Annotated in this window: 51 protein-coding genes, 1 rRNA gene and 2 pseudogenes; 38 read left to right on the top strand and 16 right to left on the bottom strand. The window is 71.7% G+C overall.

The window, feature by feature from the left end:
- Nucleotides 1-210 precede the first annotated feature (210 nt).
- The 3 genes and pseudogenes from rrf (at nt 211) to ACZ69M_RS20825 (ending at nt 2,572) form a co-directional block, all read left to right on the top strand.
- Nucleotides 211-327: ribosomal RNA gene (rrf, locus tag ACZ69M_RS20835) — 5S ribosomal RNA — on the top strand.
- 580 nt (nt 328-907) lie between these two features.
- Nucleotides 908-1,594, top strand: a pseudogene (locus tag ACZ69M_RS20830) (hypothetical protein); the annotation flags it as partial.
- A 162-nt stretch (nt 1,595-1,756) separates the two neighbouring features.
- The gene (locus ACZ69M_RS20825; protein WP_470051731.1) at nt 1,757-2,572 is read left to right on the top strand and encodes a tetratricopeptide repeat protein; all 816 of its coding nucleotides are present in this window, start codon (nt 1,757-1,759) and stop codon (nt 2,570-2,572) included.
- Between the two features lie 92 nt (nt 2,573-2,664).
- Here ACZ69M_RS20825 and ACZ69M_RS20820 read toward each other — a convergent pair whose 3' ends face one another.
- Nucleotides 2,665-3,957 (bottom strand): DUF1015 domain-containing protein, encoded by a 1,293-nt coding sequence (locus tag ACZ69M_RS20820; RefSeq protein WP_470051681.1) that lies wholly within the window; start codon nt 3,955-3,957, stop codon nt 2,665-2,667.
- A gap of 72 nt (nt 3,958-4,029) precedes the next feature.
- Here ACZ69M_RS20820 and ACZ69M_RS20815 point away from each other — a divergent pair, with 72 nt between their 5' ends.
- The 4 genes from ACZ69M_RS20815 (at nt 4,030) to ACZ69M_RS20800 (ending at nt 8,152) form a co-directional block, all read left to right on the top strand.
- Nucleotides 4,030-5,058 (top strand): HAD hydrolase-like protein, encoded by a 1,029-nt coding sequence (locus ACZ69M_RS20815; RefSeq protein ID WP_470051679.1) that lies wholly within the window; start codon nt 4,030-4,032, stop codon nt 5,056-5,058.
- 78 nt (nt 5,059-5,136) lie between these two features.
- On the top strand, nt 5,137-6,180 hold the full coding sequence (locus tag ACZ69M_RS20810) for a FecCD family ABC transporter permease (RefSeq protein WP_470051677.1): 1,044 nt from the start codon (nt 5,137-5,139) through the stop codon (nt 6,178-6,180).
- Complete coding sequence (locus tag ACZ69M_RS20805; RefSeq protein WP_470051675.1) at nt 6,177-7,220, top strand: FecCD family ABC transporter permease; 1,044 nt, start codon at nt 6,177-6,179, stop codon at nt 7,218-7,220. Before ACZ69M_RS20810 ends, ACZ69M_RS20805 begins: the two co-directional genes overlap by 4 nt.
- Nucleotides 7,181-8,152, top strand: a complete 972-nt coding sequence (locus tag ACZ69M_RS20800; protein ID WP_470051673.1) for an ABC transporter ATP-binding protein — start codon at nt 7,181-7,183, stop codon at nt 8,150-8,152. The genes ACZ69M_RS20805 and ACZ69M_RS20800 overlap by 40 nt, the downstream gene beginning before the upstream one ends.
- Here ACZ69M_RS20800 and ACZ69M_RS20795 read toward each other — a convergent pair.
- Nucleotides 8,136-8,483, bottom strand: a complete 348-nt coding sequence (locus tag ACZ69M_RS20795; protein WP_352051346.1) for an SCP2 sterol-binding domain-containing protein — start codon at nt 8,481-8,483, stop codon at nt 8,136-8,138. The two genes, ACZ69M_RS20800 and ACZ69M_RS20795, sit on opposite strands and share 17 nt — an antisense overlap.
- 42 nt (nt 8,484-8,525) lie before the next feature.
- Between ACZ69M_RS20795 and ACZ69M_RS20790 the strand changes: the two genes are divergently transcribed.
- From ACZ69M_RS20790 to ACZ69M_RS20765, 6 genes are all read left to right on the top strand, one after another.
- Nucleotides 8,526-8,837, top strand: coding sequence for a hypothetical protein (locus ACZ69M_RS20790; protein ID WP_179436623.1), 312 nt, complete (start codon nt 8,526-8,528; stop codon nt 8,835-8,837).
- 4 nt (nt 8,838-8,841) lie between these two features.
- Nucleotides 8,842-9,657 carry a TlyA family RNA methyltransferase gene (locus tag ACZ69M_RS20785; RefSeq protein WP_470051670.1) on the top strand — a complete coding sequence of 272 codons (816 nt, stop codon included), beginning with the start codon at nt 8,842-8,844 and terminating at the stop codon, nt 9,655-9,657.
- Nucleotides 9,654-10,559, top strand: coding sequence for an NAD kinase (locus ACZ69M_RS20780; protein ID WP_352051349.1), 906 nt, complete (start codon nt 9,654-9,656; stop codon nt 10,557-10,559). Before ACZ69M_RS20785 ends, ACZ69M_RS20780 begins: the two co-directional genes overlap by 4 nt.
- A gap of 138 nt (nt 10,560-10,697) precedes the next feature.
- Entirely contained in the window at nt 10,698-12,416 is a 1,719-nt protein-coding gene (gene recN, locus ACZ69M_RS20775; protein ID WP_470051729.1) for a DNA repair protein RecN, read from the top strand.
- 156 nt (nt 12,417-12,572) lie between these two features.
- Nucleotides 12,573-13,316, top strand: a complete 744-nt coding sequence (locus tag ACZ69M_RS20770) for a hypothetical protein (protein WP_470051668.1) — start codon at nt 12,573-12,575, stop codon at nt 13,314-13,316.
- A gap of 265 nt (nt 13,317-13,581) precedes the next feature.
- Nucleotides 13,582-14,712, top strand: coding sequence for a glycosyltransferase family 4 protein (locus ACZ69M_RS20765; protein ID WP_470051666.1), 1,131 nt, complete (start codon nt 13,582-13,584; stop codon nt 14,710-14,712).
- A 15-nt stretch (nt 14,713-14,727) separates the two neighbouring features.
- Here the strand turns inward: ACZ69M_RS20765 and ACZ69M_RS20760 are convergent, their stop codons facing one another.
- The 3 genes from ACZ69M_RS20760 to ACZ69M_RS20750 form a co-directional block, all read right to left on the bottom strand.
- Nucleotides 14,728-16,380: a PucR family transcriptional regulator gene (locus ACZ69M_RS20760; protein ID WP_470051664.1), complete on the bottom strand. Its 1,653-nt coding sequence runs from the start codon at nt 16,378-16,380 to the stop codon at nt 14,728-14,730.
- A gap of 57 nt (nt 16,381-16,437) precedes the next feature.
- Nucleotides 16,438-17,775, bottom strand: a complete 1,338-nt coding sequence (locus ACZ69M_RS20755; protein WP_470051662.1) for an FAD-binding protein — start codon at nt 17,773-17,775, stop codon at nt 16,438-16,440.
- A gap of 194 nt (nt 17,776-17,969) precedes the next feature.
- Nucleotides 17,970-19,778, bottom strand: coding sequence for a glycoside hydrolase family 15 protein (locus ACZ69M_RS20750; protein ID WP_101405965.1), 1,809 nt, complete (start codon nt 19,776-19,778; stop codon nt 17,970-17,972).
- A gap of 490 nt (nt 19,779-20,268) precedes the next feature.
- Here ACZ69M_RS20750 and ACZ69M_RS20745 point away from each other — a divergent pair, with 490 nt between their 5' ends.
- The 12 genes from ACZ69M_RS20745 to ACZ69M_RS20690 all read left to right on the top strand — a co-directional run bounded on the left by ACZ69M_RS20745 (nt 20,269) and on the right by ACZ69M_RS20690 (nt 34,161).
- Nucleotides 20,269-21,918, top strand: coding sequence for a CTP synthase (locus tag ACZ69M_RS20745; protein ID WP_067364904.1), 1,650 nt, complete (start codon nt 20,269-20,271; stop codon nt 21,916-21,918).
- 86 nt (nt 21,919-22,004) lie between these two features.
- Nucleotides 22,005-22,631 carry an NUDIX domain-containing protein gene (locus ACZ69M_RS20740; protein ID WP_470051659.1) on the top strand — a complete coding sequence of 209 codons (627 nt, stop codon included), beginning with the start codon at nt 22,005-22,007 and terminating at the stop codon, nt 22,629-22,631.
- 193 nt (nt 22,632-22,824) lie between these two features.
- Nucleotides 22,825-24,945: a tetratricopeptide repeat protein gene (locus ACZ69M_RS20735; protein WP_470051657.1), complete on the top strand. Its 2,121-nt coding sequence runs from the start codon at nt 22,825-22,827 to the stop codon at nt 24,943-24,945.
- Between the two features lie 165 nt (nt 24,946-25,110).
- Nucleotides 25,111-26,235: an alanine dehydrogenase gene (gene ald, locus ACZ69M_RS20730; protein ID WP_352051355.1), complete on the top strand. Its 1,125-nt coding sequence runs from the start codon at nt 25,111-25,113 to the stop codon at nt 26,233-26,235.
- A 423-nt stretch (nt 26,236-26,658) separates the two neighbouring features.
- Nucleotides 26,659-27,786, top strand: a complete 1,128-nt coding sequence (locus tag ACZ69M_RS20725) for a ParA family protein (protein WP_075027827.1) — start codon at nt 26,659-26,661, stop codon at nt 27,784-27,786.
- On the top strand, nt 27,771-28,340 hold the full coding sequence (locus tag ACZ69M_RS20720) for a hypothetical protein (protein ID WP_075027826.1): 570 nt from the start codon (nt 27,771-27,773) through the stop codon (nt 28,338-28,340). Before ACZ69M_RS20725 ends, ACZ69M_RS20720 begins: the two co-directional genes overlap by 16 nt.
- An 18-nt stretch (nt 28,341-28,358) precedes the next feature.
- Entirely contained in the window at nt 28,359-29,516 is a 1,158-nt protein-coding gene (locus ACZ69M_RS20715) for a segregation and condensation protein A (protein ID WP_470051654.1), read from the top strand.
- The gene (gene scpB, locus ACZ69M_RS20710; protein ID WP_351699047.1) at nt 29,513-30,169 is read left to right on the top strand and encodes an SMC-Scp complex subunit ScpB; all 657 of its coding nucleotides are present in this window, start codon (nt 29,513-29,515) and stop codon (nt 30,167-30,169) included. Before ACZ69M_RS20715 ends, scpB begins: the two co-directional genes overlap by 4 nt.
- On the top strand, nt 30,169-31,341 hold the full coding sequence (locus ACZ69M_RS20705; RefSeq protein WP_470051652.1) for a pseudouridine synthase: 1,173 nt from the start codon (nt 30,169-30,171) through the stop codon (nt 31,339-31,341). Before scpB ends, ACZ69M_RS20705 begins: the two co-directional genes overlap by 1 nt.
- Nucleotides 31,342-31,584: 243 nt before the next feature.
- Nucleotides 31,585-32,328 carry an NUDIX hydrolase gene (locus ACZ69M_RS20700; protein WP_470051650.1) on the top strand — a complete coding sequence of 248 codons (744 nt, stop codon included), beginning with the start codon at nt 31,585-31,587 and terminating at the stop codon, nt 32,326-32,328.
- Nucleotides 32,325-33,350, top strand: a complete 1,026-nt coding sequence (locus ACZ69M_RS20695; RefSeq protein WP_352051360.1) for an ADP-ribosylglycohydrolase family protein — start codon at nt 32,325-32,327, stop codon at nt 33,348-33,350. The genes ACZ69M_RS20700 and ACZ69M_RS20695 overlap by 4 nt, the downstream gene beginning before the upstream one ends.
- Nucleotides 33,351-33,375: 25 nt before the next feature.
- Nucleotides 33,376-34,161, top strand: a complete 786-nt coding sequence (locus ACZ69M_RS20690) for a nucleotidyltransferase domain-containing protein (RefSeq protein ID WP_470051648.1) — start codon at nt 33,376-33,378, stop codon at nt 34,159-34,161.
- On the opposite strand, the gene ACZ69M_RS20685 is transcribed toward ACZ69M_RS20690, so the two are convergent.
- The 4 genes from ACZ69M_RS20685 to ACZ69M_RS20670 all read right to left on the bottom strand — a co-directional run bounded on the left by ACZ69M_RS20685 (nt 34,057) and on the right by ACZ69M_RS20670 (nt 36,610).
- Nucleotides 34,057-34,839 carry a nucleotidyltransferase domain-containing protein gene (locus ACZ69M_RS20685; protein WP_470051646.1) on the bottom strand — a complete coding sequence of 261 codons (783 nt, stop codon included), beginning with the start codon at nt 34,837-34,839 and terminating at the stop codon, nt 34,057-34,059. The two genes, ACZ69M_RS20690 and ACZ69M_RS20685, sit on opposite strands and share 105 nt — an antisense overlap.
- Before the next feature lie 22 nt (nt 34,840-34,861).
- Nucleotides 34,862-35,299, bottom strand: a complete 438-nt coding sequence (locus ACZ69M_RS20680) for a Rieske (2Fe-2S) protein (RefSeq protein WP_470051644.1) — start codon at nt 35,297-35,299, stop codon at nt 34,862-34,864.
- Nucleotides 35,296-35,880 (bottom strand): DUF6529 family protein, encoded by a 585-nt coding sequence (locus tag ACZ69M_RS20675; RefSeq protein WP_470051642.1) that lies wholly within the window; start codon nt 35,878-35,880, stop codon nt 35,296-35,298. Before ACZ69M_RS20675 ends, ACZ69M_RS20680 begins: the two co-directional genes overlap by 4 nt.
- Nucleotides 35,881-35,941: 61 nt before the next feature.
- Nucleotides 35,942-36,610 carry a hypothetical protein gene (locus ACZ69M_RS20670; RefSeq protein WP_470051727.1) on the bottom strand — a complete coding sequence of 223 codons (669 nt, stop codon included), beginning with the start codon at nt 36,608-36,610 and terminating at the stop codon, nt 35,942-35,944.
- Nucleotides 36,611-36,649: 39 nt separating this feature from the next.
- Between ACZ69M_RS20670 and ACZ69M_RS20665 the strand changes: the two genes are divergently transcribed.
- The 6 genes from ACZ69M_RS20665 to der all read left to right on the top strand — a co-directional run bounded on the left by ACZ69M_RS20665 (nt 36,650) and on the right by der (nt 41,984).
- Nucleotides 36,650-37,276: a YidB family protein gene (locus tag ACZ69M_RS20665; protein WP_470051640.1), complete on the top strand. Its 627-nt coding sequence runs from the start codon at nt 36,650-36,652 to the stop codon at nt 37,274-37,276.
- A gap of 166 nt (nt 37,277-37,442) precedes the next feature.
- Entirely contained in the window at nt 37,443-37,805 is a 363-nt protein-coding gene (gene aroH, locus ACZ69M_RS20660) for a chorismate mutase (RefSeq protein WP_054234458.1), read from the top strand.
- Nucleotides 37,802-38,887 carry a prephenate dehydrogenase gene (locus tag ACZ69M_RS20655; protein ID WP_470051638.1) on the top strand — a complete coding sequence of 362 codons (1,086 nt, stop codon included), beginning with the start codon at nt 37,802-37,804 and terminating at the stop codon, nt 38,885-38,887. The genes aroH and ACZ69M_RS20655 overlap by 4 nt, the downstream gene beginning before the upstream one ends.
- Before the next feature lie 168 nt (nt 38,888-39,055).
- Entirely contained in the window at nt 39,056-39,751 is a 696-nt protein-coding gene (gene cmk, locus ACZ69M_RS20650) for a (d)CMP kinase (protein ID WP_470051636.1), read from the top strand.
- A complete protein-coding gene (locus ACZ69M_RS20645; RefSeq protein WP_352051367.1) occupies nt 39,709-40,422 on the top strand; it encodes a lysophospholipid acyltransferase family protein in 714 nt (237 codons plus the stop codon). The genes cmk and ACZ69M_RS20645 overlap by 43 nt, the downstream gene beginning before the upstream one ends.
- 77 nt (nt 40,423-40,499) lie before the next feature.
- Nucleotides 40,500-41,984, top strand: coding sequence for a ribosome biogenesis GTPase Der (gene der / locus ACZ69M_RS20640; RefSeq protein WP_470051634.1), 1,485 nt, complete (start codon nt 40,500-40,502; stop codon nt 41,982-41,984).
- Nucleotides 41,985-42,047: 63 nt separating this feature from the next.
- Here der and ACZ69M_RS20635 read toward each other — a convergent pair whose 3' ends face one another.
- On the bottom strand, nt 42,048-42,455 hold the full coding sequence (locus ACZ69M_RS20635; RefSeq protein WP_470051632.1) for a hypothetical protein: 408 nt from the start codon (nt 42,453-42,455) through the stop codon (nt 42,048-42,050).
- Between the two features lie 153 nt (nt 42,456-42,608).
- Nucleotides 42,609-43,382, bottom strand: coding sequence for a hypothetical protein (locus tag ACZ69M_RS20630; RefSeq protein ID WP_470051630.1), 774 nt, complete (start codon nt 43,380-43,382; stop codon nt 42,609-42,611).
- Between the two features lie 539 nt (nt 43,383-43,921).
- On the opposite strand from ACZ69M_RS20630, the gene ACZ69M_RS20625 reads away from it, so the two are divergent.
- On the top strand, nt 43,922-44,638 hold the full coding sequence (locus ACZ69M_RS20625) for a transglycosylase family protein (protein WP_470051628.1): 717 nt from the start codon (nt 43,922-43,924) through the stop codon (nt 44,636-44,638).
- Between the two features lie 129 nt (nt 44,639-44,767).
- Complete coding sequence (locus ACZ69M_RS20620) at nt 44,768-45,199, top strand: transglycosylase family protein (RefSeq protein ID WP_470051626.1); 432 nt, start codon at nt 44,768-44,770, stop codon at nt 45,197-45,199.
- On the opposite strand, the gene ACZ69M_RS20615 is transcribed toward ACZ69M_RS20620, so the two are convergent.
- From ACZ69M_RS20615 to ACZ69M_RS20605, 3 genes are read right to left on the bottom strand one after another with little or no spacing between them, the layout of a single operon-like run.
- Nucleotides 45,196-45,852: an ATP-binding cassette domain-containing protein gene (locus tag ACZ69M_RS20615; protein ID WP_470051624.1), complete on the bottom strand. Its 657-nt coding sequence runs from the start codon at nt 45,850-45,852 to the stop codon at nt 45,196-45,198. The two genes, ACZ69M_RS20620 and ACZ69M_RS20615, sit on opposite strands and share 4 nt — an antisense overlap.
- Nucleotides 45,849-48,575 (bottom strand): ABC transporter permease subunit, encoded by a 2,727-nt coding sequence (locus ACZ69M_RS20610; RefSeq protein WP_470051622.1) that lies wholly within the window; start codon nt 48,573-48,575, stop codon nt 45,849-45,851. Before ACZ69M_RS20610 ends, ACZ69M_RS20615 begins: the two co-directional genes overlap by 4 nt.
- Nucleotides 48,575-49,069, bottom strand: a complete 495-nt coding sequence (locus ACZ69M_RS20605) for a hypothetical protein (RefSeq protein WP_470051620.1) — start codon at nt 49,067-49,069, stop codon at nt 48,575-48,577. Before ACZ69M_RS20605 ends, ACZ69M_RS20610 begins: the two co-directional genes overlap by 1 nt.
- 131 nt (nt 49,070-49,200) lie before the next feature.
- Here ACZ69M_RS20605 and ACZ69M_RS20600 point away from each other — a divergent pair, with 131 nt between their 5' ends.
- From ACZ69M_RS20600 to ACZ69M_RS20585, 4 genes and pseudogenes are all read left to right on the top strand, one after another.
- A complete protein-coding gene (locus ACZ69M_RS20600; RefSeq protein ID WP_470051618.1) occupies nt 49,201-49,743 on the top strand; it encodes an MTB12 C-terminal domain-containing protein in 543 nt (180 codons plus the stop codon).
- 48 nt (nt 49,744-49,791) lie between these two features.
- Nucleotides 49,792-51,054, top strand: coding sequence for an ABC transporter substrate-binding protein (locus ACZ69M_RS20595; RefSeq protein ID WP_470051725.1), 1,263 nt, complete (start codon nt 49,792-49,794; stop codon nt 51,052-51,054).
- Nucleotides 51,055-51,191: 137 nt separating this feature from the next.
- Nucleotides 51,192-52,070: pseudogene (locus tag ACZ69M_RS20590) on the top strand (hypothetical protein).
- Nucleotides 52,071-52,136: 66 nt separating this feature from the next.
- Nucleotides 52,137-53,174 (top strand): helix-turn-helix transcriptional regulator, encoded by a 1,038-nt coding sequence (locus ACZ69M_RS20585; RefSeq protein ID WP_470051616.1) that lies wholly within the window; start codon nt 52,137-52,139, stop codon nt 53,172-53,174.
- Here ACZ69M_RS20585 and ctaD read toward each other — a convergent pair.
- A complete protein-coding gene (gene ctaD / locus ACZ69M_RS20580) occupies nt 53,056-54,750 on the bottom strand; it encodes an aa3-type cytochrome oxidase subunit I (protein ID WP_470051614.1) in 1,695 nt (564 codons plus the stop codon). The two genes, ACZ69M_RS20585 and ctaD, sit on opposite strands and share 119 nt — an antisense overlap.
- A gap of 414 nt (nt 54,751-55,164) precedes the next feature.
- On the opposite strand from ctaD, the gene ACZ69M_RS20575 reads away from it, so the two are divergent.
- On the top strand, nt 55,165-55,380 hold the full coding sequence (locus ACZ69M_RS20575) for an I78 family peptidase inhibitor (RefSeq protein ID WP_075027802.1): 216 nt from the start codon (nt 55,165-55,167) through the stop codon (nt 55,378-55,380).
- A gap of 114 nt (nt 55,381-55,494) precedes the next feature.
- On the opposite strand, the gene ACZ69M_RS20570 is transcribed toward ACZ69M_RS20575, so the two are convergent.
- Nucleotides 55,495-56,535 (bottom strand): phosphatase PAP2 family protein, encoded by a 1,041-nt coding sequence (locus ACZ69M_RS20570; protein WP_470051612.1) that lies wholly within the window; start codon nt 56,533-56,535, stop codon nt 55,495-55,497.
- Nucleotides 56,536-56,648 lie beyond the last annotated feature (113 nt).

The following is a 56,648-nucleotide window of genomic DNA, read 5'->3' as shown; positions in this document are numbered from 1 at the left end:
GGTTGATAGGCCGGATCTGGAAGGCGGGTAACCGCTGGAGGTGACCGGTACTAATAGGCCGAGGGCTTGTCCTCAGTTGCTCGCGTCCACTGTGTAGTTCCCAGACAACGAACGGTTGTGCTGGCTGAACAGTTCCACTAATCAATTGAATAGTGTGCTTGTTCGCTGCCCGTTCAAGACCTCGCTTTATCGCGGGGTGTCTGAAAGGGTTTCGGTGGTCATAGCGTGAGGGAAACGCCCGGTTACATTCCGAACCCGGAAGCTAAGCCTCACAGCGCCGATGGTACTGCAGGGGGGACCCTGTGGGAGAGTAGGACGCCGCCGAACAATCTTTGGAGGACCTCTGGTCCCAGCGACTCGCTGGGACCAGAGGTCCTTTTTTGTTTTTCCGAAGCGCGCCGGGTACCCGGCTGCGCGAGAATGACTTGCGGTACCGATGACAGGAGTCACCATGTCCACCAACTCTCCCGACGAGCGACCGGAGCGCGATCAGCGCCGCCGGGACAGTGGTGACCGCGGCGGTTACCGCGGAGGTCCGCGCCGCGACAACGACCGGCGTGACGACCGCCCCAGCAGTGGCCCGCGCCGCGACGACGACCGCGGTGGGTTCCGTCGGGACGACAACCGCGGTGACCGCGGCGGCTTCCGGCGTGATGACAACCGTCGTGACGACAGCCGGCGTGATGACAACCGTGGCGGTGGCGGCGGTTTCCGTGGCCGTGACGACCGGCGTGAGGGCGACCGGGGCGGTCGCCCGCCGTTCCGCCGTGACGACCGACCCACCAGTGGTCCGCGCCGCGACGACCGTGACCGTGGGTTCCGTCGGGACGGGGACCGTCCGGCGTTCCGGCGTGACGACCGCCCCAGCAGTGGCCCGCGCCGCGACGACCGTCCCAGCAGCGGTCCCCGTCGTGACGACGACCGCGGTGGGTTCCGTCGGGATGACAACCGCGGTGGCGGTGGCTTCCGGCGCGACGACCGTGGTGACTTCCGCCGTGACGACCGTCGGGACGACCGGCGTGACGATCGCCGGGGCGACGACCGCGGTGGGTTCCGTCGCGACGATCGCCGTGATGACCGTCGTGACAGCGGCGATCGCGGTGGCTTCCGCCGTGACGACCGTGGTGACTTCCGCCGTGACGACCGTCGGGGCGACGACCGTGGCGGGTTCCGTCGCGAGGGGGACCGTCCGGCGTTCCGTCGTGACGACCGCCCCAGCAGTGGCCCGCGCCGCGACGACCGTCCGAGCAGTGCTCCCCGTCGTGACGACGACCGCGGTGGGTTCCGTCGCGACGATCGCCGTGATGACCGTCGTGACAGCGGCGATCGTGGTGGCTTCCGCCGTGATGACCGCGGAGACTTCCGGCGTGACGACCGTCGTGACAGTGGCGACCGCGGTGGGTTCCGCCGGGACGACAACCGCGGTGGCGGTGGCTTCCGGCGCGACGACCGCAGTGACTTCCGCCGTGACGACCGGCGTGAGGGCGACCGTCCGGCCTTCCGTCGCGACGACAGGCGGGACGACCGGCGCGATGACCGTCGTGACGACAGCCGTGGCGGCGGCGGTTTCCGCGCCCGCGACGACCGGGGTCGCGACGACCGCGGACGTGGTGGCCCCCGTCGTGACGACCGGGGTGGCCGCCCCGGTGGCACCGGTGGCTTCCGGGGCCGTGACGACCGTCGGGGCGACGACCGGCGCGGTGGCGGTTTCCGTGGCCGTGACGAGCGCGACCGGGACCGTGAGCCGATCAAGCGTCTGCCGATCCCCGATGACGTCACGGGCGAGGAGATCGACGCGGACGTACGGCAGGAGCTCCAGAGTCTGCCGAAGGGGCTTGCGGAGGACGTCTCCAGGAACCTGGTGATGGTCGCCCGTCTCATCGACGAGGACCCCGAGGGCGCGTACGCGTACTCGAGGATCGCCCTGCGGCTGGCGTCGCGTGTGGCCGCCGTACGCGAGGCGGCCGGGTTCGCCGCGTACGCCAACCAGAAGTACAGCGAGGCGCTCGCGGAGTTCAGGGCGGCGCGCCGTATGACCGGGAACGTGGACCTGTGGCCCGTCATGGCGGACTGCGAGCGCGGCCTGGGCCGGCCCGAGAAGGCGCTGGACATGGCGGGTGCGCCCGAGGTGCACAAGCTGGACAAGGCCGGTCAGGTCGAGATGCGGCTCGTGGCGGCCGGTGCCCGGCGCGACATGGGGCAGCTCGACGCCGCCATCGTGACGCTCCAGAGCCCGGAGCTCGCCTCGAACTCCGTACAGCCCTGGACGGCCCGGCTGCGTTACGCCTACGCCGACGCGCTGCTGGCCGCCGGTCGTGAGGACGAGGCGCGCGAGTGGTTCGCGAAGGCCGTCGAGTCCGACAAGGACGGCAGCACGGACGCCTCCGACCGGCTCGCCGAGCTGGATGGTGTCGAGTTCGTCGACGCGCTCGTCGAGGACGAGGCCGAGACCGCGACGGACGCGGACGCTGACACCGAGGTCGAGTCCGAGGACGATGAGGACGACGATGAGGACGACGATGAGGACGACATCGTCGAGGCCGACGACGATGACGATGCTCCGCGGGGCTGACGTACAGCGGTTGTCGTAGGACACGGGCGGCGGGATTCCGGAAGGGATCCCGCCGCCCGTGGCGTTTCAGCCCCTGCTTTCGCCTGGGTGCCTCAGAGGGGCAGCGCCCGCAGTACCAGCCCCGACGCCGGCTTGGGGCCGAACGACGTCGACTTGCGGGGCATCGTGACGCCCTGGCGGGCGAGGTCGCGTACGACCTCCTCGCGGACCGGGTGCATCAGGACGGCCGTCCCGCCGTCGCGCTCCGCCTTGTCCACCGTGGCGGCCGTGTCGTGGATGTACGCGATGTGGGTGGGCGAGTCCTCGGGGATGCCCCAGATGTGGGCCAGGAGCGTGGCGTGCAGGACGGTCGCGTCCAGGGTGCGCCAGGCCTCGGGGCGGTCCGGCGGGACCGTACGGGCGAGGAGGTCCGGGGAGGGGCGGTCGACCAGGTGGAACGAGCCGTCGCCCGCGAGGAGGAAGGCGTTGCCCTCGGCGGCGGCCGCGGCGAGGGCCTCCAGGGCCTCGGGGAGCGCAACGTCGAGGTGACGTACGCGGAACGAGTCCGTGAGGGCGGTCAGCGCTTCCGCGACCGGCAGATTGTGCAGCAGGCGGTGGATCGCGCGGACCCGGAGCGGGTAGCGCGCGGTGTCCACCAGGAGCACGAGGCCGTAGTCCCAGGGGCTCGGTGAGGGATGCTCGGCGCGTAGCCGCAGGTACGTCGCCCAGCGGTGGTGGCCGTCCGCGATGAGAGCCTGGTGCCGGCCGAGATCGGTCTGGATCTCGGCCAGGTCGGCCGGGTCGGTGATCGCCCACAGGCGGTGGCTGAAACCGTCCTCCGTGGTCGTCGAGAGCAGCGGGTCGCCCTCAGCGGCGCGCTCGATGACGGCGGCCGTGCCCACCCGGGAGCCGTTGCCGCGGTAGGTCAGCAGCAGAGGTTCGAGGTTGGCCGAGGTGGCACGCATCAGGGCCGCGCGGTCCGCGATGATGTGCGGCATGACGTCCTCGTGCGGGAGGACGACGCCGGCGGACGGCTCCGACAGGCGCAGGGCGCCGATGATGCCGCGTTGCAGCATGCCGTCGTCGTGCTGCTCGTAGACGTAGAGGCCCGGCTCGGGGTCGGCGGCCAGGACGCCTTCGGACACCCAGTCGTGCAGGGTGTCCGCCGCCTGGCGGTTGCGGGCCGTCGGGGTCGTGTCCTGGGGGAGGATCAGCCTGACGATGTTGTGCGGGTCGGCGGACTCGAGGTGGAGCAGACCGTCCGGCCGGACGATGACGTCGTACGGCGGAGATGTCACGGCGGCGAGGCTGCCGACCCGGTCGGGGTCGTAGCGCAGGCCCCGGAACGGGGTCAGTTCGAGGCCGCTGCGCGCCGGGGTTTCCTCCGCGGGACCTGCATAGTTCATTGAGGCATCGTAAGTGTGCAGACGCTGTGCGGGATGATCGGGGGAAAGAGATCGAACGAGGAGCGATGCGTAATGAGCCAGACCGCCAGGACCCGGCCGGAGGCCAGTGAACAGGCCCTGAGTGACGCGTACGACACGGCTCTGCTCGACCTGGACGGCGTGGTGTACGCGGGAGGCAACGCGATCGCGTACGCCGTGGCATCACTGGGCACGGCCCGTTCTGGAGGGATGCACCTCGCATATGTCACGAACAATGCGCTGCGTACGCCCGATGCGGTGGCGGAGCACCTGAGTGAGCTCGGTATACCGACGGGCGCCGATGACGTGATCACCTCGGCGCAGGCTGTGGCGCGGCTGATCAGCGAGCAGGTGCCCGCCGGTGCGCGCGTGCTGGTGATCGGCGGCGACGGACTGCGGGTCGCGCTGCGTGAGCGCGGGCTGGAGCCGGTCGAGTCGGCGGACGACGACCCGGCGGCGGTCGTCCAGGGGTTCGGCGGTCCCGACCTGCCTTGGGGGCGCTTCGCGGAGGCGTCCTACGCCGTCGCGCGCGGGGTGCCGTGGTTCGCGTCCAACACCGACCTGACGATCCCGAGCGCACGGGGGATCGCGCCGGGGAACGGGGCCGCGGTGGAGGTCGTACGCATCGCGACGGGCGCCGAGCCGCAGGTGGCGGGCAAGCCGTTGCCCCCGATGCACCGCGAGACGATCCTGCGGACCGGGGCGAAGCGGCCGCTGGTGGTCGGCGACCGGCTGGACACGGACATCGAGGGCGCGTTCAACGGCGAGGTGGACTCGCTGCTCGTGCTCACCGGGGTGACGGACGGCGCGCAGCTCCTCGCCGCCCCGCCGCAGCACCGGCCGACGTATGTGGACGCGGATCTGCGCGGGCTGCTCACCGGGCAGCCGGAGGTCGTGGCGGAGGGTGACGGGTTCCGTTGCGGCGGCTGGACGGCGCAGGCCGGGAGCGAGCTTCTGGAACTCGCGGGCGACGGTGAGGCGCTCGACGGGCTGCGGGCGCTGTGCGCTGCGGCGTGGACGGCCGCGGGCGAGGGGGCGTGCGAGCTGGACGGGGGCAAGGCGCTGGCGCGGCTGGGGCTCTGAAGGCCCCGGGGGCTCGTCGGTGGTGGGGCGTAGTCACCCGGGATCGAAGCGTGAGCGAGGGTAGGCTAACCTAACTGCGTGTTGGTCGACAGTCCCCCCGAACAGCGCGCGGCGACCGCCCCCGCGCCCCCAAGCCGTCAGGCGACACGCGCCGTTGGGCTCCTCGCGTCCCTGGCCCTCCTGGTGCTCGTCGCGTTGGCGAGTATCGCGATCGGTGCGAAAGCGCTGCCGCTGGACCAGGTCTGGCACGGCCTGTTCCACGGCACGGGGACGTACTCCGACGTCGTGGTGGACGACCGGATCTCGCGTACCGTCCTCGGGCTGCTGGTCGGCGCGGCGCTCGGACTGTCGGGTGCCGTCCTGCAGGCGCTCACCCGCAATCCGCTGGCCGACCCCGGACTGCTCGGCATCAACGCGGGCGCGTCCGCCGCGGTCGTCACCGCCATCACCTACTTCGGTGTCACGAGCCTGAGCGGCTATGTGTGGTTCGCCTTCTTCGGCGCGGCCGCGGTCGGGGCGCTGGTCTGGTTCCTGGGCGGCAGCCGCGGCGCCACCCCGGTGCGGCTCGCGCTCGCCGGCACGGCGATCAGCGCCGCGCTCTACGGCTATCTGCAGGCCGTGATGATCATGGACGACGCGGCGCTCGGCAAGATGCGCTTCTGGACGGTGGGTTCGCTGGCCTCGGCCACCGACTCGACCATCAGGCAGGTGCTGCCCTTCCTGGTGGTCGGCACGGTCGTCGCGCTGGCGCTCGCCCGGCCCCTGAACGCCACGGCCATGGGCGACGACACCGCCCGCGCGCTCGGCGCCAACCTGAACCGCACCCGGGCGCTGTCCATGGCCGCCGCCACCGTGCTGTGCGGCGCCGCGACCGCCGCCTGCGGGCCGATCGTCTTCGTCGGGCTCATGGTCCCGCACGTGGTCCGCTCCTTCACCGGGCCCGACCTGCGCTGGATCCTGCCGTACGCGACCGTGCTGTCGCCCGTGCTGCTGCTCGGCGCCGACGTCGTGGGGCGGATGGTCGCGCGGCCCGCGGAGCTGCAGGTCGGCATCGTCACCGCGGTCCTCGGCGGGCCGGTCTTCATCTATCTCGTACGACGGCGGAGGACGGCGCAGCTGTGACGACCACACGTACCCGAGCCGTGCGGACGCGCGGCGGTCTCTCCGTCCGGATCGACGTCCGGGCGTTCACCGTCGTCGTGCTGCTGCTGGTGGCCGCGCTCGCCGCGAGCGTGGTGCTGATCGGCACCGGCGACTTCCCGATCCCGGCCGTCGACGTCCTCAAGACGCTCGTCGGCAACGGGAACGCGGGCCAGGAGTTCATCGTCAACGACCTGCGGCTGCCGCGGGTGCTCGTCGGCCTGCTGGTCGGGGCCTCGCTCGGGCTCGGCGGGGCGCTGTTCCAGTCCATCTCCCGCAATCCGCTGGGCAGCCCGGACGTCCTCGGTCTCGGCCAGGGATCGACGGCGGGGGCGCTCATCATGATCGTGCTGTTCTCGGGCAGCGCGAACCAGGTCGCGCTGGGAGCGCTCGTCGGCGGCCTGGTGACCGGGCTCGCCATCTATCTGCTCGCCTGGAAGCGGGGCGTGCACGGATACCGGCTGGTCCTGGTCGGTATCGGAGTCTCCGCGATCGTCACGGCGGTCAACGGCTATCTGCTGACCAAGGCGGACATCGTCGACGCGGCCCGTGCGGTCGTCTGGATGACCGGCTCCCTCAACGGCCGTGACTGGGCCCAGGTCTGGCCGCTGCTCGTCCTGTGCGCCGTCCTCGTCCCGCTCGTCCTCGGCAACGCGCGCGGGCTGCGCATGATGGAGATGGGCGACGACGTGTCGTACGCCCTCGGAGTGCGCGTCGAGCGCGTACGACTGCTGCTGATGCTGGCCGCCGTGCTGCTCACCGCCGGTGCCACCGCCGCCGCGGGCCCGGTCGGCTTCGTGGCGCTCACCGCGCCGCAGCTCGCCCGGCGGCTGACCCGCTCGCCGGGGCCGAACCTGGTGCCGTCGATGTGCATGGGCGCGACCCTGCTGATCGTCGCGGACTGGGCCTCGCAGCGGGCCTTCGGCGCCGATCAGCTGCCCGTCGGCGTCGTGACGGGGGTCCTGGGCGGGATCTATCTGCTGTGGCTGCTGGTCACCGAGCGCAAGGCGGGCCGGATATGAGCGCCGCGGCGAACAGGAACGCCCAGGCGCACAAGAGCGCCCAGACCGACAAGAACACCCAGGCGTATGAGAACACCCAGGCGAAAAAGAACACTCGAAGGAGCACTGTGAACCGCCTGTCCGCCGACAACGTCACCCTCGGCTACGACCAGCGCGTCATCGCGGAGAAGCTGTCGGTGGAGATCCCCGACAACTCCTTCACCGTGATCGTCGGCCCGAACGCCTGCGGCAAGTCCACGCTGCTGCGCGCCCTGTCGCGGATGCTCAAGCCCTCCGAGGGGCGGGTGCTGCTCGACGGGCAGGTCATCCAGTCGATGCCCGCGAAGAAGGTGGCCAGGACGCTCGGGCTGCTGCCGCAGTCGTCGATCGCGCCGGACGGGATCACGGTCGGCGACCTGGTCGGCCGGGGCCGCTATCCGCACCAGGGCCTGCTGCGCCAGTGGTCGACGGAGGACGAGCGGGTCGTACAGGAGTCGATGGCCTCGACCGGCGTCGCCGAACTGGCCGATCGCTATGTCGACGAACTGTCCGGCGGCCAGCGGCAGCGCGTGTGGATCGCAATGGCCCTCGCCCAGCAGACCCCGCTGCTGCTGCTCGACGAGCCGACGACCTACCTCGACATCCAGCACCAGATCGACGTGCTCGACCTGTGCGCCGAACTCCACGAGGAGCAGGGGCGCACCCTGGTCGCCGTCCTGCACGACCTCAATCACGCGGCCCGGTACGCCACCCACCTCATCGCCCTGCGCGAGGGCCGGGTCATCGCCGAGGGCGCGCCGAACGACATCGTCACGGCCGAACTGGTCGAGGAGGTCTTCGGGCTGCGCTGCCAGGTCATCGACGACCCGGAGACCGGGACGCCGCTGGTGGTGCCCGCGGCACGCAAGGCCCGCGTGAAGGCGGCCGCCGGAGCCGCTACAGAAGCTTCCTGAGGCGGAACAGGTCGAGCAGGGCCGCCTCCAGCCGCACCCGGCCCGAGCCCCAGGCCTTCGCGAAGTTCAGCTGCCCGCCGACCATGGCGACCAGATCGTCGCCGGACATGGCGAGTCTGATCTGGGCCTTCTCGACGGGTGGGCCCTGGAGGGTGTCGAGCACCTCGATCCGGCCGTCCTTGAGGCGACCGACGAAGGTGATGTCGAGGTCGGTGATACGGCAGCTGAGCGAGCGGTCCAGGGCCGCTGCCTCGCGTACGTTCCCGTCCGCGCCCGCCATGTTGTCCGAGAGCTTGTCGAGTGCGCTGCGGCACTCCTCAATCGTGGCCATCGCGGTCGACGGTACCGCAGCGCTTCGGGGTAGCGTCGGGGCATGAACGAGTCAGTGCCGGAGGTCGGGACTCCGCAGGGCCCGATGCCGGAGCCGGAGGTTCCGGTCGAGGTCGAACCCGAACTCGAGTACGACCCCGCCGCCCCGGCCCCGCTGGACGTGGACCGCACCCCCACCGGGAACGCCGAGGTCGACGCCCAGCTCGACCGGCTGGGCGACGCCGACCACCTCGCCACGGACGGACATGTCGAGGTGTACGAGGATGTACACCGGGGGCTGCGCGACGCGCTGACCGCGCTCGACGCCCGCCCGGGACCTCCGGCGCCCCCTACACCGTACGACCGCAGGAGCTGAACCCGTGGCAGGAGTGGCACGCCGCCGCCTCGACGCCGAGCTGGTCCGCCGGAAGCTCGCCCGCTCGCGCGAGCACGCCGCCCAGCTGATCGCCGCCGGCCGGGTGAGCGTCGGCAAGACCCTCGCGACCAAATCCGCCACCCAGGTGGAGACCGCGGCCGCGATCGTGGTCACCCAGGACGACAGCGACCCCGACTACGTCTCGCGCGGCGGGCACAAGCTCGCGGGCGCCCTGGCGGCCTTCGTACCCCAGGGACTGAAGGCCGAGGGGCGGCGGGCGCTGGACGCCGGAGCGTCCACCGGAGGCTTCACCGACGTACTGCTGCGCGCGGGCGTCTCCCATGTCGTCGCCGTCGACGTCGGCTACGGCCAACTCGCCTGGTCTCTGCAGAGCGATGAACGCGTCACCGTCAAGGACCGTACGAACGTACGCGAGTTGACGTTGGAGGCGATCGATGGGGAGCCCGTGGATCTTGTTGTCGGGGATCTGTCCTTCATCCCGCTCGGCCTGGTGCTGCCCGCCCTCGTGCGGTGCGCGGCGCCCGACGCCGATCTGGTGATGATGGTCAAGCCGCAGTTCGAGGTGGGGAAGGAACGGCTGGGGAGTGGTGGAGTCGTACGCAGTCCTGAACTGCGCGCCGAGGCGGTGCGCGGAGTGGCCCGGCGGGCCGCGGAGCTGGGGCTCGGAGTGAAGGGCGTGACCGCGAGTCCGCTGCCCGGACCCTCGGGCAATGTCGAGTACTTTCTGTGGCTGCGTGCCGGGGCACCCGAACTCGACCCGGCCGACGTTGACCGTGCAGTGGCGGAGGGGCCGCGTTGACACAGACCCGAGCTCGTACTGTTTTCCTGCTCGCCCACACCGGGCGGCCGGCCGCGATCCGCAGCGCCGAACTCGTGGTGCAGGGGTTGCTGCGCTCCGGGATCGGGGTGCGCGTGCTGGCGGCGGAGGCGGCCGATCTGCCGCTGCCGCCCGAGGTGGAGCTGGTGAAGGAAGCCACTCCGCAGTGCCTCGACGGATGCGAACTGCTGATCGTGCTCGGCGGTGACGGCACGCTCCTGCGCGGCGCCGAGTTCGCCCGCGCCTCCGGCGTGCCGATGCTCGGCGTCAACCTCGGCAGCGTCGGCTTCCTCGCGGAGGCCGAGCGTGACGACCTCGACAAGGTCGTCGACCGGGTGGTGACCAAGGCGTACGAGGTCGAGGAACGCATGACCGTCGACGTCGTCGTCCACCAGAACGGCGACATCGTGCACACCGACTGGGCGCTCAACGAGGCCGCCGTGCAGAAGGTCTCCGCCGAGAAGCTCCTCGAGGTCATCCTGGAGATCGACGGGCGGCCGGTCACCGGCTTCGGCTGCGACGGCATCGTCTGCGCGACCCCGACCGGGTCCACGGCGTACGCCTTCTCCGCCGGCGGACCCGTCGTCTGGCCCGAGGTCGAGGCGCTGCTCATGGTGCCGATCAGCGCGCACGCGCTGTTCGCCAAGCCGATGGTGACCTCGCCGAACTCGGTGCTCGCGGTGGAGGTGCTGCCGCACATTCCGCCCGGAGTGCTGTGGTGCGACGGCCGGCGGACGGTGGAGCTGCCGCCGGGGGCGCGGGTGGAGGTACGGCGGGGGGCCGTGCCGGTGCGGCTGGCTCGACTGCACCACGCCTCGTTCACCGACCGGCTGGTGGCCAAGTTCGCGTTGCCGGTCTCCGGCTGGCGCGGGGCGCCGCACTGACGCTCCCCTCCGGTCCACTCCCGTGGGTGACAAGGCACCGTTTGTAGGTGCTTGTCACCTGCGGGTTCGCGGCTGCGGGGCGGGGGCCGTCGCACATCAGCGGCTGGACCTCGTAAGGTCGTGTCCGTGTTGGAGGAGATGCGGATACGGTCGCTCGGAGTCATCGACGACGCGGTCGTCGAGCTGTCACCAGGCTTCACCGCCGTGACCGGTGAGACCGGTGCGGGCAAGACGATGGTGGTCACCAGCCTCGGGCTGCTGCTCGGCGGGCGTGCGGACCCCGCCCTCGTACGGATCGGCGCCAAGAACGCCGTCGTGGAGGGGCGGATCACCGTACCCACGGGCGGTACGGCGATCGTACGGGCCGAGGAGGCGGGCGCCGAGCTCGACGACGGCGCGCTGCTGATCAGCCGTACCGTTTCGGCCGAGGGGCGCTCACGGGCGCACCTGGGCGGCCGTTCCGTCCCGGTGGGCGTACTCGCCGAGCTGGCCGACGAACTGGTGGCCGTGCACGGGCAGACCGACCAGCAGGGGCTGCTCAAACTGTCCCGGCAGCGGCAGGCGCTCGACCGGTACGCCGGGGACGCGGTCGCCGTGCCGCTCGCCAAGTACGCGGGGGCCTACCGGCGACTGCGGGCCATCTCCGCCGAGCTGGACGAGATCACCACACGCGCGCGTGAGCGGGCCCAGGAAGCCGACCTGCTGCGCTTCGGACTCGAGGAGATCGCGGCGGTCGAGCCGCGCGCGGGCGAGGACACGGAACTGTCGGCGGAGGCGGAGCGGCTCGGGCACGCGGAGGCGCTCGCGTCGGCCGCCACGGCCGCCCACGCCGCGCTCGCGGGCAATCCCGAGGACCCCGAGGGCATCGACGCGGCGACGCTCGTTGCGGGCGCGCACCGGGCCCTGGAGGCCGTACGGTCGCACGACGCCGCGCTCGCCGGGCTGTCCGGGCGGATCGGGGAGATCAACATCCTGCTGCGTGACGTGGCGGGGGAGCTGGCCGGGTACGCCGACGACCTCGACGCCGATCCCTTGCGGCTCGCGGCCGTGGAGGAGCGCCGCGCCGCGCTCACCCAGCTGACCCGGAAGTACGGCGAGGACATCGACGCCGTACTCGCGTGGGCCGAGCAGGGCGCCGCGCGGCTCCTCGAACTCGACGGCGACGACGACCGGATCGACGAGCTGACCGGCGAGCGGGACGCGCTGCGGGCCGAACTGGGCGGGCTTGCCCAGGCGCTGACGGACGCCCGCACCGAGGCCGCCGAACGGTTCGCCGCCGCCGTGACCGCCGAGCTGGCCTCGCTCGCCATGCCGCACGCGCGCGTGTCGTTCGAGATCCGGCAGACCGACGACCCCGAGGGCGTGGAGCTCGGCGGGCGCACCGTCGCGTACGGGCCCGCGGGCGTGGACGAGGTCGAGCTGCTGCTCGCCCCGCATCCCGGGGCGCCGCCGCGGCCCATCGCCAAGGGGGCCTCCGGTGGTGAGCTCTCCCGCGTGATGCTCGCCGTGGAGGTCGTCTTCGCGGGGACCGACCCGGTGCCGACGTATCTCTTCGACGAGGTCGACGCCGGTGTGGGTGGCAAGGCCGCGGTCGAGATCGGACGGCGGCTGGCCAAGCTCGCCAAGAGCGCGCAGGTCGTCGTGGTGACTCATCTGCCGCAGGTCGCCGCGTTCGCCGACCGGCAGCTGCTGGTCGAGAAGACCAACGACGGGTCTGTGACGCGCTCCGGGGTGAAGGTGCTCGAGGGGGAGGAGCGGATTCGGGAGCTGTCCCGGATGCTGGCGGGGCAGGAGGACTCGGAGACGGCCCGGGCGCATGCGGAGGAACTGCTGGCCACGGCTCGGGGCGACGGGTAGTTCCCTCTGCGCGCGGGCCGGCTTTTTGCGTCGCTCCGCGACGGGCGCCCTGACCGCTCCGCGGTCTCCTCCTCCGCTCCGCGGCAGCTCTCCCGCCCCTTCGGCCGCTCCGCGGCCCCCGAACCAGCCCGCTCCGCGGGCCCCTGGAGTTGTCGCGTGATCACCAGCTTCGGTACCGCCGTCGCCGTCACCCGAGCCACCCTCGCAGGCCTGCGCACCAAGACCCCGGGCGGCCCGGAGCGCTGGCAGCGCACGAACTACGCCGGGCGCACCGTCGAGTTGTACGCCGGCCCCGCCACCGCCCTCGGAGCGGCGCTCGCGGCCGCGCGCGTCCACCGGGGTGCCGGGGCCGCGGTCCTGGCCGCCGGGGTGTGCGGCGCGTACGACGACGTGGTCGGGGCGGGGGACCCCCGCCGGGGTTTCCGGGCGCATCTGGGGGCGCTGAAGGACGGGGAGGTGACCAGCGGGGCGGTCAAGCTGTTCGGAATCTCGGCCGCGGGGCTGGTGGCGGGGGCGCTGCTCAAGGAGCGGCCGGTGGACAAGCTGCTCGCGGGGGTCGTGATCGCCGGGAGCGCGCACTTCGTGAACCTCGTGGACGTCCGTCCGGGGCGGGCCGCCGGTGCGGTGCTCGCGCTGGGGGCCCCGGGGCTGCTGCGGGGCGGGCCCGCCGGGCTCCTGTCGGCCGCGGCGATGGGTGCGGCGGCGGCCGTGTTCCCCGACGACCTCGGTGAGCGCGCGATGATCGGCGACACCGGGGCCCACGCGCTCGGCGCCGCGCTGGGCAGCGCGATCGTCGCGGGCAACGGGCGGGCCGGGCTCCTCGCCCACGCAGCGGCGCTGGTGGCCGCGACCGTGTACGGGGACAAGGTGAGCGAGGCGGTCGCGCGACCGCTGGGGTGAGGGGCGGACAACTCGTCGCGAAGGACAATCCGACGCGCGGGACAACCCGTCGCGAAGACACGCGACTTGTCACTCTTGTGGGTGACAGCTGTCGTCGAGGTGGGCGCTGCGCCGCGAGGGTTGCTCCGATGGCGGTCCCGGAACACCCGTACGGCCTGGCATCCTTGGCGTAGTACGCGGAGCACGACGTGCGGTACACCCCCTCTGCTTTTCCCTCTGTACGTTCTCCGTGCCCGTCCGACGCCGAACCAGGAGCCCCGGCCACGTGAGCCACGTGAGCAGCTACTCACCGCACGGTCAGTCGCCGCTGCGCACCGTGCAGGTGCTCGGCGGCGCAAGCGCGGGCAGCAGCGCGCATGTGCGGTCGCTGGCCTCGGGGCTCGTCGCCCGGGGGGTGCGGGTCACCGTGTGTGCACCCGCCGAGGCCGACCTCGCGTACGGGTTCAGTGGCGTCGGCGCCCAGCACGTTCCCGTGCCGCGCAGCAGCGATCCGGCCGCCGTGGCCGCGCTGCGGGTGGCCTGCGCGGACGCCGATCTCGTGCACGCGCACGGGCTGCACGCCGCGCTGCGGGCCGCGCTCGCGCTCAGCGGGCGGCGCATCCCGCTCGTCGTCACCTGGCACACCCGTTCGCATGCGGAGGGTGCGCGGGCGCATCTGCTGCGGCTGCTGGAGCGGCGGGTCGCCAGGGCCGCGTCGGTGGTGCTGGGTTCCTCGTCCGACCTCGTGGACCGCGCCCGCAGGCGCGGGGCGCGGGACGCCCGGCTCGCGGCCGTCGCGTTCCCGACGCCACGCAAGGCCGTCGAGTACGGGGACCCCGACCGGCTCCGCCACAAGGCGCGGGCCGAACTCGGCGCCACCGACCGCCCGTTGCTCATGGCCGTCGGTTTCCTCGACCGGCACCGCGGATACGACACGCTGCTGGACGCCTCGCGCGCGTGGCGCTCGCTCGACCCCGTGCCGCTCCTGGTGATCGCCGGGGAGGGGCCGCTGCGGGCGGCCCTCCAGCGGCGGATCGAGGACGAGGAGCTGCCGGTGCGGCTCGTCGGTCGGCGTGACGACGTCTCCGAGCTGCTTCTGGCCTCCGATCTCGCGGTGCTGCCGAGCGGTCGGGAGTCCCGCTCCGTGCTCGCCCAGGAGGCCCTGCACGCGCGGGTGCCGCTCGTCGCGACGGCCGTCGGAGGTATCCCCGAACTGGTCGGCGACGCGGCCGAACTCGTTCCGAGCGCGGACGCCGACGCGCTCGCCGCGGCCGTCGTACGGCTGCTCGGGGACGACGATCGCCGGGAGTTGCTCAAGGAGCGGGGAGTGCGCCAGGCCACGACCTGGCCGACCGAGGACGAGACCGTCGCCCAAGTGCTCAGTGTCTACGACGAGTTGACCCAGACCAGGCCCTAGGAGCCGTCCGCCGGCTCAGGGCACGTGCCGTCGCGCTCGCAGTGCCAGGCTCAACGCCAGTACCGTCTGCGGGTCGTCCAGGTCCGTGCCCAGCAACTCCCCGATCCGGGCGAGGCGGTTGTAGAGGGTCTGCCGGTTCAGGTGCAGCTCGCGGGCCGTCTCCGCCTTGCGGCCGGCGTGCGCCAGGTATGTCTCCAGGGTGGGCAGCAGCGGCGGCTTGGAGCGGAGGTCGTGGTCGCGGAGGGGACCGATGGCGCGGTCCACGAAGGCCGCCAGGTCCGGATGGTCACGCAGCCGCCACAGGAGCAGGTCGGTGTCGAGGCGGCGGGCGTCGTACCAGGGGCGGTCCGTCAGGCCCTGCGCGGCCGTCGCCGTCTCCGCCGCGTGCCGCAGGCCGGCCGAGGCCGCCGCCCAGCCGCCCGCGACCCCGACCACCACCACGGGCGGCTGCGCGCCCGGCCGCTGCATGCCCGCGCGCTCCACGCCCGCCCTGAGGGCCGCCGCGACCCGGTCCGCGACCGCCGCCCGCTCGGACTCCGAACGCAGGCCCAGCAGCAGGGGGACGCGGCCTTCCACCGGGCGTACGCCCAGAAGGACCGGCACGCCCACCGAGGCCAGCTCCTCCGCGACCGCGCGCGCCAGGACGGCCCAGCCGCCGCCGGGGGAGGGGCCGTCGGCGAGCCGCATCACGACCGGCAGGAGCGGGCTGTTGCCGGGCTTGAAGCCGAGCACGCGGGCCTGTGCGGGGGCGTCCTCGGCGGCGATACGGCCCTCCGCGAGGTCGGTGAGGAAGTCGCCGCGTCCGCGTGCCGCGAGCTCCTCCTCCTGGCGGGCCTGCATGAGGACGACGGCCAGGATGCCCGCGGCCCGTTCCGCCGCGATCCGGTGCACGGGGGCGACCGGGGCGCTGACGGGCAGGAGGACCAGCCGGGCGCGTACCGAGCCGGTGCCGGGGCCGCCGCCCGGCACGTCCACGAGGGTCGTCCCGGCGGGCGGCTCCTCCTTGTGCTGGCCGCGCAGCCCCTCCCACACCTGGAGCGGATCGGCGCCGGCGGAGCCGGCCCCCGCGGCGTACAGGAGCTGTCCGTCCGCGGTCTCGAGGAAGACGGGGTTGCCGCTGAAGTCCGCGAGGATGCCGAGGACCTGGGGTATGCCCCCGCCGCCGAGCAGGGCCTCGGTACAGCGCCGGTGCACTTCCTCGGCCCGTTGCAGCAGCGCGTAGTGGCCGTTGACGATCTCGGTGTGGATCTCCTCCGTGACCGCCACGAAGGGCACCTCGCGGTGCAGCTGGACCAGCGGGAGACCGGCGGAGCGGGCCGTCTCCACGAGGGCCGAGGGCAGCCGGGTGAAGCGCGGGCCGAGCTCCACGACGAGCGCCGCGATACCGCGCTCCGCGAGGGTGCGGACGAACGCGCGCTGGTCGGCGGGGCGGGTGCCGAGGCCGTAGCCCGTGGTCAGGAGCAGTTCACCGCCCTTGAGGAGCGAGGCGATGTTCGGGACCTCGCCCGCGTGCACCCAGCGCACGGTGCGGCCCAGCCGGTCGGCGCCCGCGAGGATCTCCGGCAGCCCGCCGCGCAGCCCGGGCAGCTCCAGCGCCCGCTGCACGGTGATTCCGGCGCCCTGGGTGTCGTATCGACTGTCCAAGTGGCTGTCCAAACGGCTGTCCATGCAGCGGACGGTACCCGGGGAGGCCTCCCGGAAGCATGTCCGAGGCCGGGCCGCTCACTACCGGGGCAGGATGTTGTGGTTGAAACGGAAGACGTTGTCCGGGTCGTACGCGGCTTTCACCGCGGCCAGCCGGCGGATGTTCCCGGCGCCGAGGCCGGCCACCACGCGGTCGGCTCCCTCGTCGCCGACGAGGTTGAGGCAGACCGCGCCGGTGCTCCACGGCCGGAAGGCGGCACGCACGTCCTCGACCCACTGGACGCAGCGCCTGTCGTCGGCCGGGTTCTCCCACATCCCGAAGGGGTGCACGGTCCACCGGGCGTCCCGGAACGGCACCGGGAAGCGGTCCGGGCCTGAGGCGATCGCGCCGCCCTGCGGGAACAGCGAGTACCGGGTGTCCGTGGGCACGGGCATGGCGTTCCCCAGCTCGCAGAAGGCGTCCACGGCCTCGTCGGGCAGACCGGTCAGGGATTCCGCGGAAGAGTGGTTCCGCAAGCCGGGCCGGCTGTCCAGGATGCGCTGGAAGGCGGCGTAGGGGAGGGGTGTGAGGATCAGGGCCTCGTGCGGCAGCGCCAGCAGCGGCCGGGCGAGCTTGCGGAGGTCCTGCTCGGGGCCCGGGTACGTCAGGAGCGCGTCGACCAGCTGGGTGCGGATGATGCCGCCGCCGGTCTCCGGCGGGGCGGCCTCGATGATCTCGCGGTAGGTGCGGACCACGTCCGGACAGGACTCCGGGCGGTATGTCAGCAGGGCGATCGAGAAATCCGGCAGCGGGTGCGGTCTGAGGGTCAGTGCGGTGGCGACGCCGAAGTTGCCGCCACCGCCGTGCAGGGCCCAGAAGAGTTCCGGGTTCTCGTGGTCGGTGGCCTGGATCTGCGAGCCGTCGCACGTGACCAGTTCGACGCCGAGCAGGTTGTCGACGGCGAGGCCGAAGGCGCGGTCGAGCCAGCCGGTGCCGCCGCCGAGGGCGAAGCCGGCGACGCCCGTGGTCGAGTTCCGGGCGCCGGTGGTGGCCAGGCCGTGGGGCCGGGTGGCCTGGTCGAGGTGGCTCATGAGGGCGCCGCCCTCGACCCGTACCGTCCGGGAGCCGGGGTGGACGGTCACCGTACGCATCCGGCGCAGGTCGATGACCAGGCCGTTGTCGTTGAGCGACATTCCGGCCGGGCTGTGGCCGCCGGCTCGGATCGCGATGTGGAGATCCAGGTCCCGCGCGAAGCGGACGCACTGGACCACGTCCGCCGTGGTCGCGCACTGGGCGATCACTGCGGGGTGGCGGTCGATGCGGGCGTTGAAGACCTTGCGGGCGTTGTCGTAGCCGGAGTCCTCCGGCCTGAAGGCGTCGCCGGTCAGGGCCCCGCGCAGGGCGGCGAGACGGGTGTGGGCTTTTGAGAAGGGGGACATCGCAGGTGCCCCCTTTTTCAGGAGGGGACGGGACTGCTTTCAGCCTAGGGGCTTGCGTGAGGCTGCGGGCCGGTGGGGACCGGTCGCGCAGTTCCCCGCACCCCCTGAACAAGGCAGCGGCCCGTGTCGCTGAAGAAAGGCGGTGGCCCGCCACTCCCCCGAAAGGGGAGCGCGGGCCGCTGTCGCGGTCGTGGTCAGCCGCCGTATGCCCCGCTTGCCGTCAGCCTCAGGGCCGTGTCGATCAGAGGCACGTGGCTGAAGGCCTGGGGGAAGTTGCCCACCTGGCGCTGGAGGCGGGGGTCCCATTCCTCGGCCAGGAGGCCCAGGTCGTTGCGGAGGGCCAGGAGCCTTTCGAAGAGCTTGCGGGCCTCGTCGACGCGGCCGATCATCGCCAGGTCGTCCGCCATCCAGAAGGAGCAGGCCAGGAAGGCCCCCTCGTCGCCCTCGAGGCCGTCCACGCCCGCGTCCTCGCCGGTGGTCGGGTAGCGCAGGATGAAGCCGTCCGGGGTGGACAGCTCGCGCTGGATCGCCTCGATGGTGCCGATCACGCGCTTGTCGTCCGGGGGGAGGAAGCCCATCTGCGGGATGAGGAGCAGCGAGGCGTCCAGCTCCTTGGAGCCGTACGACTGCGTGAAGGTGTTGCGCTCCTTGTCGTAGCCCTTCTCGCACACGTCCCGGTGGATGTCGTCGCGCAGTTCGCGCCACTTCTCCAGCGGGCCGTCCGCGTCACCGGACTCGATGAGCTTGATCGTGCGGTCGACCGCGACCCAGGCCATCACCTTGGAGTGCACGAAGTGCCGGCGCGGGCCGCGGACCTCCCAGATGCCCTCGTCCGGCTGGTCCCAGTGGTCCTCCAGATAGCGGATCAGCTTCAGCTGGAGGAGCGAGGCGTAGTCGTTGCGGGACAGGCCCGTCATGTGGGCCAGGTGCAGGGCCTCGGTGACCTCGCCGTAGACGTCCAGCTGGAGCTGGTGCGCGGCGCCGTTGCCGACCCGTACGGGGCCCGAGTTCTCGTATCCGGGCAGCCAGTCGAGCTCCGCCTCGCCCAGCTCCCGCTCGCCCGCGATGCCGTACATGATCTGCAGGTTCTCCGGGTCGCCGGCCACGGCGCGCAGCAGCCATTCGCGCCAGGCGCGGGCCTCCTCGCGGTAGCCGGTGCGCAGGAGGGAAGAGAGGGTGATCGCCGCGTCGCGCAGCCAGGTGTAGCGGTAGTCCCAGTTGCGTACGCCGCCGATCTCCTCCGGGAGGGAGGTGGTGGGCGCGGCGACGATGCCGCCCGTGGGGGCGTACGTCAGGGCCTTGAGGGTGATCAGGGAGCGGACGACGGCCTCGCGGTAGGGGCCGTGGTACGTGCACTGGTCGACCCAGTCGCGCCAGAAGTCCTCGGTGGCCTCCAGGGCCTGCTCCGGCTCGGGCAGCGCGGGGGGCTTCTTGTGCGAGGGTTCCCACGAGATGGTGAACGCGATCCGGTCACCGGGTGCCACCGTGAAGTCCGCGTACGTGGTCAGCGCCTTGCCGTAGGTCTCGCAGGCGGTGTCGAACCACACCGAGTCGGGTCCGGCGACGGCGACCGTGCGCCCCTCGTGCTTGTGCACCCAGGGCACGACACGGCCGTACGAGAAACGCATCCGCAGCGCGGAGCGCATCGGGACCCGGCCCGTGACGCCTTCCACGATCCGGATCAGCTGGGGCGCGCCGTCACGCGGCGGCATGAAATCGGTCACTCGGACCGTGCCGCGTGGGGTGTCCCACTCGGATTCGAGGATCAGCGAGTCGCCGCGGTACGAGCGGCGCGCCGCCGTCGGCGGTTCGGCGTCGGCCGCGTGGGCGGGCCCGAGCCGCCAGAATCCGTGTTCCTCCGTGCCGAGCAGTCCCGCGAAGATGGCATGAGAGTCGAAGCGGGGCAGACACAGCCAGTCCACTGTGCCGTCCCGGCAGACCAGTGCTGCGGTCTGCATGTCTCCGATGAGTGCGTAGTCCTCGATGCGCCCGGCCACGTGCATCTCCAGTCGAACGGCCACGTCGCCCCCGAGGGGCGGTCGCTCTGCGGTCAGGGAACAGGAACGTTAAAACGTTAGAAGAATGAACGTTAGAACGTTGGTAAAGCGTCGCTGCGGAACGTCAATTATCGGTGCGATTGTCGTTGCGAAACGAACTGACGAGCTCTCGTGGTTCCGGGATACGGGCGGGGATGGTGCCGTGTGCCGGCCGGACTCGGCAGCGAGTGTCCGAGCAGGATACGACGCACGTGGGTGGTCCGCGTGCCGCTCCAGGCAACCCGACTGGTCCGATCGAGTGAGTGCTGTGTGTGGTCTGTGCCGATGTGTGTGCGCAGCGTGGCCGGAAGCAGCCTCCTCGGGTCGCTGATACCCTGGTAGCCCGTGGACCGGTGGGCAAGAAACCCCCGAACCGCAGCGACGGCACCTCCGGAAATCTTCGGACACCACGCCGGTACGCACCCCAGACCGCGACCACGGGAGCCCCCTCTTGGCCATGCCGCCCAAATCCACGACGACCAAGCACATCTTCGTCACCGGGGGTGTCGCCTCCTCCCTCGGTAAGGGCCTGACCGCCTCCAGCCTGGGTGCGCTGCTCAAGGCGCGGGGCCTGCGGGTCACCATGCAGAAGCTCGACCCCTACCTGAACGTCGACCCGGGCACCATGAACCCGTTCCAGCACGGCGAGGTGTTCGTCACCAACGACGGCGCCGAGACCGACCTGGACATCGGACACTACGAGCGCTTCCTCGACGTTGACTTGGACGGCTCCGCCAATGTCACTACAGGGCAGGTGTACTCGACGGTCATCGCCAAGGAGCGGCGCGGCGAGTACCTGGGCGACACCGTGCAGGTCATCCCGCACATCACCAACGAGATCAAGCACCGCATCCGGCGGATGGCGACCGACGACGTCGACGTCGTCATCACCGAGGTCGGCGGCACGGTCGGCGACATCGAGTCGCTGCCCTTCCTGGAGACCGTCCGCCAGGTCCGGCACGAGGTCGGCCGGGACAACGTGTTCGTGGTCCACATCTCGCTGCTGCCGTACATCGGCCCCTCCGGAGAGCTGAAGACCAAGCCGACCCAGCACTCGGTCGCGGCCCTCAGGAACATCGGTATCCAGCCGGACGCGATCGTGCTGCGCGCCGACCGCGAGGTGCCCACCGCCATCAAGCGCAAGATCTCGCTGATGTGCGACGTCGACGAGGCGGCCGTGGTCGCGGCCATCGACGCCAAGTCGATCTACGACATCCCGAAGGTGCTGCACACCGAGGGCCTGGACGCCTACGTCGTGCGCAAGCTGGACCTGCCCTTCCGCGACGTGGACTGGACGACCTGGGACGACCTGCTCGACCGCGTCCACAACCCGCTCCACGAGATCAACCTCGCGCTCGTCGGCAAGTACATCGACCTGCCCGACGCCTACCTCTCGGTCACCGAGGCGCTGCGCGCCGGCGGCTTCGCCAACAAGGCCCGCGTGAAGATCAAGTGGGTCACCTCGGACGACTGCAAGACCCCGGCGGGCGCCGCGAAGCAGCTCGGCGACGTCGACGCGATCTGCATCCCCGGTGGCTTCGGCGACCGTGGCGTGTCGGGCAAGGTCGGCGCGATCCAGTACGCCCGCGAGAACAAGATCCCGCTGCTCGGCCTCTGTCTCGGCCTGCAGTGCATCGTGATCGAGGCCGCGCGCAACCTGGCCGGCATCCCGGACGCCAACTCCACCGAGTTCGACTCCGCCACCGCCCACCCGGTCATCTCCACGATGGCCGAGCAGCTCGACATCGTGGCGGGCGAGGGCGACATGGGCGGAACGATGCGCCTGGGCATGTATCCGGCCAAGCTCGCCGAGGGCTCCATCGCGCGCGAGGTGTACGACGGCAAGGAGTACGTCGAGGAGCGTCACCGCCACCGCTACGAGGTGAACAACGCCTACCGCGGCGAGCTGGAGAAGAAGGCCGGTCTGCAGTTCTCCGGCACCTCCCCGGACGGCAAGCTCGTGGAGTACGTCGAGTACCCGCGCGAGGTGCACCCCTACCTGGTCGCGACCCAGGCGCACCCCGAGCTGCGCTCCCGCCCGACCCGCCCGCACCCGCTCTTCGCGGGCCTGGTCAAGGCCGCCGTCGAGCGCAAGACGGGCAAGTAGCACAAGGGCTGTACGGTGGCCGGGGTACGCGTCTTTTGGGATGCGTGCCCCGGTTTTCGTTCGGTGCGTAGGAGGAACAGGGCGACATGACGATCAAGGACACCCCCGAGGAGTGGGAAGTCAGGGCCACCGCGACTCCCTTCGTCGGCAACAAGACGTCCGTCCGCACCGACGACGTGGTCATGCCGGACGGATCGGTCGCCCGCCGCGACTACCAGGTCCACCCCGGCTCCGTGGCCGTCCTCGCCCTCGACCACCAGGACCGCGCGGTGGTGCTGCGCCAGTACCGGCACCCCGTGCGCCACAAGCTGTGGGAGATCCCGGCCGGGCTCCTCGACGTGCCCGGTGAGAACCCGCTGCACGCCGCCCAGCGCGAGCTGTACGAGGAGGCGCACGTCAAGGCCGAGGACTGGCGGGTGCTGACCGACGTCTACACCACCCCGGGCGGCTGCTCCGAGGCCGTCCGGATCTTCCTCGCCCGCGATCTCTCCGAGGCCGAGGGGGAGCGCTTCGAGGTCGAGGACGAAGAGGCCGACATGGAGCTGGCCCGGGTCCCCGTCGACGACCTCGTGCGCGGGGTGCTCGCCGGCGAACTGCACAACAACTGTCTCGTCGTGGGCGTCCTGTCCCTGGTCGCCGCCCGCGGCGGCGACGGACTCGACGCGCTGCGCCCGGCCGAGGCGCCCTGGCCGGCCCGCCCGTTCGAGTCCTGACGCACCCCGGACGCCCCTCTCCCGCGACCGGATCCCCGACCGGACACCATCAGTCCTACGATCGGCTGATCCGATCGGGGGACGTCCCCGCCGTGCTCCGCCCGGATCGTCGCAGAGCGTGAACTAGGCTCTGGAAACGCCCGAACCGGAGTCCCGGCGGGCTTGCGCGCGCAGTGGGACGGGAGCGTGGCCCGTGGCGGATCAGGCGGTGGACACAGACGGCACGAAAGTGTCGTCGGCGGGGCGGCGCCCGGCTGCCGGGTCCGCTCCTACGGAGGGTCAGTTCCTCGGCCGCACACGAGAGTTGAAGGAACTCAGGGTCGACATCGAGCGCGCGGGCCTGGACACCCTCGCGGGCCGCAAGGCACCCCGCGCGCGCGTGCTGCTCATCGCAGGCAGGCCCGGATCGGGCCGCACGGCGCTCGCCGAGGAGCTCGTACGGCAGGTTGCGGGGAGTTACCCGGACGGGGTGCTGCGCGCCCGGCTCATCGAACCCGACGGCACCCCCGTGCCCACCGAGCGCACCGCGCGGGAGCTGCTGAGGACCCTGGAGCTGCCCGCGCCGGCGGGGGCCGCCGCCGACGACCTGAGCGAGGCGGTGCGCGAAGCCCTCGCCACCCGCCGCGTCCTGCTGCTGCTCGACGACGCGGCCGACGCCGAGCAGGTCGACGCGCTGCTCCCGGACACCCCCGAGTGCCTGGTCGTCGCGGTCTCCGGCGGGCCGCTGACCGGCATCGCGGACGTCCGCCCCTGCACCCTGGGCGGCCTGGACACCAAGTCCGCGCTCGAACTGCTCGACCGCTTCACCGGCTCGGTGCGCATCACCGTCGACCCGCTCGCGGCCGAGGGACTGGTCGAGGAGTGCGCCGGTCAGCCCGCCGCCCTGCGCCTCGCGGGAGGCTGGCTCGCCGCCCGCCCCACCTCGGCCGTCGCCGACCTCGCCAAGCAACTGCGCACCGAGGGCGACGAGAGCACCCCGCTCGGCCGGGTCTTCCACCTCGTCTACACCGCGCTGTCCGCCACCGCCGCGCGGATACTGCGTCTGCTCTCGCTCGCCCCCGCCGGCCTCATCGACCCGCACACCGCGTCCGCGCTGGCCGGCTGCTCGGTGGACACCGCACGGGCCGCGCTGGACGACTTCGTCGGCTTCGGCCTCCTGCGGCCCGTCGAGTCGCGGCTGCCGCAGTACGAGGTGCCCGGCTGCCTGCTGCCGCTGCTGCGCTCCCTCGCCGAGAGCCAGGACCGCCCGGCCGAACTGCAGCTGGCCCGCGCCCGGATGCTGGAGCGGACCGTACGGCTGCTGGTGTCCTGCCGCGCCATCACCGAGACCGACAACGCGCCCGCCCGCGAGAAGCTCGCCACGCTGCCCCCCGAACTGCGCTTCCCGACCCCCAGGGCGGCCGAGGACTGGCTGCGCGTCCGCCAGCCCGCGCTGCTGGCCGCGGCCCGGCTCGCGGTCGCGGACGGGGAGCTGGACACCCTGGCCAGGCGGCTGATGGCCGCGCTGGTGCGGGCGATGGTCGCCCACTTCGGCACCCGGGCCGCGGCGCCCGAGCTGTACGGCATCCACCGCCTCGTCCTCGATGTCGCCGAGCGCCGGAACCTGCCCCGCGAGCAGGCCGCGGCCCTGCTGAACCTCGCCGACCTGGACGCGCAGACCGGCCGCACGGCCGACGCCCTGACCCGCTACCGGGCCGCCCTGGACGCCGGACGCGAGGCGAACGACCCGTATGCGACCGGCCGCGCGATGGAATCCGTAGGCAGTGCCCACCAGGAGCTCGGGGACCACGACCGGGCCGCCGACTGGTACGGCAGGGCGCTCGCCCAGCGCCTGGCGCGCGACGAGCGGGTGGACGCCGCCCGGCTGTACGGCCGTATCGCCACCGCGCACACCTACGCGGGCCGCTACGGCGAGGCGATGCGCAACTGGCGCGCCGCCGTCACCGGACACCGCAGGAACGGCGATGTGCCCGCTCAGGCACGGGCGTTGAGCGAGCTGGCGCGCGTCCAGGAGTACGCCGGGCGGCCCGAGGAGTCGCTGCGCACCTGCCACGAGGCGGTCGAGTGGGCGCGCCGCGCCGAGGACCACCGGCTGCAGGCCGCGCTGCAGCTCCGGCTGGCCGACACCCTGGACCGGCTCGGCGACCCCGCCGCGGCGCGACTGCACCGCAAGGCCGCCGAGCGCATGCTGGGTGATGAGCTCCCGGAGAGCGCGACGGCCATGGAAGACATGGAACACACAGCAGGCACCACAGAAGCCACGGAACAAGACGCTAACGCCTGCGAAATCCGTAGTACATCCGTCGAAGATTGATGCATTGAAAGGCTAGACAGAGCGAACCCCTTCATTAGACTGGCTCCGCCGCGTTCTTTCGTGGTGTCTCCCGATGCGCCCCCGTGCATCCGGGTATGACATGCATTGCCCCGGCTTGCATCGCCCCGGCCGTGCATAGCCCCAGAACCCTCTGAGTCAAGGACCGTGATCGACGTGAAGGTCGGCATCCCCCGCGAGGTCAAGAACAACGAGTTCCGGGTGGCCATCACCCCCGCCGGTGTGCACGAGCTGGTGCGCAACGGCCACCAGGTCGTCGTCGAGCGGAACGCCGGTGTCGGCTCCTCGATCACGGACGACGAGTACGTTTCCGCCGGTGCGCAGATCCTGGAGACCGCCGACGAGGTCTGGGCCGCCGCCGACCTGCTGCTGAAGGTCAAGGAGCCCATCGCGGAGGAGTACCACCGCCTCCGCAAGGACCAGACCCTCTTCACCTACCTGCACCTGGCCGCGTCCAAGGAGTGCACCGACGCGCTCCTGGAGTCCGGCACCACGGCGATCGCATACGAGACGGTCGAGCTGCCGAGCCGCGCGCTGCCGCTGCTCGCCCCGATGTCCGAGGTCGCGGGCCGCCTCGCCCCCCAGGTCGGCGCCTACCACCTGATGGCCGCCAACGGCGGCCGCGGTGTGCTGCCCGGCGGTGTCCCCGGTGTGCTGCCCGCCAAGGCGGTCGTCATCGGCGGCGGCGTCTCCGGCTGGAACGCCGCGCAGATCGCCATCGGCATGGGCTTCCAGGTGACCCTGCTCGACCGTGACATCAACAAGCTCAAGGAGGCGGACAAGATCTTCGGCACGAAGATCCAGACCGTCGTCTCCAACGCCTTCGAGCTCGAGAAGGCCTGCCTCGAGGCCGACCTCGTCATCGGTGCGGTCCTCATCCCCGGCGCCAAGGCCCCGAAGCTCGTCACCAACGAGCTGGTCTCCCGGATGAAGGCGGGAAGTGTTCTTGTCGACATCGCGATCGACCAGGGCGGCTGCTTCGAGGACTCCCGCCCGACCACGCACGCCGAGCCGACCTTCCCGGTCCACAACTCGGTCTTCTACTGCGTCGCCAACATGCCCGGCGCCGTGCCCAACACCTCCACGTACGCGCTGACCAACGCCACGCTGCCGTACATCGTGGAACTGGCCAACCGCGGCTGGGCCGAGGCGCTGCGCCGCGACCCCGCGCTGGCCAAGGGCCTCAACACGCACGACGGCAAGGTCGTGTACCGGGAGGTCGCGGAGGCGCACGGCCTGGAGCACCTCGAGCTGGAGTCCCTGCTCGGCTGAGACACCGAAGGGTGACCGGACGAGTGGCCGGCTGACCCATCAATCAGCAAAAGGCGATACGTCAACACAGGTCGTCAACGCCCCGCACCCGGCCGGACCTTGCCCAGCGAGGTCCGGCCGGGTGTGTGTCGGGTCACTTTGCGACACTCGTTCAACTCGCCACGAACGTAACCCTTTAACCGATTCGCACACCCGTGAATCCTGCTGTGCGACGGCCTTACGCCCTTGACAGAGGGGTGTTCGGTTGCCGACACATCGGGTCGGGTCCGGCGGATTGTGTTGCTGCGGACCGGTGACACGCCATAGAGTCGCCAACCGTCGGCATGGTGCCACGCTGACCTATCTAGAAGTTTCCTGGTCACCAAGGAGGTAAGACGACTTGTGAATGAGTCGACATTTACTCCCGGGGGTGGTCAACCAGGAATGCCGGCGCGGGGCCAGGGCCCCACGGGGCTCGAGGCTGTCGGCTCCGTCGCTGTCCGAACCTTCGCAGCGCAAAAGAGTCCCCGGATGACTCAGACAGCACACCAGAGCATGGATGGCCATCACGTGAACGCCATGGCCGGCAACGGAAGTGGCGGGAACCACACCCACTTCGCCGACTACGACGAACTGCCCGAGGGGCACTTCTACGACCCCGACGCCGAGTACGAGCCCGATCCGGAGTACGCGGCCACGCTCGCGCCCGACGCGGCCCGTCAGCGCCGTGAGCGCGTCGGACCGACCGGACGCCCGCTGCCCTACTTCCCGATCCCGGGTCCGCTGACCAGCCACGGCCCCGCGACGATCATCGCGATGTGCAACCAGAAGGGCGGCGTCGGCAAGACGACGTCGACCATCAACCTCGGCGCCGCGCTCGCGGAGTACGGACGCCGGGTCCTGCTCGTCGACTTCGACCCGCAGGGCGCGCTCTCCGTGGGCCTCGGCGTCAACCCCATGGAGCTCGACCTCACCGTCTACAACCTGCTCATGGAGCGGGGCATGGCGGCCGACGAGGTGCTCCTGAAGACGGCGGTCCCGAACATGGACCTGCTGCCCAGCAACATCGACCTGTCCGCCGCCGAGGTGCAGTTGGTGTCCGAGGTCGCGCGCGAGTCCACGCTCCAGCGCGCGCTGAAGCCGCTGATGGCCGACTACGACTACATCGTGATCGACTGTCAGCCCTCGCTCGGCCTGCTCACCGTCAACGCCCTCACGGCGGCCCACAAGGTGATCGTGCCGCTCGAGTGCGAGTTCTTCGCCCTGCGCGGTGTCGCGCTGCTCACCGAGACCATCGAGAAGGTCCAGGAGCGGCTCAACCCCGAGCTGGAGCTCGACGGTATCCTCGCCACCATGTACGACTCCCGCACGGTGCACAGCCGTGAGGTGCTCGCGCGTGTGGTCGAGGCGTTCGACGATCACGTCTACCACACGGTGATCGGCCGGACCGTCCGCTTCCCGGAGACCACCGTCGCCGGTGAGCCGATCACCACGTACGCCTCCAACTCCGTCGGTGCCGCCGCCTATCGCCAGCTCGCCAGGGAGGTGCTCGCCCGGTGTCACGCCGAGTGAGTCTGCCGGGGGCCGACGAACTGTTCCGTACCACCGGGGGCATGGCGCTCCAGTCCTCCACCCCCACCCGCCGGACCAACGGCGAGGCCCGGGTACCGGCTCCGGCCGGTGAGAGCGACCCGGCCGCCGTCGCGGAGGACGCGCCGCAGTCGGTGCCCGTGCAGGGCGGTGACGGCGAGGGCGACGAACACGTGGCGGCGGACGCCGAGGCGGACGCGGGAGAGTCCCGCAGCCGGGGTACGGCCCCGGAGCGCTCGGCGCGGCGCCAGGCGACGCAGGAGGGCGCCGGCGGGCAGCCCGCCCGCGGCAGCAAGCGCTCCCGCGCCGCCAACCGGCGGCCCAGCGGGCGGGAGCGGCACGACGAGAAGATCACGGTGTACGTGTCCGCCGAGGAGCTCATGGACCTCGAGCACGCCCGGCTGGTGCTCCGCGGGGAGCACGGGCTCGCGGTCGACCGCGGCCGGATCGTCCGCGAGGCGGTCGCCGTCGTACTCGCCGATCTTGAATCCCGCGGGGACGCGAGCATCCTCGTACGACGGCTCCGCGGGCGGTAGCGGTAGCCTGCGACGGCTATGACCCCGAACGACACCTCTGTCCCCGCCGGCTCCGGCGGCCGTCGCCGTGTCCTGGGGCGGGGCCCCGGCGCGACGCCGGTCCCGACGGAGGAGCGTGACGGGCGGCCCGAGGAGCGCGTCGAGCCGGCCGAGGGGCTGCCGGCCGACGGTCGAGCCGAGCCGGTCGAGGAGCCTGTCGAGGAGACCGTCGAGGCCGCCGCGGAGACGGCGCCCGAGCCTCCGGCGGCGCACCCTCCGGCGGACACGGCGCCCCAGCCTTCGGCCGGGCCTCCCGCACAGGCCGAGGCCGGTGACGGGGTCTTCAAGGTGCGGCTCGCGAACTTCGAGGGGCCGTTCGACCTGCTGCTTCAGTTGATCTCGAAGCACAAGCTCGATGTCACCGAAGTGGCGCTGTCCAAGGTCACCGACGAGTTCATGGCGCACATCAGGGCGATGGGGCCCGACTGGGACCTCGACCAGACGACCGAGTTCCTGGTGGTCGCCGCGACGCTGCTCGATCTGAAGGCCGCCCGGCTGCTCCCGGCCGCCGAGGTCGAGGACGAGGCGGATCTGGCGCTGCTGGAGGCCCGGGACCTGCTGTTCGCGCGGCTGCTCCAGTACCGCGCCTACAAGCAGATCGCGGACATCTTCAACGCCCGGCTGGAGGAAGAGGGCCGCCGCTACCCGCGTACCGTCGGGCTCGAAGCCCACCACGCCGAGCTGCTGCCCGAGGTGGTCATCAGCATCGGGGCGGAAGGATTCGCCAGGCTCGCGGTGAAGGCGATGCAGCCCAAGCCCAAGCCACAGGTGTACGTCGACCACATCCACGCCCCGTTGGTGAGCGTGCAGGAGCAGGCCGGGATCGTGGTGGCGCGGCTGCGGGAGCTCGGGGAGGCCAGTTTCCGCGCCCTCGTCGAGGACACCGAGGACACCCTCACCGTCGTGGCCCGGTTCCTGGCCCTGCTGGAGCTCTACCGGGAGAAGGCCGTCGCCCTCGACCAGGAGGAGGCGCTCGGGGAGCTCATGGTGCGCTGGACGGGCGGCGACGGCGACGGCCAGCCGAGGGTGACGGACGAGTTCGACCGTCCGCCGGAGGCGGCCAAGGACGACAGGGCCGGGGACGGCGGTACCAAGGACGACAAGATCAAGGACGGCGCCAAGGAGGACAAGGCGTGAACCAGGAGACCACCGACGTCCCGGCGGGCCTGCGTACCGTCGCCGACCTCGATCTGAAGCCCGCCCTGGAGGCCGTCCTCATGGTCGTGGACGAGCCCGCGACCGAGGAGCACCTCGCGAAGATCCTGGAGCGGCCCAAACGGCAGATCAAGGACGCGCTGCGGGAGCTGGCCGACGAGTACACCGTCCAGGGCCGCGGTTTCGAGCTTCGGCTCATCGCGGGGGGCTGGCGTTTCTACACCCGGCCCGAGTACGCGGCGGCCGTCGAACGCTTCGTTCTCGACGGGCAGCAGGCCCGGCTCACCCAGGCGGCGCTCGAGACCCTGGCGGTCGTCGCGTACCGCCAGCCGGTCAGCCGATCCAGGGTCTCGGCGGTCCGCGGAGTGAACTGCGACGGTGTGATGCGCACCCTGTTGCAGCGCGGTCTGGTCGAGGAGGCGGGCACGGAACCCGAAACAGGTGCGATCCTGTACGTGACGACGAACTACTTCCTGGAGCGAATGGGCCTGCGCGGTCTGGACGAGCTCCCGGAGCTCGCGCCCTTCCTCCCCGAGGCGGACGCGATCGAGGCCGAGACGCTGGAAGGGGTCCCGTCGTTCGATCCGGATGCACCGGATGCAGATGCAGACGACACGACGACGACGGAACTTTGATGCGAAGCAGTGGCAGCGGCAGTGGCAGGAACAGCGGGCGCGGCAACCCGCGGGCGACCGGCGGGGGCAGCAACCCGCGGGGGACCGGTGGGAGCGGCAGCCCGAGGGGGACCGGTGGGAGCAGCGGCGCACGTGGGACCGGTGGGAGCGGCTCCCAGGCGAGGAGCGCGGGAGGGCGCGACGACAGGCCGAAGCGTCCCAGCAAGCCCCGCCCCGAGGAGCGCCGCTACGACGTAGGCCCCGGGGCCTCGCCGGACGGCCCGAAGTCCGGCCGTGGCAACGCGGCGCGCGGCGGAGCCAAGGGCGGCCCCAAGCAGGGCCAGCCGCGCGGCGGACGTACGGAGCCCTCGCGCTCCCGCGAGTACGAGACGCGGACCGAGGAGCGCAACCGGGACCGGTACGCGGGCAAGAAGGACATCAAGCTGCCCAAGACCTTCCCGGGCGCCGAGCAGGAGGGCGAGCGCCTGCAGAAGGTGCTCGCGCGTGCGGGCTACGGCTCCCGCCGCTCCTGCGAGGAGCTGATCGAGCAGGCCAGGGTCGAGGTCAACGGCGAGATCGTCCTGGAGCAGGGCCTGCGCGTCGACCCGGAGCACGACGAGATCAAGGTCGACGGGCTGACCGTGGCCACGCAGTCATACCAGTTCTTCTCGCTGAACAAGCCCGCCGGTGTGGTCTCGACCATGGAGGACACGGAGGGCCGGCAGTGCCTCGGTGACTACGTGACGAACCGCGAGACGCGGCTCTTCCACGTCGGGCGGCTCGACACCGAGACCGAGGGCGTCATCCTGCTCACCAACCACGGCGAGCTGGCGCACCGGCTGACCCACCCCAAGTACGGCGTGAAGAAGGTCTACCTCGCGCACATCGTGGGTCCCATCCCGCGCGACCTGGGCAAGCAGCTCAAGGACGGCATCCAGCTGGAGGACGGGTACGCCAAGGCGGACCACTTCCGCGTCGTCGAGCAGACCGGCAAGAACTACCTCGTCGAGGTGACCCTGCACGAGGGCCGCAAGCACATCGTGCGCCGTATGCTCGCGGAGGCCGGATTCCCGGTCGACAAGCTCGTGCGCGTGGCCTTCGGTCCGATCACCCTGGGCGACCAGAAGTCGGGCTGGCTGCGCCGCCTGTCGAACACCGAGGTCGGGATGCTCATGCAGGAGGTCGATCTCTAGGCCTCGCCCGACGGCCCTGGAGGGCGCTGTGCGCCCTCCGCCCGCCTTCACCGCCCGTGGGGAGCCTGACGGGCTTTGACGCTCTCCAGGGGCCGCTGAGGGCTTCTGTCACGGATGTGCCGACAGCATGGATGTGTCGAGAGCACGGATGTGCCGAGAACCGCGCCCGAGGTCTTGTAGGGCGCGGTTCGGCTTTTTATAGTCGTACTGACTATTACTCGTGCGGAACCGGGGGCGGGTGACTTGCGCGCAAGGGGAGGCCTCGCTCCCGAGGGCTACGACAAGTACGCCTTCGAACCCTTCGCCGTCACCGTCGACCTCGCCGTCCTGACCGTCCGCGCGGGCGCACTCGAGGTGCTGCTCGTCGAACGGGGGCAGGAACCGTACGCCGGCCGCTGGGCACTGCCCGGCGGCTTCGTGCTGCCGAAGGAATCCGCGGAGACGGCCGCCCGGCGGGTACTCGCCGTCGAGACCGGCATCCCGGACCTCTCCCGCCTCCACCTGGAACAGCTGCGGACCTACAGCGAACCCGACCGCGACCCGAGAATGCGGGTCGTCTCCGTCGCGTTCGCCGCGCTGCTCCCCGACCCTCCCGAGCCGCACGGCGGCGGTGACGCGGCCCAGGCCCGCTGGCTGCCGTACGGCTCGGCCGGCCCGCTCGCCTTCGACCACGTCCGCATCCTCGCCGACGCCCACGAACGCGTCGGCGCCAAGCTCGAGTACACCTGTCTCGCCACGTCCTTCTGCCCGCCCGAGTTCACCCTCGGTGAGCTGCAGCTGATCTACGAGACGGTGTGGGGCGCCGTCCTCGACCGGCCCAACTTCCGGCGCAAGGTCCTCGCCACACCCGGGTTCGTCGAACCGGTCCAGGGGGCCGCACGCCTCACCGGAGGCCGCGGCAAACCCGCCGCGCTCTACCGCGCGGGCGGCGCCACCGCCCTGCAGCCACCCCTGCTGCGCCCCCCTTCGGAAGGACGGCCCTCATGACCACCACCCCGACGCTCGCGAAGCACGCCGCCACCGGATCCCTGCTCGGTCTCGCCCTCGGCGACGCGCTGGGCTTCCCGACCGAGTTCAACGACGTCCCCTCGATCCTGGCCAAGTTCGGCCCCTGGCGGGAGATGAAGCTGCCGCGGCCCGCGATCGTCACGGACGACACGCAGATGACCCTGGCGCTGGGGCGGGGGCTGCGTACGGCGATGGACCGCGGCCTGCTCACACCGCTGCGGATGGAACGGCCGGTGCGCGAGGAGTTCGTCGACTGGTACCAGTCGCCCGACAACAACCGCGCGCCCGGCCGCACCTGCCTCGTGGCCTGCAACCTCCTGAAGACCGAGGGCCGGCCCTGGCAGGAGGCCAGCCAGATCGGCTCCAAGGGGTGCGGGGCCAACATGCGGGTGGCGCCCGTCGGGCTCGTACGGGGGCTGAGCGAGGAACAGCGTTCGGGTGCCGCGCAGTTGCAGGCCGCGCTCACCCACGGCCATCCCACCGCGCTCGCCGCCTCGGACCTCACCGCCCACGCCGTGTGGCTCCTCGCCGGTGGCGCCGAGCCGACCGAACTGATCGGCCTCCTGCGCGCGTACGCCCAGGAGAACCGCGGCCGTTACCTCTCCCGCTGGCTCGGCGACCTGTGGACCCGCAGCCAGGACCCCACACCGGAGCACTTCATCGAACGCGGGTGGGACGAGTGCCTGGAGGTCCTCGACCGCCTTCAGGACGCCGTGCGCACCGCCTCGCCCGAGAGCGACCCGTGCCTGGCCACCGGCGCGGGCTGGATCGCCGAGGAGGCGCTCGCCACCGGACTGCTCTGCTTCCTGCAGTTCGTCGACGAGCCCGTCACCGCGCTGCGCCGCGCGGCCTGCACATCCGGCGACTCCGACTCCATCGCCTGTCTCACGGGCGCGTTCGCCGGCGCCCACCACGGCTCCGACGCCTGGCCGACGGAGTGGGCCGACCGCATCGAGTACCAGAGCGACCTCATGTCGCTGGGGGCGCTCTGGGACGCCTGAGAGACGGCTCTGGGATGCTTGGACGATGATCGACGACGTCCTGGACATCGACCTCGCGGGTGTGGTGGCCGAGCAGCCCGACCCGGTGCTGTTCGCCACCGTCTCCGGGGCGCATCTGTACGGCTTCCCGTCCCGCGACTCGGATGTCGACCTGCGGGGTGTGCACCTGTTGCCGACGGCGGAACTGGTCGGCCTGCGCGAGCCGGAGGAGACCCGGTCGCGGATGTGGGACCGGGACGGCGTCGAGATGGACCTCGTCACCCACGACCTGCGCAAGTTCGTACGGCTGATGCTGCGGCGCAACGGCTATGTGCTGGAGCAGCTGCTCTCGCCCCTGGTCGTGCACACCGGGGAGGCGCACCGTGAGCTGGTCTCGCTCGCCCCCGGAGTCCTCACCTCCCACCACGCCCACCACTACCGGGGTTTCGCGGCGACCCAGTGGCGGCTTTTCGAGAAGACCGGTGAACTCAAGCCGCTGCTCTACACGTTCCGGGTGCTGCTCACCGGTATCCATCTGATGCGCGGCGGCGAGGTGCAGGCCGATCTGCGCACGCTGGCCGCGGAGGTCGGGGAGGCTCCCGTGTATCTGCCCGACCTGATCGCGGCGAAGGCGGAGCGGGAGCACGGGGACGCGGACGTCGACCACGCGCGTGTGGCGGCCGACGTGGAGCGGCTGCACGGCGTGCTGGATCTGGCGCAGGACGCCTCAGCCCTGCCGGACACTCCGTCCGCGTACGACGCCCTGCACGCGTTCGTCGTCCGGGTCCGGCTGGAGGGTCCGGGGAGCCTCGCGGTCCGCGCGGAGGGCTGAGGCGCGGCGGGTGCGCAGGAGGAAGTCCTCGACGCGGGCGTGGTCCGGTTCGGCGGGCAGCGGGCTGTGGGCGGCCGCCTCGGCCGCCTCGGTCGCCAGCCGGGACATCCAGGCCTCGACCTCCGCCCACGGGACCTCACCGCGCTTCACCGCGAGCAGCTCCTCGCGCCGGGGGCCGACGTCGATCGTCAGCGCCCCGGTGCGCAGCAGGTCACGGGAGCTCATGAGGAGGCGCAGGAGGTGCATGGCGTGCTTCCAGCGCGGGGCGCCGTGCTGGCGAACGTCGGCGTCCAGCTTCTTGCGCTGGCCCAGGGCGTAGCGGGCGAACGTGTCGTGCGCCCGGCGGGAGAGGAACGCCTCGCGCAGGGCGAGGAGCTCGCGACCCGTGTCGTCGACGTACTCGACCAGAGGGGAGTGCAGGCACTCCAGGATGTTCGGGTTGGCGCGCAGCGCGAGGGTGCAGAAGCGCTCCAGTTCCCAGCTGAACTGTTCCTCGGCCGGCCCCTCGATGTGTGTCGGAGGCTTCTCGAAGCGCCAGAAGAGAGGGGTCGGCGCGAGGAACACACCCCGGCGGTCCGTGTCGCTGCCGTCCGTGGCCAGCCCGAAGGCGCGCGAACCCATCACGCAGGAGTAGATCGTGTGGTCGCGCACCAGGGACACCGGGGCATCGGAATGCATGCCCTGGAGCGTACGTGCCCGCTCACGCCAGGAAGATCGAATTTCCCTTCACCGTGATCTTCTTCGCGGGCAGGGGACGCGGGGCCGGGCCGTGGACCACCGAGGCGTCGGTGATGCGGTACTTGCTGCCGTGGCAGGGGCAGTCGATGGTGCCGTCGGCGACTTTGTTCACCGTGCAGCCCTGATGGGTGCAGATCGCCGAGAAGGCCTTGAACTCGCCCTTCTTCGGTTGGGTGACCACGACCTTCTGGTCCTTGAAGACCTTGCCGCCGCCGACCGGGATGTCGCTCTTCTCGGCGAGTTCCCGGCCGGCCGAGGGCTTGGAGGAGGCGATCGGGGAGGGGGTCGCGGTGGGGGAGGCTGCCGACGAACTGTTGCTGTCGCCGTACTTGCTGCACCCCGCGAGCAGGAAGGCCGCGCCCGTTCCGAGAACCGTGCGCCGAGCCGGGGGGTTCGTCATGTCGTCACTCCGAACGTACGGAAGAACCAGAGAGCCGACGTCAGCCAGATGGCCGTGAGGACGACGAAGACGAGTCCTCCGACCAGGGGCAGCAGCCAGCCGGGCAGTCGCTCCGAGCGGAGCAAGAGCATTTTGGCACTAAATGCACCAAAGAAGAAGCAACCCAGGACCGAATGCCACATCACCCGCGGTTCGTACGTCTGATAGCCCAACGCGTACAGGCAGTGCACCGCGACCGGCACCGCCACCAGGAACGCGACACGTCCCGACCAGCGGTGCAGCGTCGGCGCCCAGCTCGGCCCGGGCAGCTTCCCGTAGACCATGAACGCCGAGACCAGCTGGACCAGCGCGAAGGCGAAGGCCGTCGTGGCCAGCCACGACTTCACCGCGCCCGTGCTGCTGAACCCCGCCAGGTTGAAGGCGGTCCCCGCCGGGTGGTGCTCCTTGCCGTAGGCGCCGAGGCAGACCGCGACCGCCGCGGCGACCAGGGCGGGGACGAGATAGCGGGCCGCGCCCGGGCGGCGGTGGGCGGGCGGGGGAGAGGGGAAGCCCTGGGTGGCGGCGTTCGGATCCACGGTCATATCGGCTCCCGATCAGGAGAGGGCCAGGAAAGGGTTCACGAACGGGTCTTGGCGTCACGGGTCATGGAGTGACGGGCGAGGCGGTGAGTGTCTGTCCGTCGACCGTCACCGTGCCGGTCCGAGGGTCGATCGCCGGCGCCGGCGCGGGCTTGCCGTCCCGGTCGAGGATGCCGACCTGTTTGCCGCCGGGCAGCACGATCCAGCCGCCGTCGAGCTTGGCGCCGCGCACGCCGGCGGTCGCGCGGTAGAGCCCGGACGGCTTGACCGCCTTGTTGGCGGTGAACGCGTAGTGCTGCCCGCCGAGGTCGACGGTGCCGCGGATGCTCCTGCCGTTCTTGAGCGTGCCGTTCAGTTCGGCGCCGTTCTTGCCGGTGAGCTTCATGGTGCCGTCGTCCTTGACGTCGCCCTTCAGCCACGACTCCTTGCTCCGGCCGTCGCAGAAGTACGCGATCGCCTTGCCGTCCCGCAGGGAGACCGCGACCGCGGAGGAGTCGTCGTCGGTGCGGCCCGCGTAGTCGGCGTTCGGCGGCGCGCTCTTCGAAGGGGGCGGGGAGCTCGACGGCGGCGGCGCAGTGGTGGGTGGCGGGCTCGCCTGCGGCGTGGCGCTGGGTGAGCGCTCCTGGTACGAGGAGGACGCGTTCGTCGTCCCCGTCGTCGCGTTGAGCGTCAGCATGAACACGGCGAGCAGGAGCCCCGCCAGAAGGGTGAGCAGCGGTCCTGGGCGTTTCATACGGGCCATGCGGGCCTCCCCCGAGGCGGGTCTTCTGCCATGAGAGCGGACCCGTGCCCCGGCGTCCAGAGGCGCACGGGTGTGTTCTCACTACAAGTGGCGGAACGGGGCGATTCGGGTCACATTGGCGAAGGTCCGGGCCCGGCGGTGGCCTGCCCCGGTCGCACTTCCGAAAGGCACTCCCCGGACACTCCCCGAACCGCACCCTCGAAAGGCGTGACCATGGCGGGTAACGATCTCGGCGGCCTGCTCGGCGGTCTCCTCGGCGGAGGCGGCCAGGGCGGCCAGGGCGGTACCGGCGGTACCGGCGCGGGCAACATCCTCGGCGCGCTGCTCGGCGCCCTGGGCGGCGGCGGTGGCCAGGCGGCCGGCGGCAATCCCCTGGGCGGCCTGCTCGACATGCTCACCAAGTCGGGCCTGATGGACCAGGCCCAGTCGTGGATCGGCACGGGCGAGAACAAGCCCGTCAGCGGTGAGCAGATCGCCCAGGCACTGCCCGACAGCACCCTCCAGGAGGTCGCTGCACAGGCCGGCGTCAGCCGGCAGGAGGCCGCGGACCAGATCGCCCAGCACCTGCCCCAGGCGGTCGACAAACTGACTCCGAGCGGAGAACTGCCGCAGCCGGGCGCCTCCCTGGAGGACCTCATCAAGCAGCAGTCGCTCTGAGACGTGCTCCTTTCCGTCTCCTTTCCGTGCGCGGCGGCCGTCTCGTCAGGCGGGCGCCGCGCACTCGCGCGTTGCGGCCTGACTACGCTGGTGCGACAAGACGAGACACGACGACATACGACGAGATACGACAGGTACGTAGCTCGGCTCAGCGAGGAGTGACACCGTGGCGGTACGAGCGGTCCGGGGCGCCGTCCAACTGGAACGGGACGAGGCCGGCCACATGGACGAGCAGGTCAGCGAGCTGCTCACCGCCGTCCTGGAACGCAACGGTCTCACCACCGACGACCTCATCAGCATCTGGTTCACCGCGACGCCCGATCTGCACAGCGACTTCCCGGCCGCCGCCGCCCGCAAGCTCGGCATCGTCGACGTACCGCTGATCTGCGCGCAGGAGCTGGACATCGAAGGCGCGATGCCCCGGGTCGTACGGGTCCTCGCGCACATCGAGTCCGACAAGCCCCGCGCCGACATCGCGCACGTCTACCTGGGTGCCGCGGGCGCGCTGCGCAAGGACATCGCCCAGTGAGAACCGCGCTCGTCATCGGAACCGGGCTGATCGGTACGTCGGCGGCCCTCGCGCTCTCCCAGCGGGGCGTCATCGTCCACCTCACCGACCACGACCCGGAGCAGGCCCGTACGGCGGCCGCGCTCGGCGCCGGTACCGACGGGGCGCCCGGCGGGCCCGTGGACCTCGCGATCGTGGCGGCCCCGCCGGCGCACGTGGCGGCGACACTCGCGGACGCCATGCGGCGCGGGGTCGCGCGCGGCTACCTCGACGTGGCCAGCGTCAAGGGCGGACCGCGCCGCGAGCTGGAGGCGCTCGGCCTCGACCTCTCCGCGTACATCGGTTCGCACCCCATGTCGGGCCGCGAGAAGTCGGGTCCGCTGGCCGCGACGGGCGACCTCTTCGAAGGCCGCCCCTGGGTCCTCACCCCCACCCGGGACACGGACACCGAGGTCCTGAACCTCGCCCTCGAGCTGGTGTCGCACTGCCGTGCCGTCCCGGTCGTCATGGACGCCGACGCCCACGACCGCGCGGTCGCGCTCGTCTCCCACATGCCGCACCTGGTGTCCAGCATGGTCGCCGCGCGTCTGGAGAACGCGGAGGAGGCGGCGGTACGGCTGTGCGGGCAGGGTATCCGTGACGTGACCCGGATCGCGGCCTCCGATCCCCGGATGTGGATCGACATCCTCTCCGCGAACCCGGGCCCGGTCGCCGATCTCCTCGCGGACGTCTCCGCCGACCTCGACGAGACCGTCCAGGCCCTGCGGGCCCTCCAGTCCTCCGACGAGGCCAAGCGGCGCGAGGGCGCGGGCGGCATCGAGGACGTCCTGCGCCGCGGCAACGCGGGCCAGGTCCGCGTCCCCGGCAAGCACGGTGCCGCGCCTCTGACGTACGAGACGGTGGCCGTCCTCATCGACGACCAGCCCGGCCAGCTGGCCCGCATCTTCGCCGACGCGGGGGCCGCCGGGGTCAACATCGAGGACGTACGCATCGAGCACGCGACCGGACAGCAGGCCGGCCTCGTCCAGCTGATGGTGGACCCGAAGGCGGCCCCGGTACTGAGCACGGCACTGCGGGAACGGGGCTGGGCGCTGCGGCAGTAGGGTCGGCGTCCGGCCCGGGGCGGACCGCCCCGGGGCGACGTCGGCCCTGCCCGTGTGGTGGGCCCGGGAAGGGCCAGTAATGCGGGGTCCGGGGAGACAGTAACCTTGTGCTGGGCGCGATCGTGCCCCGCACAGACCTCCACCCCGCACCAGGAAGGTGTTCCCACCGTGGAAAACGGCGCCGCCCGGCCCGCCCCGGCAGTGATTGTCGCCATCGACGGCCCCTCCGGCACGGGCAAGTCGAGCACCTCCAAGGCCGTGGCCGCGAAGCTGGGCCTCAGCTACCTGGACACGGGCGCGCAGTACCGGGCGATCACCTGGTGGATGGTGGCCAACGGCATCGACATCACGGACCCGACCGCGATCGCCGACGTGGCAGGGAAGCCGGAGATCATCTCCGGGACCGACCCGTCCGCGCCGGCCATCACGGTCGACGGGACCGACGTCGCGGGCCCGATCCGCACCCAGGAGGTCACCTCCAAGGTCAGCGCGGTCAGCGCGGTGCCCGAGGTGCGCGCCCGGATCACCGAGCTGCAGCGTTCGATCGCGGCCGCCGCCGAGCTGGGGATAGTCGTCGAGGGACGCGACATCGGCACCACCGTGCTGCCGGACGCCGATCTGAAGATCTTCCTCACCGCTTCCCCGGAGGCGCGTGCCTCCCGCCGCAGCGGCGAGCTGAAGGGCGCGGACGTCAACAGCACCCGCGAGGCCCTGCTCAAGCGGGACGCCGCCGACTCCACCCGTAAGACCTCCCCCCTCGCCAAGGCGGACGACGCGGTCGAGGTGGACACCTCCGACCTCACGCTCCAGCAGGTCATCGAGTGCGTCGTCACCCTCGTCGAGGAGAAGCGGGCCGCCAAGTGACCGCACCCTCCGAGAGAGGCGCCGAGGTAGGCCGCCGTATCGGCGTCGGCCTGATGTACGGGCTGTGGAAGCCGCGCGTGCTCGGCGCCTGGAAGGTCCCCGCGACCGGCCCGGCGATCTTGGCCGTGAACCACTCGCACAACATCGACGGCCCGATGGTCATGGGCGTGGCGCCCCGCCCCACCCACTTCCTGATCAAGAAGGAAGCGTTCATCGGCCCGCTCGACCCCTTCCTGCTGGCCATCGGCCAGCTGAAGGTGGACCGTGAGACCACCGACCGCACCGCCATCACCGACGCCCTCGGCGTCCTGTCGTCCGGTGGCGTGCTCGGGATCTTCCCGGAGGGCACCCGCGGCGAGGGCGACTTCGCCTCGCTGCGTGCCGGTCTCGCGTACTTCGCGGTCCGCTCCGGCGCGCCGATCGTCCCGGTGGCGGTCCTGGGAAGTTCCGAGAAGAGCAGCAGGCTGACCAAGGCGCTGCCCCCGCTGCGCAGCCGGGTCGACGTCGTCTTCGGAGACCCCTTCGAGGCGGGCGACGGCAGCGGACGGCGTACCCGCAAGGCGCTGGACGAGGCGACCGCCCGCATCCAGAAGCAGCTGAGCGCCCACCTGGACCACGCCAGGCGTCTGACAGGACGCCCGGAAAACGCCGGGCGCCCCACCGGGCACTAGGCGACACTTGAGTAGTGGATCACCCGATATGCGGGCGGTCCACCGATCACCACGATGAACGACGAGGTACGGACTTCATGAACGACCACATCCAGCCCGACGGCTCGGCCGGCCCGGCCGAGCACGAGCACGGGGCGCTTGGCGATGCCGAGTACGCGGAGTTCATGGAGCTCGCCGCGGAAGAGGGCTTCGACATCGAGGACGTCGAGGGCGCGATCGACGAGGCGGGCCACGGCCCGCTGCCCGTCCTCGCCGTCGTCGGCCGCCCGAACGTCGGCAAGTCGACCCTGGTGAACCGGATCATCGGCCGTCGCGAAGCGGTCGTCGAGGACAAGCCCGGCGTCACCCGCGACCGCGTCACCTACGAGGCCGAGTGGGCGGGCCGCCGTTTCAAGCTCGTCGACACCGGCGGCTGGGAGCAGGACGTCCTCGGCATCGACGCGTCCGTCGCCGCGCAGGCCGAGTACGCGATCGAGGCCGCCGACGCGGTCGTCTTCGTCGTCGACGCCAAGGTCGGCGCGACCGACACCGACGAGGCGGTCGTACGCCTTCTCCGCAAGGCGGGCAAGCCCGTCGTGCTGTGCGCCAACAAGGTCGACGGCATGAGCGGCGAGTCCGACGCCTCGTACCTCTGGGCCCTCGGTCTCGGCGAGCCGCACCCCGTGTCCGCGCTGCACGGCCGCGGCACCGGCGACATGCTGGACGCCGTCCTCGAGGCCCTGCCCGAGGCCCCGGCGCAGACCTTCGGCACCGCGGTGGGCGGCCCCCGCCGCATCGCCCTCATCGGTCGCCCGAACGTCGGCAAGTCCTCCCTGCTGAACAAGGTGGCGAACGAGGACCGTGTGGTCGTCAACGAGGTCGCGGGCACTACCCGTGACCCGGTCGACGAGCTCATCGAACTCGGCGGCATCACCTGGAAGTTCGTCGACACGGCGGGCATCCGCAAGCGCGTCCACCTCCAGCAGGGCGCGGACTACTACGCCTCGCTGCGCACGGCCGCCGCCGTCGAGAAGGCCGAGGTCGCGGTCATCCTGATCGACGCGTCCGAGACCATCTCCGTACAGGACCAGCGCATCGTGACGATGGCCGTCGAGGCGGGCCGTGCGATCGTCCTCGCCTTCAACAAGTGGGACACCCTCGACGAGGAGCGCCGCTACTACCTGGAGCGGGAGATCGAGACCGAGCTCCTCCAGGTGGCGTGGGCGCCCCGGGTGAACGTCTCGGCGCGCACCGGACGGCACATGGAGAAGCTCGTCCCCGCGATCGAGGCGGCCCTGGACGGCTGGGAGACCCGTGTCCCGACCGGCCGTCTGAACGCCTTCCTCGGCGAGCTCGTCGCCGCCCACCCGCACCCGGTCCGCGGCGGCAAGCAGCCCCGCATCCTCTTCGGAACGCAGGCCGGCACCAAGCCCCCGCGGTTCGTGCTCTTCGCCTCCGGCTTCATCGAGCACGGCTACCGGCGCTTCATCGAGCGCCGGCTGCGCGAGGAGTTCGGCTTCGAGGGGACGCCGATCCACATCTCCGTACGGGTGCGTGAGAAGCGCGGCACCAAGAAGAAGTGACGTAGCGGCAGGTGAGGGGCGGCTCCCGGGGGAGCCGCCCCTCACCTGTTCAACCGTTTCTGCTCACAGCCCCCTGCGGGGCGCGGGTGGCAGTGCGGCCGGGATGTGGTGCAGTCCCGTACCGTGCTGGCGCGCCACCGGTTGCCAGACGCCGGTCGTCGAAGCGCCGTGACCGTGCTGGGAGCCGCCGTTGCGCGCGGAGTACGCCCCGGCGCTGTAGGAGCTGTACGACGAGGGGTACGAGGATCCGCCGTACGCGCTGGAACCCTGTGTCAGGATCCCGAAGGCCGTGAAGCCGAGCTCGTCCTCGCCGTGGCGGTCGCCGGGCAGGGCCCTGAACGATCTGACCCACTCGGCGTAGAGCGCGTCATAGATCGGCGTGGCCGAGGGGCGGCCCGGAGGGTCCTGAGCCGCTCGCGCGGCCGGGATCGGCTGGAAGGGCTGGCGGCGGGGGGCGTCGTAGGTGTGCACGTATGTGCCAACGACCCCACGGCCCAACAGATGCGGTCACACCTTTGCTTCCCCCCGCCGCCCCGTCAGGGGCGCGGGGAACCGCGTGCTCAGCCACATGCGGCCCGCAGCCGACAACGCACCCCCGCACCCCGGCTCAACCCAGTGGAACGCTCACGTTCCGGCGAGCGGCATCGCGGCAGCCACCAACTTCCCGTTCGCCGCCGCCTTGTCCAGCGCGTCCCGCAGCAGATCCTCCCGCGGCTGCCGCCCGATCGACCCGACCGGCGCCGCGAACAGCAACACCTGCTGGTGCTTGTTGGCGGCGGCCCGCCAGCTCTCCGCGACCTGGAGCGCCTGGTGCGCCTGCCACCAGGCGACGGGCGACCCGCCCCCCGTGCCCGGCTGGAGCACGGCGTGCAGCTGCCCCATGGCGAGCAGTACGGACCACCCGTGCAGCACCGGCGGCACCGAGCTCAGCTCGGTCACCGGCATGAACCCCTGTTCGATGAGGAGCGGCAGGAAGTCGTCACCGATGTCCGTCGAGCCGGGCCGCACGATGGGCCCCGTGGGCTCGACGACGAGCGCGGGGTGCAACTCGCCGCTGATCAGGACGAGTCCGCTGGTGACGCCGAGCACGGCCTGCTCGGGCGCGGCCTGGGCGGGCACACCGTCGGGGTGGATCGAGCGGACGGCGCCCTGGAGTTGCTCCTCGGTGACCTGGACGACCTGTGAGGGCAGGCAGGTGGCGTGGGCGAAGGCGAGGACGGCGGTCTCGTCGCCGATGAACAGGACGGTGCTGGTGCGCTCCTGTTCCGAGTCGCCCGGGGTGCGGCAGGACGTGCAGTCGTAACTGCCCGGGGCGTTCTCTCCGGCGAGCAGCCGGTCGGCTTCTTCGTCGCCGATCTCGGCGCGTACGTCGTCGCTGACGTCGAGCATGCGCGGCACGGGTGGCTCCTCGGGATGCGGTGCGTGGCGATGCCGGGTGGCTCCCGGCCCATGAATCCGGGGGTCCCGGCTCATGAAGATGACAACGGGCGATCTGTGGCCGGAGTCACGCCCGGGAGCGAACGGAATCGAACCATCCGACGCGCAGGGTGATCCCTTGTGCGGAATCTGTTACTCCGAGCCAACTTCGTGCGTGTTCAAGGAAGTTGGTTCCGTGAAGTGGGTCACAGGTCACTTGAGCGGCTGGTCGACAAATCCTGAAATCAGCCTATGAAGTGGGTGGCCGAAAATCGCCGATACCCGCGGTAACTATGAACTGGCCTCGAATGACATGGAGTTGGTTGATATCGGGGCGACCGTGTCCATAGATTTCTCGGCCGTGTGCACAGAGCACCGCTCGGGTACGTCCGCCGGCCGAACCGTACGACTGGTTCGCAGCACCACCTCCGGCGGACGGGGCGGAGCACGACGACCGCGTCCTACGCGCAGGAAGTCGCGCCCCGCCTTGGGGGATCCCGGGTGTTTCGAGAGGGAACTACATGTCCGCATGTGCCGATAACACTCGTAAGGTTCGTACGACGCGTACGACGGCGGTCCTCACCGGGGCGGCTCTGCTCGCCCCGCTCGGACTGCTCGCCGCGACCGGCAACGCCGCCGCGGCCGACAGCGGAGTGTGGGACCGCATCGCCAAGTGCGAGAGCGGCGGAAACTGGCACATCAACACCGGCAACGGCTACTACGGAGGACTGCAGTTCTCCGCCGGCACCTGGCGGGCGTACGGCGGTTCGGCCTACGCCTCGACCGCCGACAAGGCCTCCAAGGCCGCCCAGATAGCTGTTGCCACCAAGGTCCAGAACGCACAGGGATGGGGCGCCTGGCCCACCTGTTCGGCGCGGGCCGGAGCGTACGGCAACGCACCCGCGTCCTCGGGCGCCGGGTCGTCCGGAGGGTCGGCCACCACGAAGTCGGCACCCAAGGCCGCACCCAAGTCGACGTCGAAGTCGGTCTCCGAGCCGGCTCCCACCAAGTCGACGACCAGGTCGGCCCCCGCACAGGCGTCCGAGGCCCCGGCGCGCGCATCCGGTCACACGAACCGCGCGGCGTCCCGCGGTGACTACACCGTCCGCGGCGGCGACACCCTGAGCGGCATCGCGGAGCGGCACGGAACGACCTGGCGGGAGATCTACGCCGCCAACCGGGCGGTCATCGGTGGTGACCCCGACCTGATCATGCCCGGCCAGCGGCTCGACCTCTGAGCCCCGGCTCCACCCCGCCGCCCCACCCGGTCCTCCGACCGGGTGGGGCGGCGGGCGCGGCGGGGCGGACGTGCCCGGTGCGCTGTCCAGCGTGACCCGACGCACCTCGAGCCGACACCGGCGCCCCTGTTGAGCAAGCGCATGCGGTACGCGGCCGCGACCGTGGTCGCCGCCACCCTGGCCGCCCTCGTTCCCGCGAGGGCGGCCGTCGCGTCCCCGTTCCCGTCCCCGTTGTCCGGCCCGTGGGCGGGGCGGGTGTCGCACAACTGTGCGCGGGACCACTGGCCCTGGGGCTGCCTCGCCGAGTGCGAGAGCGGCGGGCGCCGGCATGCGAACACCGGAAACCACTACTACGGAGGGCTGCAGTTCGGGCAGCACACCTGGGTGGCGTTCGGGGGCCTGGCGTACGCCCCGCGCGCGGATCTGGCCCGGTGGGAGGAGCAGATCAAGATCGGCAAACTGGTGGTGGACGCCCAGGGGTGGGACGCCTGGCCCGTCTGTGCCAAGAGGTACAAACTCCGGGACCGCACACGTGTGGTGAACCCCGGCCGGACGTTCTAGGCCTGCCGACGGCGCACTTCGGCCGCCTCTCCGCTGAACGCGACCGAGCCCCGGCTCAGTTCATGGACGTAGGTCGTACGGCCCGTCCGTTCGCGCAGACCGGGCGGCAACCGCTGCTCGGCGACCACCACGCACGCGTCGAGTCCGCCGAGGAGCTCGTACGTGCGGGCCGCGACCGCCGGTGACATGCCCTGCGCGGGCTCGTCGACGAGCACCACACGCGCGGGTGCCAGCAGGGCGCGGGAGACGGCGAGCATGCGCTGCTCGCCCCCGGAGAGGGTGCCGGCGCGTCGCGGAAGGAGGGGCTCCAACTGCGGGTACGCGTCGAGGAAGGGAGCGAAGTCGGGCGCGGTCAGCTCCAGGTGCTCGCGGACCGTGAGCGAGCCGAAGACCGCCCGGCGCTCCGGGACCAGGCACAACCCGCGCCGGGCCCGTTCGAAGGCGGGCAGCCGGGTCACGTCCACCCCGTCCCAGACGACCGTGCCGTCGGACAGCGGCACGGTTCCCGCGAGGGCGCGCAGGGCGGTCGTACGGCCCGAGCCGTTGCGGCCGAGCAGCACGGTGAGGCCGGGGCCGGGCGCGACCAGGGTCACGCCGTGCAGGGCCTCCAGGGGGCCGTAACGCACACGCGCGTGGCGCAGGGAGATGTTCATCCGCGCCCCCGCTCCAGTACGTGGCCGGCGGGGCCGGAGGTGACGACGCGTCCGGCGGTCATGACATGGACGACGTCCGCGAGGCCGGCGACCAGATCGAGGTCGTGCTCGACGACCAGCAGGGCCGTGCCGTCCGCGGCGAGTGCGCGCAGTACCCGGGCCAGCGCGGTCACTTCGGCGGTGTCCAGGCCCGCGGCGGGCTCGTCGAGCAGCAGCACGTGCGGACTTCCCGCGAGGGCCCGCGCCAGCTCGACGCGTCTGAGCGTCCCGGTCGGCAGTCCCCCGGCGGGCAGCGCGCGGACCGGCCCGTCGAGCCCGAACAGCCGCAACGCCCGTTCCGCCGCGGCGGGATCGGCGATCCGGCCCTGCTCCGCCCCCACCTGGACGTTCTCGGCCACCGTCAACGAGGGGAAGACGGCCAGCTGCTGGAAGGTCCGCGCGATGCCGAGCCGGGTCCGGGCGTGCGCGGCGAGCCGGGTGATGTCCCGTTCGCCGAACAGCACCCTGCCGTGCGAGGGCCGGAGCGTTCCGGCGAGGCAGTGGAACAGGGTGCTCTTGCCTGCCCCGTTGGGCCCCACGACAGCGGTGACCCACCCGGGCCGGACCTCGAGATCGACCCCGTCGAGCGCGGTGAACCCGTCGTAGGCGACCCGTATCCGTCGGGCGAACAGAGATCCGGGCATCGGCACGGCCGGAGTGTGCGGGGAGCTCGGCCTGCGTGCTGTCGTGTCCCGCCCGGGTGTTGCGGCTCGCTGGCCCCGGGCCGCCCTCGTGGGTCCGTCGGGAGCAGGACGGTCACCGGTGCCCGGTGGCGCGGCGGCGGGTTCCGGTCCGGTGCCGTCCGGCCGTCCGGCGGGCCCCGTCTCCACCGCCCGCAGGCGCCGCCGTACCCGCGCCCCCAGCGGGGTCGGCGTCGCCCCGCGGCGCGGCCGGAGCCTGGACGCCGCCGTGCGCAGGGCCTCGTACGGGCCACCGGGGAACCGGCCGACGAACACGGCGAGGACCCCGATCAGCGCCGCGGCGACCCCGCCGCGCGCCCCCGCGTCGAGCCCCACCAGCAACGCCGCCGCGGCCAGCGCGCCGAGGGCGCTGTCGGCGCCGAGCACCACGACCGCCGCGAACCAGAGCAGCCCGCGCACCGGGTCGTACGCCGTCGCGTCGAAGGCGCGCACACCCATGCCGAGCATCCCCCCACCCAGCGCGGCCAGGGCGGCGCCCGCCACGAAGGCCGTCAGCTTCAGCGCGGGGACCCGCACGCCCGCCGCGGAGGCGCCCGACGCGTGGTCGCGCATCGCGGCCAGGGCGCGGCCCGTACGGCCCCGGCGCAGCGCCGCCGTCGCCAGCAGCGCGGCCGCCAGCAGCCCCAGTTCGAGCACGTAGTACGCGCGGTCGCCGTCGAAGCCCGCCGGGCGGTCAAGGGACAGCCCCGAGGTCGCGTAGGGCTGGGCGAAGACGAAACGGCTGACGCCCACCCCCACGGCGAACGTCGCCAGGGCCAGCGCCAGGCCGTGGCGGCCGATCGCCGGCCAGCCGGTCAGGACCCCGAGCGGGGCGACCAGCACCACCGCCACCGCCAGCGCGGCCAGTTCGGGCAGACGGGGCAGTCCGGGGAAGCGGCCGACGGCCAGCAGCGCGGTGAAGAGGGCGCCCAGACCCGCGTACGCCGCCTGCCCGAGGGAGATCTGACCGCCGCGGCCGGTCACCACGACCAGGGACAGGAGCACCACACCCAGCGCGGGCACCTGCACCGACGTGTGCAGGTCCGAGCCCGCGAGGCCGAGCGGCAGCAGGAACAGCACGACCGCGACGATCCACGCGCCCGGCGGCGTCGCCACCCGGGCCGTCGCCGTACGCGGCAGGGCGTCCCGGCCGCCGATCCCCGGCAGGACGAGCGCCGCGACCAACAGGGCCACCACGAACAGGTTCGCGCCCACCGCCTGGAGCAGCGGCTCCGCCCAGCCCGCCGGATGCAGCCGCGTCAGCTGGCTCTGCGCGACCCCGAGACCCAGCGCCACCACGACGGCCACCGGCAGACTGCGCATCCGGGCGGCGACGGCCACCGCCATCACCTCCATGACGAGCAACGGCATGCCGTACGGATCGAGTCGTACGTACGGCGCCAGGAGCACGCCCGTCAGGCCCGCCGTGAAGGAGCCGAACGCCCAGCCCGCGGCGGCCACCCGGTCCGCGTCGATGCCGCCGAGCACGGCGAGCGAGCGGTCGTCGACCACGGCCCGCAGCTCCGTGCCGAAGCGCGTCCAGCGCGTCACGCCCCCCACCCCGGCCGCCAGTGCGACGGCGACCGCCAACTGCCCCCACGGGTCCGCCGACACCAGCGTCGGCGCGTCCGCGCGCGCCCCGGTGCCCCACACCAGCGCGGCCCCGCCGACCAGCAGCACGAAGACGCCGAGAGACGCGACCAGCGTCTGCGCCGGGTCGCCGCCGAGGACGGACAGGGGGCGGAAGACGAACCGTTCCAGGGCCACACCGATCGCGGGGGCCACCAACAACAGCGTCACCGCGGCACCGAGCACGAGCGGCCAGCCCCACACCACCGTGAACTGCCGCAGCAGATACGCGCACACCATCGCGATCGCGCCGTGCGCGAAGTTCAGCACCCCGGTCGCCCGATGGGTGACGACCAGCCCGATCCCGGTGAGCGCCGCCGCGCCGCCGACCGAGAGCCCGGCCAGCGTGAGGTCGTACGTCAGGGAACCGCTCATCACCGCTCCGGCGCGGGCGACCGCTCGGCCGCGGGCGGCTCACAGATCGGGCACGGGCCCAACTCCCCGCTCGCCAGTACCCGCGAGTCCACCGGCACGGCGGCCGGCTTCCCCGCGACCAGCGGGCAGTCCGCGCGGTGCCACAGTGTGCCCCCGGGGACCATCAGCAGCTCCCCGCTGACCGCGAGCGGCGCGACGGCGGCCTGTCCGGACCGCTCCGCGTCGGCGGGCTCGGCCGCCACCAGCAGCCCGTACAACTCCTCGACGCGCGCCGCCGCCAGGGCGCTCCTGCCGTGCGTGAGCAGCACCGCGCCCGCGACGATCAGCGCGGCCCCGGGAACCGTGCAGGACGCCAGGAAGGGCAACTGCCGTTCCGCGTACCGCTCGCCCGAGACGCCGTACCAGCCGATGACGCACAGCACCGCCCCGGCGGCCAGCGCGGCGCACCCCGCCCACAGGACGGGGTGCACGGTCCGCAGTCGAGATGTCCGCATCCTGGCTCCCAGACGTCGTGTGGCTGTCTGTCTTCCAAGTCCGCCAATGGACTTGCACTATGCCTTCTGGAAGCTGACCCTGAAACCTCCGGGCGCGGTCGGCCCGGACCGACACCCGGTGGTGAGCCAGCATGGTTCTCGGGAGCGACCTCAGGCGGGACAACGGCCGGGGGGTGGCGGCGCTGGTCGCGCTCGTCCTCGCCGGGGCCCTCACGGCGTGCGGCGACAGCAGCGGCGGCGGGAGTTCGACGCCTGTGCCCACCCCCACCGTGGAGCGGCCCAGCAGCGCGTCGCCCAGTCCGACCGGGCCGGACGACCCGGCGGCGGCCGAGAACCAGGTCAGGCGGAACTGGGAGAAGTTCTTCTCCCCGTCCGTCCCCGTCAAGGACAAACTGAACTACCTGGAGAACGGCGACAGGATGACCACGGTCGTCCAGGGCTTCAGCGGCGACAAGCGTGGTCAGCAGGTCGCCGCCCAGGTCCAGAAGGTCGTGTTCACCGCGCCGGCCGTCGCCGAGGTGACGTACGCGCTGACCCTGAAGGGCGCGACCGCCCTGCCGGACGCCTCCGGGACGGCCGTCTACGAGAACGGCACCTGGAAGGTCTCCGACAACACCCTCTGCGCCCTGGTCGCGCTGAGCGGCGACGGATCCGCGACCCCGTCCGGCTGCTGACCCGCCGTGCGCCCCAAGGGAGTTCCCGGAGGAGTCCTCGCCGCGGGCCTGCCGCTCCTGCTGGGCACGGCACTCGTCCTGGGCACGGCGGCCTGCGGCAGCCGCCTGCCCGAGAGCGACTTCGAGCACCGGACCGCGCCCGCCCCGCAGAGCACCGCTCCGCTCCGTGTCGGCATCGTCACCAGCGCCACCAGCCCCGTCGGAGGCTCCGCCTTCACCGGCCCCCGCGACGGGGCCAAGGCCTACTTCGACCGCCTCAACGCGCGAGGGGGCATCGGCGGCCGCCCGGTCGAGGTGCGCACCTGCGACGACGGCGGCAGCGGCGTGGGTGACAACGAGTGCGTGCACCGGCTCGTCGACGAGGACAAGGTCGTCGCCCTCGTCGCCACCACCGCCCTCGACTACGCGGGCGCCCCCCGCGTGTCCGCCGCCGGGGTGCCCGACATCGGCGGACAGCCCATCGGCGCGGCCTACGACACCTATCCGCACCTCTACGGGATCTACGGCAGCCTCGCGCCCCGCGAGGGAACACCGGGCTGGGGCGGGAAGCTGTACGGCGGCACGGAGGTCTACCGCTACTTCAAGCGCGTCCAGGGCGCCCGTACGGCCGCCGTGATCTCCTACAACCAGTCCGCGTCGGCCGCGTACGCCCGGCTCGTCACCCGGGGTCTGAAGGCCGAGGGCTACCAGGTGGTCACCGAACAGGTCGACTTCGCGCTGCCCAACTTCCGTGCCGCCGCGGCCGATCTGAAGGACCAGGGCGCCGACCTCGTCTTCGACGCCCTCGACACGCACGGCAACGCCCAGCTGTGCAAGGCGATGGACGACGTCGGCGCCAAGGTCATCGCCAAGGTCACCAACGTGCAGAACTGGACCTCCACCGTCCCCGAGGACTACAAGGACGCCCCGCGCTGCCGCAACGCCCTGTGGGCGACCGGATCCAGCCGGAACTACGAGGACACCTCCGACGCCGCCGTCCGCGCGTTCCGGGACGCCACCAAGAGCCTGCCCACGCACTCCCAGTGGCAGCTGGAGGGATGGGCGGCCGCGATGTGGTTCACGGACGCCGCCAAGTCCTGCGCGAAAACGGGCGTCACGCGCGCGTGTGTCGACCGCTTCATGAACCGCGGCGCCCCGTACACCGCCGACGGCCTGCTGATCCCCGTCACCTCCGAGCGCCTCCCCATGCCTCCGAAGAGCCGCCGGACCTGCGTCTCGGTGGCCCGCTGGGAGGACGGCAGGGGGTGGGTCTCCCAGGGCGACATGAACAGCGACTGCTTCGAGGTACCGCAACTGTCGTACGAGCCCTGACGTGCCTCGACTGTCCTGCGCGCCCTGATGTGCACATGAGAAGCAACCCATCACCCGTGCCTGGGGTCTATTCCGACAGGAGGCGGATCCGACGGAGGACCCGTTGGTGCCGCCCCGCACGAAAGGGCGCTCGCATGATGACACCGGTCCCGCGGACCGCTCGGCACCGCGCCGACCCGGACGCCGCCGTGCCCACGGACGCCGCCGTGCCCCCGTGCGCCGACTGCATCGCCGACTCCGCGGGCGGACTGACCTTCGACGTCACCGAGACCGGCGAGCCGGGCGCCGCGCTCCTGGTGCTGCGCCGCCGCGAGGGCCACGAGGAGGTCAGCCTGCCGCTGACCTCCACCGGGGACGGCAGGCTGCGCGCCGCGCTGCCCAGCGGCCCTGCCCGAGGGCCGCTGGGACGCCTACGCCCAGGTCGCGGGAGGCGAGCCGCGACGGCTGGCCCCGGGTGTCCACGACCTGCGCTCGCTCGTCGACCGGGTCCCCAGCGGCTCCCTCGGCCATGTCGCCGTCCGCATCCCGTACTCCCCCAAGTTCTCGGCTTCGCTCGAACAGGGGGACCCCCATCCCGGCACGGCAATCTCTCCGTGCGCAGCTGGCTGCGGGCCCCGCACGCGGAGGCCGTCGAGTTGTACCGGGGGGAGCGGGGACTGGGCGTACGAGGCCGGGTGTACGGCGTTCCCCTCGCGCCGGACGCGTATGCCGAGGTCTGCCACCGGGACGCGGCCGGTCCGCTGATCCGCGCGGAAGCGGCCGTGGAGCAGGCGGAGTTCGGCTTCACGGTGGCCTACGGCGCCCTGCGACCCGGCGTCCGGGACCTGTGGCTGCGCCCGGCGGGGGAAGGCGGGCCCCGGGTACGGATCGCGCGGCTGCTCGACGCCATCGCCGACAAGCGCCCCTTCCTCATCCACCCGAGGGTGCCGGTGAAGACCCTGTACGGCCCGGTGGAGGCCGGGCCCTCCTACACGCGGGACAACGATCTGTCCGTGACGGTCACCGCGGCCGGCTGACCGCCCCGGCGCCCAGGAGCGCCTTGCGGACAGTCGTTGTCCGCAAGGGCTGGCAGACTCGACGACATGTTGGAGACATCGGCACGGCTGCTGCGGTTGCTCTCACTGCTGCAGGCTCACCGCGAATGGTCCGGGTCCGACCTGGCGGACCGTCTGGGCGTGACGCCCCGCACGATCCGCCGCGATGTGGACCGGCTGCGCGAGCTGGGCTATCCCGTCAACGCCAGCCCGGGCACGGGAGGCGGCTACCAGCTCGGCGCGGGAGCCGAGCTGCCGCCGCTGCTGCTGGACGACGACGAGGCGGTGGCCGTCGCGGTCGGGCTGCGCACGGCCGCCGGGCAGGGCATCGAGGGCATCGGCGAGACCTCCGTACGCGCCCTCACCAAGCTCGAACAGGTGCTGCCGAGCCGACTGCGCCGCCGCGTGAGCGCCCTCAGCACCTTCACCGTGCCGATGCTGCGCGGCCCCCAGCCCTCCGCCGTGGACCCGGGCGTGCTCACGGAACTCGCCAACGCCTGCCGCGACGGTGAGCGGCTGCGCTTCGAGTACCGCGACCACGGTGGCTCCCCGACCCGCCGGACCGTCGAACCGCACCGCCTGGTGTGCACCGAACACCGCTGGTACCTGGTCGCCTGGGACGTCGACCGCGACGACTGGCGCACCTTCCGGGCCGACCGCATCACCCCCAGGCCGCCGCACGGACCCCGCTTCACCCCCCGTACGCCACCGGCCGAGGATCTGGCGGCGTACGTCTCCCAAGGGGTCTCCACACGCGCCTACGCCTCGCAGGCGGTCGTCCGGCTCTTCGTGCCCCTGGAAGAGGCGGCCGAGCGGATCTCCCCCTCGTCGGGGACGCTGGAAGCCTCCGGGGAGGACAGCTGTGTCCTGCGCACCGGCGCCGCCGGCCTCGACGTGATGGTGATTCACGTGATGCTGACGGGCTTCGAGTTCGAGGTCCTGGAGCCGGCCGGACTCACCGACGCGATCAGGACGGCCCGGGACCGGCTGTCCCGGGCGCTGGAGCGCTCCCCTGGGGGATCGCCCCGTACTGGGGATGGTGCAGGTCGAACGCCGGGCTCTCGGAGCGGATCCGGGGCAGCGTGACGAAGTTGTGCCGGGGCGGCGGACACGAGGTCGCCCACTCCAGGGAGCGGCCGAAGCCCCAGGGGTCGTCCCTCTCGACCTTCGTGCCGTACCGGGACGTCTTCCAGACGTTGTAGAGGAACGGCAGCGTCGACATGCCCAGCAGGAACGCGCCGATCGTCGAGACGGTGTTGAGCGCCGTGAAGCCGTCGGCGGCCAGATAGTCCGCGTACCGGCGCGGCATGCCCTCGGCACCCAGCCAGTGCTGCACCAGGAACGTCGTGTGGAAGCCGACGAAGAGCGTCCAGAAATGGATCTTGCCGAGCCGTTCGTCGAGCATCTTGCCGGTGAACTTGGGCCACCAGAAGTAGAAACCGCCGAACGTCGCGAACACGACGGTGCCGAAGACGACGTAGTGGAAGTGCGCGACCACGAAGTACGAGTCGGTGACCTCGAAGTCCATCGGCGGCGAGGCCAGGATCACTCCGGTCAGACCGCCGAACAGGAACGACACCAGGAAACCGATGGCCCACAGCATGGGTGTCTCGAACGAGAGCGAACCATTGATCATCGTCCCGCTCCAGTTGAAGAACTTCACCCCCGTGGGCACCGCGATCAGGAACGACATGAAGGAGAAGAACGGCAGCAGCACCGCGCCCGTCGCGAACATGTGGTGCGCCCACACCACGATCGACAGACCGGTGATGGCCATCGTCGCGGCGACCAGCGTCAGATAGCCGAAGACCGGCTTCCTGCTGAAGACCGGCAGGATCTCCGTGATGATCCCGAAGAACGGCAACGCGATGATGTAGACCTCGGGATGTCCGAAGAACCAGAACAGGTGCTGCCACAGCAGCGCGCCGCCGTTGGCCGCCTCGAACACCACCGACCCGAAGCGCCGGTCCGCCTCCAGGACCAGCAGCGCCGCCGCGAGCACCGGGAACGCGAAGAGGACGAGGATCGAGGTGAAGAGGATGTTCCAGGTGAAGATCGGCAGCCGGAACATCGTCATGCCGGGGGCCCGCATCCCGACGATGGTCGTGATGAAGTTCACCGCGCCGAGGATCGTGCCGAAGCCCGTCAGCGCCAGGCCCATGATCCACATGTCGGCGCCGATGTTCGGCGAGCGCTCCAGGCTGTTGAGCGGGGCATAGGCGAACCAGCCGAAGGAGGCGGGCCCGTCGGGCACCATGATCGAGCCGAGGACGATCAGGCCGCCGAAGAGGAAGAACCAGTACGACAGCATGTTCAGGCGGGGGAAGGCGACGTCCGGGGAGCCGATCTGCAGCGGCATGATCTCGTTGGCGAACCCGGCGAAGGTCGGGGTGGCGAACAGCAGCAGCATGATCGTGCCGTGCAGGGTGAACAACTGGTTGAACTGGTTGTTGTCCACGATCTGCAGACCGGGCCGGGCGAGTTCGGCGCGCATCACCAACGCCATCAGACCGCCGATGAGAAAGAAGGCGAACGACGTGATCAGGTAGAGGTGGCCGATCTTCTTGTGGTCAGTCGTGGTGAGCCAGTCCACGGCGACCCGCCCCGGTCGCTGTCTCCTGTATACGGGTCGCGCTGTCGCCCGCGCGGTCTCCGTGCCCATTGCTCGCCCCTTCGCCGTCGCGCCGTGGGCCCGCCTGAAGCTCACGCCGTGGTGCTCGCATCGCTCCGCGCTCCGACAGAGGGTGTGCGGGGGTTCTGTGCTGGAACCGTGCATTTCCTATGCGGTGTCAGCTTCCGCGACATGCCCCGGAATCGGAATGGAAAGGCGTCCCCCACGGGTTCTCGGCGGGGGACTCCGCACTTTCCATTGGGTTATTCGGGACGGCGCCAAGGTAGTCCCGAATTACGTTCGAAGGCGTGCGGGACACGTGGGGAACCCCTCGTACGTGTGACGGAGTTCGGCCGAAACGAGTGTCGTGATCCTGTGACAGAAGCGTGACCGGAGGGGCACGGGTGACGCATGGTCTGCGGCCCGGACTTCCCCCGCCGCGGTCGGCCGCCTAACGTGGCGCCCATGGCACCCATTCCCACCCCGCCCGCAGAGCCCCAGGACAGTCCGCAGGCCTATGTCGGCCTGGAGGCGAGGAGCGCCGAGCACCGCGCCCGGGAGCACGGCTGGTCCACGGTGCGCTCGCTGCCGCCCGGCGCGATCATCACCATGGAGTACCGCACGGGGCGGCTGAACTTCGAGGTCACCGACGGCCGGGTGACTCGCTGCTGGAAGGGCTGAGGCCACGGTCCACGCAATGCGCGAAGGCCCCCGGCTCACGAGCCGGGGGCCTTCGCCGTGCGGGGAGGTTGTGCGTACCGGCCCCGCTGTTATCCATGATCCGTCCGTTGTGCCTCAGCCGCCTGTCAGCGGCCGGGCGGACGACGTCGTGGTGGTGCGCGCCACGCGGTCCGCGTGCGGTGGACGGCGGCTGCCGACCGGGGTGACCGGGGTGCGCTCCGAGCGGGCCGTGTGGGGTCCGGGGGCCAGGTAGACCGGCGCCCGGGGCGGGCGGGCGGTGGGCACCGCACCCCGCGCCGGAGCCTCCTCGTCCACCGGGACCGACTGCTTGACCAGCACGGGCGCACCGACCGGGGAGCCGACCGGAGCCTCGGCCGGGGCGGGCACCGCACGACCGCGGCGGGAGCGCCAGGCGTCGCGCAGGGTGAACAGACCGGTCTCGGCGCGGGCGATCAGCGGCTCGCACCACGGCAGCGCCAGCAGGATCAGCAGACCGGCGGCCCAGCCCAGCAGCACATCGCTCAGCCAGTGCGTACCGAGGTAGACGGTGGTGAGGCCGACGCCGAGCGAGGTCACGGCGGACAGTGCCGACAGCCAGCGCCTCGCCCGCGGGGTCGAGGCCAGATAGGCCAGGATTCCCCAGGTCACGACGGCGTTCGCGGTGTGGCCCGAAGGGAATATATCGCCGCCCAGACCCATTTCGTTCGAGCCGATCGTGATGGCGTAGTGCGGGCCGAGGCGGCCCATGCCGAGCTTCGCGGCGCCGACCGTGATGTTGAGCAGCAGCAGCGAGGCGCCCAGCGTGAGCATCGGACGCAGGGTGTGCTGCCGCCAGGAGCGCCAGCCGAGCCACGCGGCGACCATCACGGCGGTGGGGCCGCGCTGGCCCAGCACCACGTAGTAGTCGAGGAACGCGTGGATCTCCGGCCACTGCTGATAGGGCCGGAAGAACATGACCTGCCAGTCGAACCGGACCAGCCACGATGTGATCGCAACGGCCCACACGATGGCCACGTAGAAGGCCAGGGTGGCTCCGAAGAGCACAACCCTGTGCCTGCTCATCTTCGGCACATCGATGTTCGCCGGCCGTTCCGGCTCACGGTCCAACCGGGCGAAGACCCGGTCCAGACGGGTGAGGTTTCGTTCGGTACGCACTCAATCGACGTTACAGCGAGTGAGCTGCGTTCCAGGCCGAATCACTCGCTTTGTGATGACGATGTGATGTGGGATTCCTCTCAGGGCGATGTTTAATTCCAATGATTCTCTAA

This window comes from Streptomyces sp. NPDC107454 (assembly GCF_055582885.1).
Note: the sequence above shows the minus strand (reverse complement) of the source record. Positions and strands in the feature narration are given on the sequence as shown.

Coding starts and splice junctions, on each gene's coding strand:
- ACZ69M_RS20740 (WP_470051659.1), top strand. CDS start 22,005: ATGACGATCAAGGACACCCCCGAGGAGTGGGAAGTCAGGGCCACCGCG.
- ACZ69M_RS20690 (WP_470051648.1), top strand. CDS start 33,376: ATGATCGACGACGTCCTGGACATCGACCTCGCGGGTGTGGTGGCCGAG.
- ACZ69M_RS20670 (WP_470051727.1), bottom strand. CDS start 36,610: ATGAAACGCCCAGGACCGCTGCTCACCCTTCTGGCGGGGCTCCTGCTC.
- ACZ69M_RS20815 (WP_470051679.1), top strand. CDS start 4,030: ATGAGCCAGACCGCCAGGACCCGGCCGGAGGCCAGTGAACAGGCCCTG.
- ACZ69M_RS20705 (WP_470051652.1), top strand. CDS start 30,169: ATGCGAAGCAGTGGCAGCGGCAGTGGCAGGAACAGCGGGCGCGGCAAC.
- ACZ69M_RS20615 (WP_470051624.1), bottom strand. CDS start 45,852: ATGAACATCTCCCTGCGCCACGCGCGTGTGCGTTACGGCCCCCTGGAG.
- ACZ69M_RS20760 (WP_470051664.1), bottom strand. CDS start 16,380: ATGGACAGCCGTTTGGACAGCCACTTGGACAGTCGATACGACACCCAG.
- ACZ69M_RS20680 (WP_470051644.1), bottom strand. CDS start 35,299: ATGACGAACCCCCCGGCTCGGCGCACGGTTCTCGGAACGGGCGCGGCC.
- ACZ69M_RS20585 (WP_470051616.1), top strand. CDS start 52,137: ATGTTGGAGACATCGGCACGGCTGCTGCGGTTGCTCTCACTGCTGCAG.
- ACZ69M_RS20725 (WP_075027827.1), top strand. CDS start 26,659: ATGCCGGCGCGGGGCCAGGGCCCCACGGGGCTCGAGGCTGTCGGCTCC.
- ACZ69M_RS20610 (WP_470051622.1), bottom strand. CDS start 48,575: ATGAGCGGTTCCCTGACGTACGACCTCACGCTGGCCGGGCTCTCGGTC.
- ctaD (WP_470051614.1), bottom strand. CDS start 54,750: ATGGGCACGGAGACCGCGCGGGCGACAGCGCGACCCGTATACAGGAGA.
- ACZ69M_RS20820 (WP_470051681.1), bottom strand. CDS start 3,957: ATGAACTATGCAGGTCCCGCGGAGGAAACCCCGGCGCGCAGCGGCCTC.
- ACZ69M_RS20755 (WP_470051662.1), bottom strand. CDS start 17,775: ATGTCCCCCTTCTCAAAAGCCCACACCCGTCTCGCCGCCCTGCGCGGG.
- ACZ69M_RS20575 (WP_075027802.1), top strand. CDS start 55,165: ATGGCACCCATTCCCACCCCGCCCGCAGAGCCCCAGGACAGTCCGCAG.
- der (WP_470051634.1), top strand. CDS start 40,500: ATGAACGACCACATCCAGCCCGACGGCTCGGCCGGCCCGGCCGAGCAC.
- ACZ69M_RS20715 (WP_470051654.1), top strand. CDS start 28,359: ATGACCCCGAACGACACCTCTGTCCCCGCCGGCTCCGGCGGCCGTCGC.
- ACZ69M_RS20695 (WP_352051360.1), top strand. CDS start 32,325: ATGACCACCACCCCGACGCTCGCGAAGCACGCCGCCACCGGATCCCTG.
- ACZ69M_RS20665 (WP_470051640.1), top strand. CDS start 36,650: ATGAGAGCGGACCCGTGCCCCGGCGTCCAGAGGCGCACGGGTGTGTTC.
- recN (WP_470051729.1), top strand. CDS start 10,698: ATGCGGATACGGTCGCTCGGAGTCATCGACGACGCGGTCGTCGAGCTG.
- ACZ69M_RS20790 (WP_179436623.1), top strand. CDS start 8,526: ATGAACGAGTCAGTGCCGGAGGTCGGGACTCCGCAGGGCCCGATGCCG.
- ACZ69M_RS20795 (WP_352051346.1), bottom strand. CDS start 8,483: ATGGCCACGATTGAGGAGTGCCGCAGCGCACTCGACAAGCTCTCGGAC.
- ACZ69M_RS20600 (WP_470051618.1), top strand. CDS start 49,201: ATGGTTCTCGGGAGCGACCTCAGGCGGGACAACGGCCGGGGGGTGGCG.
- ACZ69M_RS20625 (WP_470051628.1), top strand. CDS start 43,922: ATGTCCGCATGTGCCGATAACACTCGTAAGGTTCGTACGACGCGTACG.
- ACZ69M_RS20685 (WP_470051646.1), bottom strand. CDS start 34,839: ATGCATTCCGATGCCCCGGTGTCCCTGGTGCGCGACCACACGATCTAC.
- ACZ69M_RS20675 (WP_470051642.1), bottom strand. CDS start 35,880: ATGACCGTGGATCCGAACGCCGCCACCCAGGGCTTCCCCTCTCCCCCG.
- ACZ69M_RS20750 (WP_101405965.1), bottom strand. CDS start 19,778: ATGCACGTGGCCGGGCGCATCGAGGACTACGCACTCATCGGAGACATG.
- ACZ69M_RS20605 (WP_470051620.1), bottom strand. CDS start 49,069: ATGCGGACATCTCGACTGCGGACCGTGCACCCCGTCCTGTGGGCGGGG.
- ACZ69M_RS20745 (WP_067364904.1), top strand. CDS start 20,269: ATGCCGCCCAAATCCACGACGACCAAGCACATCTTCGTCACCGGGGGT.